Origin of the sequence: Fusicatenibacter sp., from assembly GCF_050872605.1 — a bacterium.
Classification (GTDB): Bacteria; Bacillota; Clostridia; order Lachnospirales; family Lachnospiraceae; genus Fusicatenibacter.
On the sequence record NZ_JBNMHD010000024.1, the window covers coordinates 1 to 46,596 of the forward strand.

Genomic DNA, 46,596 nt, shown 5'->3' on the forward strand with positions numbered 1-46,596 from the left:
ATTATGCACAAGGAGGAAAACATCGGAGAGGTTGAGCTTGCGACGATGGCATTCGGCCAGTCCTTCCAGATCACGCCGATCCGCCTGGCGGCGACGGTCTCTGCGCTCGTCAACGGCGGAAAAATGGTGACGCCGCATGTCGCAACGGATGTGCTCGATGAAGAAGGAAATGTCGTAAAGCATCTGAAATTTCCGGAAAAAGAAGGGGTTCTTTCGGAAGAAACTTCCAGGACGGTGCGGGAAATTCTGGAAAGCGTCGTTTCGGAAGGGTCTGGAAAGAATGCGTACCTCGAGGGATATTCCATCGGCGGGAAGACGGCAACCTCGCAGACACTTCCGCGGAGCGCCAACCGCTATATTTCCTCATTCCTCGGCTTCACCCCGGCGGAGCATCCGACAGTGCTGGGGCTTTGCATTATCCGCAATCCGCAGGGCGTCTACTACGGCGGAACGATCTGCGCGCCGGTGATCCGCGATATCTTTTCCAATGTACTGCCATATTTAGGGATTGCAAAAGAAGGTTGCGAAACAGAACAAAAAGCTATATACTGAATAGGCTGGAGAAAATATTTTGACACGCCTGTTCCGTACACAATCCGTACAAAAAGGAAGAGGTGCGTCTATGAAAAGAGAAATGATCCTGCCGGTTCTTCTTTCCTTTGGCATCAGCCTGGCGCTGGGGCCGGTTCTGATCCCGTTTCTGCGAAAAGTCAAAGCGGGGCAGAAGGAGCGGGAAGAGGGTGTGCCGAGCCACCAGAAAAAAGCGGGAACCCCGACGATGGGCGGCGTGATGTTTCTGGCGGCGTTTACCGCAGTTTCCCTCCTTTTCCGGAAAGAGGGAGCGGAAGTGATTCCGGTGCTGTTTCTGACGCTTGGTTTTGGCCTGATCGGCTTTCTCGATGACTATCTGAAAGTCGTGCTGCACCGCAGCGACGGGCTGTACCCGAAGCAGAAAATGGCATTGCAGGCAGTGATTACAGCAGTCTTTCTGTGGTATCTGGCGCGTTTTTCCGGAATTTCCCTCCGGATGCGCATTCCGTTCCTTTCAGGCAAAGAGCTGGACGCAGGGATTTTTACGATTCCGTTTCTCGCCTTTGTGATTCTTGGAACGGTCAACGGTGTCAACTTTACCGACGGGCTTGACGGGCTGGCGGCGAGTGTGACGATTTTAAATGCTGTTTTCTTTTCCGTGGCGTCGATCGGCCTTGGAAACGGCGTTTCCCCGTCCTCGCTTGCGGTTATCGGGAGTCTGCTGGGGTTTCTGGTATTCAATGTATTTCCTGCCCGCGTCTTTATGGGCGATACCGGAAGTCTGGCGCTCGGCGGTTTTGTCTCGGGAATGGCGTGTTTCTTACGTCTCCCCTTATTTCTGCCGCTTGTGGGATTCATTTATATGATGGAGATTCTCTCCGTGATCCTGCAGGTGTCGTTTTTTAAGCTGACGAAGGGAAAGCGGATCTTCAAGATGACGCCGATCCATCACCATTTTGAGCTGATGGGCTGGTCGGAGACACAGATTGTGACGGTGTTTGCTACAATCACAGCGATATTATGCCTGATCGCATTGATGGGGCTTTAAAATATGGAGGTAATCAAACATGATTTTCGCAGGAAAAAAAGTACTGGTTTTCGGAACCGGAAAGAGTGGAATTGCAGCGGAGGATCTGCTGCACAAGAAAGGTGCTTCTGTCGTTCTTTACGATGGAAATGACAAACTCGAAAAAGAAGAAATCTTAAAAAAATTAGAGAGCCGTGACAGCGTGGAAGTTGTCTTAGGCGAGCTCCCGGAGGAGATGCTCGACAGCCTTGATCTTGTCGTTTTAAGCCCCGGCGTTCCGACGGATCTGCCGGTTGTCCTTAAAATGAAAGAAAAGGAGATCCCGGTCATCGGTGAGGTGGAGCTGGCGTATCAGGTAAGCCGCGGAAAAGTGCTTGCGATCACCGGTACCAACGGAAAAACCACTACAACATCGCTGCTCGGCGAGATCATGAAAGCATATCAGCCGGAAGTAAAAGTGGTCGGAAACATCGGAACCCCGTACACATCCGCAGCACTCGACACGACAGATGATACCGTAACGGTTGCCGAGATCAGCAGCTTCCAGCTGGAAACCATCAAAGAGTTCCATCCGGCGGCAAGTGCGATCACAAACATTACCGAGGATCATCTGAACCGCCATCACACGATGGAAGAGTATATCCGCGTGAAAGAGTGTATCACCGAAAATCAGACGATGGATGATCTCTGTGTGCTGAATTATGAGGACGAAATCCTGCGCCCGTTCGGCGAAAAACTGATGGCAGAGAAAAAAGTACAGGTGATGTACTTCTCGAGTCTGCGTGCGTTAAAGGACGGCATCTATTATCAGGACGGCGAAATCCGCATTGCAAAGAACGGCGCGACGGAGCTTCTGACCAGAACCGACGACTTAAAACTGCTCGGCTTACATAATTTTGAAAACGTCATGGTTGCTTCTGCGATGGCACTTCATGCAGGCGTGCCGATGGAAACTGTCCGCAAAGTCATTCAGGAGTTTGCAGGGGTAGAGCACCGCATCGAGTATGTCTGCGAGAAGGACGGCGTGGCATATTACAACGATTCCAAGGGAACGAATCCGGATGCGGCCATCAAAGGCATCCAGGCGATGAACCGCCCGACTCTGCTGATCGGCGGCGGCTACGACAAGCAGTCCACCTACGAAGAGTGGATTCAGGCATTCGATGGAAAGGTACGCTTCCTGGTTCTGATCGGAGATACGAAAGAGAAGATCGAAAAAGCGGCAAGAAGCGTCGGATTCAACGACATTATCATGGCAGACAATTTAAAAGAAGCCGTACAGATCTGCCACGACAAGGCAAATGCAGGGGATGCCGTTCTTCTGTCCCCGGCCTGCGCAAGCTGGGATCAGTTTAAGAGCTATGAGCAGCGCGGTGAGCTGTTTAAGGAGTACGTAAGAGCACTGTAAAAAGGTCATATCAAGAAAATATCCCGCATAAGCTGAAAAAGAGCGAACGGCGGGTGTGGCGCGGATGCAGAAGGAAAAAGAGAAAAAAATAGATGGGACGCTGCTGGTGACGGTATGGATTCTGCTGGGTCTTGGCCTTGTGATTCTGTACAGCGCCAGCGCGTATAACGGCCGGGTCAGATTCCATGACCCGGCTTATTATTTCAAAAAGCAGCTCTTTGCGAGTGCACTCGGTGTGATCGGTATGTATGCGGTCGCAAAGATGGATTACCGGCGGCTGTTTGCACTGGCACCGTGGTTCTATGCGGCTTCCCTTGCGCTCTCGACGGCGGTGCTCTTTTTCGGAAGTGAGTACAACGGCTCGAAGCGGTGGTTAAAGCTTGGCCCCTTATCGTTCCAGCCCTCGGAATTTGCCAAGATGGCGGTGATTCTCTTCCTGCCCTGGGTGATGGAGCACACGAAAGGCCGGTCCGACAGTCTCTGGTTTATGACAAAGGCGGTGCTGTGCACCCTGCCGATTGCAGCGCTTGTCGGAAGCAATAACTTAAGTACGGCGATTATTCTGCTCGGAATCTGTGCGTTTCTGATTTTTATTTCACATCCGGGCTACCTGCCGTTTCTCGGAATCGGAGGCGCCGGCATCGGGTTTATTGCCGTTTTTCTGATGATGGAGAGCTACCGCCTCGAACGCCTTGCCATCTGGCGCAACCCGGAGGCGTACGAGAAGGGGTTCCAGACCATTCAGGGACTTTATGCGATCGGCAGCGGGAGAATCTTTGGCTGCGGGCTTGGAAAAGGCCTGCAGAAGCTCGGCTTTGTGCCGGAAGCACAGAATGATATGATCTTTTCGATTATCTGTGAGGAGGGCGGACTCTTCGGCGCCTGCCTGGTGATCGCCGTGTTTGCGGTGCTGATCTGGCGCCTGATGGTCATTTCGATCCATGCGCGGGATCTTGGCGGAGCACTCATTGCGGGCGGAATTATGGGGCATATTGCGCTTCAGGTGATTTTAAATATTGCGGTTGTAACGAATACGATTCCGAATACCGGCATTACGCTGCCTTTTATCAGTTACGGCGGCACCTCCGTGCTGTTTCTGCTCGGCGAGATGGGGCTTGCCCTGTCGGTCTCGAGGGACACCGATTAAAAAGGCGGAAAAGCGCTGCAGAACGGGAACAAAACGGGAGTGTAATGCATACCGTAAAAAGAGAGGCCGGATGGGAGAGAACAGGTGGGAGTATATCAGATTCTCGGCGGAAGGCGGCTTTGCGGAACGGTAACAGTCCAGGGTTCCAAAAATGCCGTTCTTCCCATGATCGCGGCGGCGGTTCTGACAAAAGAGGAGGTCGTGCTGGAAGGCTGCCCGAAGATTTCCGATGTGGAGGATATGGCGGAGATTGTAAGAAGCCTTGGCGGAACAGTCTGGTGGGAGAGGAATGCGCTCCACCTGAACTGTGAAAAGATCGAAAAAAGCCGTGTGGAGGGAGCGCTTTCGAAGAGACTGCGCGCCTCTCTTTTGTTTCTGGGAAGTCTTCTTGCAAGGACAGGAGAGGCATACCTTGCAGGGGCCGGCGGCTGCCGGATCGGAAAGCGGCCGACGGACCTGCATCAGAGGGCAATGGAGCTTCTGGGAGCCGAGGTCTCCGAGGAGGACGGCACCATTCGGGCAAAGGCAGATCATCCGAAAGGAGCCGTGCTCTGCTTTCCGAAAAAGAGCGTCGGGGCGACGGAAAATGCGGTTCTTTTTGCTGTCGGAGCGGAAGGTGCAACAAGGCTGGAGCACTGTGCGCGGGAGCCGGAAGTGGTTCATCTCTGCCGGTTTCTTAAGGCCATGGGAGCGGAGATTACCGGTGAGGGGACGGAGCAGATTACCGTTTACGGAAGGCAGGGAAAGGGTCTGCTGTCCGGCTGCCGGTACCGTGTTCCGGGTGACCGGATCGCGGCAGGGACGTATCTTCTGATGGGCGCGGCGACGCGGGGGCACCTGACGCTTTCCGGCGCGCCGCTGGACGAAATGGGGGCGGTTCTGTCTCTCTATCAGAAAATAGGTGGACAATATACAAGGAAGAGTGGTACACTGGTAGCAGACAGCCAAAACGTGCAGCATGCTGTTCCGTACGTGGAGACAGAGGAATATCCCGGTTTTCCGACGGATCTGCAGTCGCTGTATCTGGCGGCAGCGATGACGCTGGAAGGAAAAAGCTGTATCTGTGAAAAAGTATTTGAGGACCGCCTCCGGACGGCAGAGGAGCTGCAGAAAATGGGCGGTACGCTGCAGATCTGCGGGAAATGGCTGACGGCCGAAAAAAGCCGTCTGCATGGTGCAGAAGTTGTTTCCCAGGATCTTCGGGGCGGCGCGGCACTCGTATCGGCGGCGCTTGCCGCAGAAGGATTTTCCACAATCCGGCAGACAGAACTGATTGAGCGGGGGTATGAACGGTTTCCAGAAACGCTCCGGGAACTCGGAGCCAAGATTATCGTAGAAAAAGAAATATGAGACAGAAAAAAAACAGAAAAAAGAAGAAAAACAGAAAAATACGGATTCTGACCGGGGTGGTGCTTGGCGTCGGCCTTGCAGGTGCCTTGTTTTTTAATGTGTTCAAAATCCGCAATATCCAGGTGGCGGGGAACACCCGGTATACAAAAGATGAAATCAAAGAGATGGTCGCGGACGACAAGTGGATGAAAAACACGGTGCTTCTTACGACGTTTCATTCGAAGGTTGATATGAGCGATATTCCTTTTATGAACTCTGTAGAGTTTACGTTTGTAAGCTATGACACCATCTGCATCCAGGTAAATGAGAAAAAAGTGGTCGGTTATGTCGAGTACGAAGGCCAGAAGGTCTATTTTGACAAGAACGGCATCGTGCTGGAGTGCGTGGACGAGGAGCAGGAAACACCTGCGGAGGGTGAGTCTTCCGACGGAACCGCCTCCGATGGAACGAGTGCGGATGGATCCCTTACGAGTGAGCCGCTTGCATCCGAAAGCGTATCATCCGATGGCACAGCATCCGAAAGCAGTACGTCCGACGGTGCGCTCTCGGCGGATACGATTAAAAGTGCACGTGTGACAACGGCAGATTTTCAGCCGACCCTTTCCGATGTTCCGCTTGTAACCGGTCTTACGTTTGACTATGTGACCGTGAACGAGCAGCTCCCGGTTGAAAAACCGGCAGTTTTCCGCACCATGCTTGCACTTACGAGAATGACGGAGAAATACAATATCACGCCGGACAGTGTGGAATTTAATGAGAACAGCGAAATTATTCTGCATTACTATGATACCGTGCGGATTCTGCTTGGAACCGATACGGCGTTAGAAGAAAAGATGACGCGCGTAGCAGCAATCCTGCCGAGCCTTTCCGGTCTTTCCGGAGAACTCCATATGGAGGATTACAAGGACGGCGACAGTAGCTTTGTCTTCTCGAAAGATGTATAAGAGGAAAGGAAAGCCGTCAAAAAAACGCAATAATCCTGAATTTTTTATGAAATACGAAAAAAACAGTTGATTATTTTCCGAAGAAATTATATTATATCTTTATGTATGACCATCAGAATATCAGACTATTTTGAGATAGACAGCAGTTCACAATCAAAAGGAGGAAGTTGAAATTGTTAGAGATCATGACAAATGAGGCAGAATCATCTGCAAAGATTATCGTAATCGGTGTAGGTGGTGCAGGAAATAATGCTGTAAATAGAATGGTGGAGGAATCCATCGGCGGCGTTGAATTCGTTGGAATCAACACCGATAAACAGGCGCTGACCCTCTGTAAGGCACCTACCATTCTCCAGATCGGCGAGAAGCTGACCAAGGGACTGGGCGCAGGAGCAAAACCTGAGGTTGGAGAGAAAGCAGCCGAGGAGAGCATTGAAGAGCTCAAACAGATCATGGAAGGCGCTGATATGGTATTCGTCACCTGCGGTATGGGCGGCGGAACCGGAACAGGTGCAGCACCGGTTGTAGCAGGCGTTGCAAAAGAAATGGGCATTCTGACCGTCGGCGTTGTAACAAAACCGTTCAAATTCGAGGCAAGAACCCGTATGAGCAATGCGCTGATGGGAATCGAAAAACTCGAGGAAAACGTAGATACCCTGATCGTGATCCCGAACGACAAACTTCTTGAAATCGTAGACCGCCGGACAACCATGCCGGAGGCATTAAAGAAAGCAGACGAGGTTCTGCAGCAGGCCGTACAGGGCATCACAGACCTGATCAACCTGCCGGCACTCATCAACCTCGACTTCGCAGATGTTCAGACCGTTATGACCGACAAGGGTATCGCCCACATCGGTATCGGTGAGGCAAAGGGCGACGACAAAGCACTCGAGGCTGTACAGCAGGCTGTTTCCAGTCCGCTGCTTGAGACCACCATCGAGGGTGCAAGCCACGTTATCATCAACATTTCCGGAGATATCTCCCTTATGGATGCAAACGATGCTGCAAGCTACGTACAGAATCTGGCTGGAGAGGATGCAAACATCATCTTCGGTGCTATGTATGATGATTCTGTTACCGATACAGCGAAGATCACCGTTATCGCAACAGGCCTCAACGATGCAACTGCGAAACAGGCAAGCGTATCCCGCAAAGAGCCGGCAGATGCAAGAAAGAGCGCATTTTCCAGCAGCAGTTTCTCTGCACAGGCAGCCGCTCCGGTACACACTGCTCCGAAAGCTTCCGCTCCGGTACAGCCGCAGCCACAGGTTCAGGTGCAGCCGCAGGTACAGGCTCAGCAGACCGTGACAAGCAATGTTCCGAAAAAGGACATCCAGATCCCGGATTTCTTAAGAAACCGCAGATAAGCAAAGAATAATAAGTAAATAACGAATTTGCCTCGACACGCCGCAGACCGAAAATGTTGCGGCGTGTCGAAGTTTGTTGATCAAAAAAGAAGGTCATTCTTCCGAAAACGACAAAAAATTCACCCCCTTCCGTCTATAATAGGGTCTGTTAGAAATTCAGACCATGCAAAAGGCGCAGGGGGTGTTTTTTTGCACTATGAGATCTTTCTGGATCTTCTCTTTGCAGAGAATCTTCTGCTGAATTATACTATTCTGCGCCTTTCCTCCTTTCTTCTGAAACGATCTGCCACGCGAAGAAGGAGTTTTGCGGCAGCCGCGCTCGGCGCCGGTTATGCGGTGCTGTATGCCGTGCTTGCACGGTATCTGCCGGGTGCGCTGCTCGCCCTGGTCGGAATCGGAATTACAACAGGGATGGTGAAATCTGGCTGCAGAATCACGACAGTACGGGATCTTGCGGTGGGAATGGCAGGCTATATACTGTCCGGTTTTCTGATCGGCAGTGCATACCGCCTGTTCCGGGAGCTGATGCCGGGAAGGGGAATTTTACTTTTCTTCTTTTCCGGGAGTGCCGCATATGCGGGAACGCTCCTCCTGCTGAAGATCCGAAAGGAGATGCTCCTGGAACACGCCAGGCAGGTTACGGTACAGCTTGTGCAGAATGGGAAATGGAAAAAAGTAAAAGGACTGTACGACACGGGCAATACTTTGCGGGATGCCACAACCAAAAAGCCGGTCTCGGTCGTACCGTACACTGTGATACTCGAATTGTTCCCGGACGAAATGCGGACAGGGATTGCGGCGCTTGCAAGGCACGAGACGGTGCCGGAGCCGGAACGGCTTCTTGCGCTGCAGCCCCGTTACATACCGTTTCGCGGACTGGAAGGCCGGGGCTTTCTGCCGGTGATCCGGATCTCGGAAATGATTCTTGTGACAGAACATACAGCCAGGCACATAAGCGGACCGCTGATTGCGCTTGGCGGAGAAAATAGTTCATCTCCCAGGGGCTATGAAATAATTTTGCATCCAGATCTCATGGAAGGACAGGAGGAATGAAGTATGCTGCAGGCTGCACTGCCAAACGGATTCCGGCTTCGTATGCTGCCGCGGTCCGTACCGGCTGTATTTCGTCAGACAGGGGAGATTTTCTATATCGGAGGCGCAGACGTTCTCCCGGCGCCTCTGGAGGGTCAGGCGGAGGCGGACGCGATCGCCGGGCTTTCCGATCCGGAAAACGAGACGGCGAGGAGCGAGCTGATCGAACACAATCTGCGTCTCGTCGTCTACATTGCACAGAAATTTGACAACACGGGAGTCGGTGTGGAGGATCTGATCTCGATTGGGACGATCGGCCTCATCAAGGCGATCAACACGTTCAATCCGGAGAAAAAGATCAAGCTCGCCACGTACGCGTCCCGGTGCATTGAGAACGAGATTCTGATGTATCTGCGGAGAAACAACAAGACGCGCATGGAAGTTTCGATTGATGAGCCGCTCAATGTGGACTGGGATGGAAATGAACTGCTTTTGTCCGATATCCTCGGAACGGAGGAGGATGTGATTTACCAGGGACTCGAGCAGGAGGCGGAACACCGTGTGCTCGGAAGTGCGATCAGTAAGCTTTCGGAGCGGGAGCAGGTGATTGTGAAGCTCCGGTTCGGCATCAATATGCCGGAGGGACGGGAGAAAACGCAGAAGGAAGTTGCGGATCTTCTCGGGATTTCCCAGTCGTATATCTCGCGGCTGGAAAAACGGATTATGAAACGGCTGCGGAAAGAGATTGCGCGGTATGAATAGAGAATAAATAGGAATTGAGAATAGAACAATGCCCTGCCCGGAAGAAACAAAAAAGGTTTCTGCCCGGGCAGGGCATTGCCGGTCATCGGTTAAAAAGGGTTACAGCGTCTCAAACCGGCATACGGTGCAGGCATGCGGAGCAAGCGCTGCAGAGAAACTGCCGTTTAAAGTGAGCTTTTCGCCGCAGCAATTGCTTGTTTTTTTCTGATAAGAAAAGTATAATAGAGAGCATAGTGCAAAACAAGAAGACAAACCGGATAAAAGAGGTGATTTTTTGATGGAAGATTGGAAAAGTTTTCCGTCATCATATGGGAATTTCACCATCGTCGTACCGGAAAGAACGGCAGAACGGTGCCGTCTGAAATCTGAGTTTTGTACAAAGAAATAAAGGGAGGAAACAAAACAAATGGAACGAGAAACATTCCAATCGCGCCTTGGCTTTCTTCTGCTTTCGGCAGGATGTGCCATCGGCATCGGAAATGTATGGAAATTTCCGTACATGGTAGGAAACAACGGAGGCGGCATTTTCGTGCTGTTTTACCTGCTGTTTCTTGCCATCATGGGAGTTCCGATTCTGTCGATGGAGCTTGCCATCGGAAGAGGAAGCAAAAAGAGTACCGTGCGCGCGTATGGGGAACTGGAAAAGAAAGGCCAGAAGTGGCATATCCACGGATACGTTGCCCTCATCGGAAACTACCTGCTGATGATGTTCTACACCGTCGTTGCAGGCTGGATGCTGTACTATTTCTACGGCTTTTTAACCGGAAAATTCAGCGGCCTGACAGGCGATGCCGTAACCGGAAAATTCAACGAGATGCTTTCATCTCCGTCGATTCTTGTCATTACCATGCTGATTATTACAATTGCAGGCTTTCTGATCTGTTCGGTGGGTCTGCAGAACGGCGTGGAGCGTGTCACAAAGGTGATGATGATCGTGCTGATGGTCATCATGATTTTCCTTGCGGTTTACAGCTTTACGATGCCGGGTGCCAAAGAGGGAATGAAATTCTATCTGGTGCCGGATATGCAGCAGATCGAACAGGTGGGACTGTTCCACATTATCACAAACGCGATGAGCCAGGCATTTTTTACGCTGAGCCTTGGTATCGGCGCGATGCTGATTTTCGGTAGCTACTTAAACGGCGGAAAATCCCTGCTCGGCGAGTCAGTCAGCATTGCAGCGCTCGATACGTTTGTAGCGATTACCGCAGGCCTCATCATTTTCCCGGCGTGCTTCTCCTACAACGTACAGCCGGACAGCGGCCCGAAGCTGATCTTTATGACGCTGCCGCACATTTTCACCTCGATGAAGGGCGGACGGATTTTCGGAAGCTTTTTCTTCCTGTTCCTGTTCTTTGCAGCGCTGTCCACCATCATCGCTGTATTTGAGAATATCATGTGCTGCTTTTCCGAGATTTTCGGCGTTTCCAGAAAACAGTCAGCCATCATCAACTGCATTCTGGTGATCTTAGGATCTCTGCCGTGTGCACTCGGCTACAACGTGTGGTCCGGATTCCAGCCGCTCGGCGCAGGAAGCACCGTTCTTGATCTTGAGGACTTTATCGTCAGCAATCTTCTGCTGCCGGTCGGCTCTCTGATTTACCTTCTGTTCTGTACTTCAAAATGGGGCTGGGGCTTCAAAAACTACCAGGCAGAGGCAAATAAGGGCGAGGGCCTGAAAGTGCCGGACTGGGTACGGGTTTATCTTTCCTACATTCTGCCGTTGCTCCTTCTTGTATTGATTGTTCAGGGCCTGATTGGATAAAAAGGTCAATATCAGGCAAAAAAAAGATAAGAAAAGAACTGGAAAAAAAGCAGCAGATACGAGATAATAGAATACAAGAAACCAGTTATGTGCCGGGACCTGGAAGTTCATTCAGGTGTTCCGGCACACGTTGGATAGAAAAGAATACAGGTGAAAGGGGAACAACATGGGAAAATTTACACCACTCGATTTTGAAAAATATGCAGCGCTTGCCCGCCAGGCAGCAGCAGAGGGCTGCGTTCTTCTGAAAAATGACAACGAGGCACTCCCGCTTCAGAAAGGGGATAAAGTAGCTGTTTTCGGAAGAATTGCATTCCACTATTACAAGAGCGGACTTGGCTCCGGCGGACTCGTCAACACCAAATATGTGGTCGGCATTCTGGATGCCTTAAAAGAAGAAAAAGACATCACACTCGATGAGAACCTTCTTGGAACGTATGAGAAATGGATCGAAGAAAATCCGTACGATGAAGGCCAGGGCTGGGGAAAAGTGCCGTGGTCCCAGAAAGAGATGGAGCTGACCGACGAGATCGTGGAGAGCGCAAAAGGCGCCGATGCAGCCATTGTTGTCGTAGGCCGTACCGCAGGTGAGGATCAGGATAACAAAAACGAGGCAGGCAGCTATCTCTTAACCGATACCGAAAAAGAGATGGTAGAAAAAGTCAGCAAAGCATTTGCAAGAACCATTGTTGTGCTGAATGTCGGAAACATCATCGATATGAAATGGGTGAAAGAGTGCAATCCGGCAGCCGTTCTCTACGTATGGCAGGGCGGCCAGGAAGGCGGAAACGGTGTTGCCGATGTACTGATGGGAAGAGTCAATCCGTGCGGTAAGCTGACCGACACGATTGCAGAGAATATCGAGGACTATCCGTCCACAAGCTGCTTCGGCGATCTGACCCGCAACGAGTACAAAGAGGATATCTACGTCGGATACCGCTACTTTGAGACCTTTGCAAAAGAGAAAGTATTATATCCGTTCGGTTTTGGTCTTTCCTATACGACCTTTGCCGTGACCGCAGAGGCAGAAGAGAAAGATGCTGACAATGTAACCGTAACAGCAACCGTTGAAAATACCGGCAAAACGGATGGTAAAGAGGTTGTCCAGGTTTATGTAAAAGCTCCGCAGGGCGTTCTTGGAAAACCGTCCCGTGCACTCGTCGGTTTTGCAAAGACCGGTGTTCTTGCACCAGGCGCAAAAGAGACTCTGACGATCGATGTGACCAAAGAGAGCTTTGCATCCTACGATGACAGCGGTGCAACCGGCCACAAATCCTGCTACGTACTCGAAGAGGGCAGTTATGAGTTCTACGTCGGAAGCGATGTCAGAAGCGCAGCCTTTGCCGGTGCATACGAGCAGCCGTTCAAAGTGGTTGAGACCCTGACCGAGGCCATGGCTCCGGTAGAAGCATTTGAGCGCATGAAAGCTGTTCCGGGCGAAGACGGAACGTTAAAACCGGGATATGAGGCAGCTCCTCTGCGCGCCGTAGATCCGATCGAGCGCATGAAAGAAAACCGCATGGAGCCGATCACCTATACCGGTGACAAAGGCTACAAGCTCGGTGATGTCCTGGATAAGAAAGTAACGATGGAAGAGTTCGTGGCACAGCTTTCCGATGAAGATCTGATCTGCATCTTCCGCGGCGAGGGCATGTGCAGCCCGAAGGTTACTCCGGGAACCGCAGCAGCATTCGGCGGTCTGACACCGGAACTGCAGAAATTCGGTATTCCGGCAGCCTGCTGTACCGACGGCCCGTCCGGACTCCGCTTTGACTGCGGAACGAGAGCTTTCTCCATGCCGAACGGAACCCTGCTTGGCTGTACGTTTGACCTTCCGCTTGTAGAAGATCTGTACGAGATGGCAGGACGTGAGATGAGACAGAACCGTGTCGATGCCCTGCTCGGACCTGGCATGAATATCCACAGAAACCCGCTGAACGGCCGTAACTTCGAGTATATCTCCGAGGATCCGTACCTGACCGGATGGATCAGTGCCGTACAGATTCTTGGTATGGAAAAATCCGATGTAACCGGAACCATCAAACACTTCTGTGCAAATAACCAGGAGTCCAACCGAAATCATGTGGACGCCGTTGTTTCCGAGCGTGCCCTGCGTGAGATCTATCTGAAGGGATATGAAATCGCAGTCAAAGAAGGCGGCGCAAGATCCATCATGAGCACTTACGGACCGGTCAACGGCATCTGGACTGCAGGAAATTACGATCTGCTGACCACGATTCTGCGCGGTGAGTGGAACTATAACGGCTTCGTTATGACCGACTGGTGGGCAATGTCGAACCGCGAGGGATATGAAGCAACCAGAACAACCCATGCACCGATGGTATCCGCCGGAAACGATGTATTCATGGTATGCACCGACTGCTCCGATATGGGACAGGACGATGTAAAAGAAGCACTGGAAAACGGCGAGATCACAAGAGGCGACCTGCAGAGAAATGCGATGAATGTTCTGCATTTCATCCTTGGAACTCCAAGCATCTTACGATTCTTGGACCGCATCAGCGAGGAAGAGAAAGAAGCACAGGAGCAGATGGGCGACAACGATTTTGTTGCAGCAGACCTTGTAACATACGAGGCAGATCCGGCAACGGGAGATGTTGTGATTGATGCATCCGCATGGAATACGAAAAAAGGCAACAGCGAAGTATGCGGCGTTACGATTCTGGCTGACAAGATGGGAACGTACGATATCGAAATCGAGATGAAATCCGATCTGGAAGACCTCGCACAGCTGCCGGTAACCGTGTACATCGACAATATCGTAAAAACCGTGATCAGCATCCGTGGAACAAAGGGTGAGTGGATCAAAGAGACGAGAGACCTTGGTTTCTTCTTCGGCCCGAACCACTACCTGAAGCTGTACTTCGGTGCAAATGGCCTGGAGCTTGGAAAGATCCGCCTGAAGTTAAGAGAAGGCATGGAAGTACTGAGCAAACACGAGGAATAAATAAAAAAAGAAATACAGAGAAAAACCGGAACCCGGGAGCCGCTGTCTGGAAGCGGTGCCGGGTTCCGGTTTTTCGTATGAAAGAAGATTTTTATGGAAGAAGCTGTTTTTTAGTGAAGCTCGTCCTCATCCACATCAATCACATTGTCATCGTGCAGGATTTTCTGCTGGTTGATCTCGGTCTGGATGACATTTTTGATCCGGCGTTTTGCGCGGCCCATGTAGTAGGTGGTGACAAGATCGGAAATGCCGCTGTAGATAAGGCAGATACCGATGAAAATGTTGGTAGTGGCAACAGCATCAAACGGATTCGTGCAGATGATGATGCCGAGAACGCTGGTTAACAGAGCCAGCAGAAATTCGAGCCACCATTTTTCCAGACCTGCTTTTTTGAGGTTGAATGCTTTCTGAATGCTGAGCAGTCCGTTTGCCAGAAGGATGATACCGATGACAACCGGAATGAATGCGATCACAAGGTCACTCTCAAAGATAACGAAGCAGCCGAACAGAATCAGCACCAGGGCAACGAACAGATCGTAGCGGAAGAAAAACGGTTCGCCGCGGCTTGTAATGTAGCGGATCAGCGCAACAACGCCGCCGAACAGGAGCAACGCTCCAGCGATATAACAGATCAGCAAACTCGTTTTTACGGGGTAGACGATCAGCACGATACCTAGTATAATAGAGACAGCGGCTGAAAGCAGGAAACTGTTTTTCACATCCTGAAAAAATTGTTTCATAAGGATTCTCCTTTCCACTTGAATGTGGTTTTTCGTTTGCTTTTATAGTAGCTTTTCAAAGCAGAAAAAGCAATGGACAAATTGAAAAAAATGTACGAAGAAATGGAATCGTGAAACGGAAGAAAGAGAGGGTAAAAAAGATGCAGGACGAACAGAAAAAGTTCCAGGAGAAGCTCTCCGAATTGCTGTCCTACGCCAGAAACCATGAAAATAAAGTAACGATGAAAGAAGTCAGAGACTTTTTTGAAGACTTTGCACTGGATGAGCAGAAAGTCACCTTTGTCTGCGAATATCTGACGATGGAGCAGGTCGATGTGGCAGATTATGAGCCGGGCGTCGTGCCGGAGGAGACCGAAAAAGAAAAGAAAAAACCGGAGTTTTCCGAGGAGGAGCTACGTGCCTTACAGCAGTATCTTGACGAACTGCCGGAGACAGAAACACCGTCGGAGGAAGAAACGGCAGAGCTTTACCGGAAAGCGGCAGAGGGAGATTCCCTTGCAAAGAGCATGCTCGTGCAGCTCTGGCTTCCGAAAGTTATTGAGACCGCAAAAGAAATGCACACCCGCGATTTCTTCCTGATGGATCTGGTGCAGGAGGGAAATGTCGGACTTTTAGTAGCGCTGGAGTCCGTTGTAAAAGCTGAGACGGCGGAGCAGGCGATTGATGCGGCTGTGCGTGAGACGATCAGCGATTTCATGGAAGAACACAGAGTTCAGAAACACAAGGACAATACTGTAGTCAATAAAGTAAACCGCTTAAAAGACGCCATCGAGGAACTCTCCGACGGCGATGACATGGATTTCAGTGTGGCAGAGCTTTCCGCGTATCTTGACATGTCCGTGGAAGAGATTGAGGATATTTTGCGGATTGCAGGCGAAGAGCCGTAAAAAAGGCTGGTATTTGCACAGAAACTGTGTGAATTAGCAATAAAACAAAAGCAAAGGAGAAAAATATAATGGTACATCATATTGTTATGTGGAAATTCAAACCGGAAGTAGAGGATGCAAAGAAACCGGAGCTGAAAAAAGCGATGGCAGAGAACCTGAAAAGCCTGGTCGGCAAAGTGCCGGGACTGTTGACGGTTGACTTTGTAGAAGCACCGCTTGCATCTTCCACCCATGATATGGCACTTGTTACAACCCTGGAAAAAGCAGAGGATGTAGCTGTTTATGCAAAACATCCGGAGCACGTAAAAGTAGCAGACACCTATGTACGTCCGTACACAACGGAGCGTGCGGCACTCGATTACGAAGAGTAAAAACAAGCACGGACTTTAGCTCGTTGCTCGTGTAAATAAAAAAGTATCCCGCTTCCCCAAAAGGAACGGGATACTTTTTTTGTGCCGGGAAGATCAATTCCTGATCTGGTGAATACGTTTCATTTAAGTGTTTTTCTGTTCTTCCTTCTGCAGTTCGTCAATTGTAAGCAGCAGCTCATCGATGGAAACCTCTTCGTCCTCCGGATCTTCTGTAAATTCTCTGACCAGTTCTTCGTACGTTCTTCTTCTGTGTTCCAGCGCTTTCCGCGACCGCTCCCGCCGGATGCGGCGGACATACCGCAGGCGGAGGACAAAGAGCAGAATCAGAACGAGAAGGACAAACGGTATCGCCAGAAAAACAGGATCTGCCTTCCGGATACGGGCAAAAAGGGATGCACCGGCCGAGGCAAGATGGCGGAACCAGGAAGCGGCATGCACAGTGCCTTTCCAGAACGCTGCGAAATGGGAAGCCACAGATGAGAAGGAAACCGTGGATGATGCCGGTGCTTTGGAAACGGCAGGTTCCGGTGTCTGGGTTATGGTCGGTGTTTCGGTCGGCGTCGCAGTGGCAGTCGGCGTCGGTGTCGCCGTCGAAACCGGCTCAAAGGTTACGGCAAGCGTATGGTCCGCCTGAACATCCGAAAAAGTATAGCTGTCCGGATATTCCGTTACCGGAAGATAGGAGCCGTCTACGGAGAGCTTTGCAAGCCGGTAGCCGGAATCCGCTGTGTAGGAAATCGTTTTTTCTTCCCCACGGGAAACGTCGCCGCTTTCCGAGACGGAACCGTGCTCCGCAGATGATGTGGAAATGTGGAACAGATACGGCACCCGTGTGCGGTACAGACGGAGAAGCCGGGTTCCATCGGATTTCTGCAGATTTACAATGGCAATAAATTCACCCGGATTCGTCTCGCAGAGTCCTTCCGGTTCGTTGGAGACAATATCGTCGGAAAAACCAAAATCAACAGCATCATCGGAAAGAAGCGTTTTCTGGGAAATCGAATACGTCTGAAGAAAATTTCCGATTCCGAGGTGCATCGTCAGCGGAAAGATGAAAAAAAGATCACCGGAAACACAGAGATCCTGAAAGTTTTCCATATAAAAATCAAAAGGATACGTTCCCCAGTCATCTACCACCTGAAAAGAAGCATCGAGAATTTTGAAACTGTAGCCGCCGTTCGTATCGGTCTGGATCAGATAGCCTCCTGTAGAGGGAAGATAGTCGATGCCGAGGATATTGTAGCTATCGGAAATCTGCACCCGCTCTTTCTGCTGCAGCGTATCTGGATCGAGACGGAAGATGCACCCGAAATTCGACGCATCGGGGCTGCTGTAGCCGCTGACCAGGATTTCATGTGTGACGGGATTGTATGCCATACCGTTGGCGTGCGCATAGTCCGCATCCTGCACCTGAAGTGCGAGCGAATACTGCGTGACGGGATTTCCATCCTTGTCGGTGTCATTTTTATAGTAGGCAGAGACCACATCGGAATCTGTCGTCAGATCGTTATAGTTTTCAATGCAGATGATATAGTCCTCTGTCGCGCAGACGGACTGTACCACGCCTGTGCTGCCAAGAAGCGGGTATTCTGCAACCATTTCCCAGGAAACGCCAGCAAATGGTGTATTGGAGGCAAAACCTGCCTGGCAGAGAATGGGGTGAGTCAGAAAGAGAAAAATGCCCAGAAAAAGGGCAAGAAAAAACCGGCCGGATTTCCTGCCGGTGGGAGATTTTATCGAAAAATTTGTAAATGCAAGCCGCATATGATGTGTAGGTCCTTTCTTACAGAAAAAAGGTGAACTTTTTCTGTCATCCTATCTTACCACGGAATCGGCGGAAAGTAAATGAAGGAGGGATGGAGATTTTCTTACATATCGTTTAAGAAAATGTAATAATTTTGTAGTGTTTGCCGATGCAAAGTAGTTGTAAACATTTTGCCGTCTTGGTAAAATAAACATAACAGAATTCAGAAAATTGTGAAGAAAAAGGAAAGGCGGAGAACCGATGATCAGAATCAAAGATATTGCAGACCGCGCGGGAGTCAGTCCGACGACGGTCTCAAATGTAATACACGGAAAGACCGGGCGTGTCTCGAAGGAGACGATTGAGAAAATCAACCGGATTTTAGAGGAGATGGAGTACGTGCCGAGCATCAGCGCGCGGATGCTGGCAAACAACAGCTCCGGCCTCATCGGCGTAGCACTCGGCTTCATGAGAAAAGGAAATGCTTCCTCATTTGAGGATCCTTTCGTATCGGCGATGCTTGGAAACCTGGAGTATCAGATCCGGGAACACGGCTATCATATGATGCTGGTTGCGCGCCACGAGCAGGGCGATATTATGCAGCAGGCGCTTGGCTGGAATTTTGACGGCATGATTGCCATGGCGCTGAGCGAAAAAGAGATCGCAGAGCTCTCCGGGCGGCTTGGAAAACCGCTGGTGACCATTGACCAGTATCTTCCGCCGGAGCTTGGCGTCCGTTCCATCACGATGGATGACCGCGGCGGTGCTTACCAGATGGGCCAGTATCTGATCGGAAAGGGGCATAAAAAATTTCTCTTCCTGTCTGACTGCGACATCGGCGTCGATCATCACCGGTGGCTCGGTGTGCGGCAGGCGATGGAAGAGGCGGGAATCGGGGACTGTGAGAGCCGCCACATCGTGATTCCATGGGATCCGGAGAAACGGGAGAAGGCGTACGAGGAGATGCTGCCGTTTTTCAAAAAGCAGACAGCGCTCTTTTTCTCCTCCGATTACTATGCACTCGAAGCATCCAATTTCCTGCAGAACAAAGGGGTAAAAGTTCCGGAAGATATTTCTATTGCGGGCTTTGATGATGTCACCTATGCAACGCTTGCGCGGCCGAAGCTCACAACGGTGCACCAGATGGTGGATGGAAAAGCACGCTGCGCCGTGGAAGTGCTGATGCATCTGATCAAGAACGAGCCGGTACAGAAAGACATTCCGCCGCTGCCGACAACTCTGGTGGAGCGGGAATCCGTACGCGATCTGACAAGATGAATAATTACCAATTCCACAGGGAAACTTTTGTAAAATCTGCTGGTTTTGCGCAAAACTATTGAAAAACCAGAGCAACCTGTGGTAAACTATGGCCGAAAAGACAAAAACAAAGTACCCGGAATACGGGCATGAAATAAAAGGAGGATCACAGAAAATGGACAAAAAATGGTGGAAAGAAGCCGTCGTGTATCAGATTTATCCGCGCAGCTTCATGGACAGCAACGGAGACGGTATCGGAGATTTAAATGGTATCACTTCCCGTCTGGACTATTTAAAAGACCTTGGCGTGGATGTTATCTGGCTGTCACCGGTTTACCAGTCACCGAACGATGACAATGGATACGACATCAGCGATTATCAGGCGATCATGCAGGAGTTCGGAACGATGGAGGACTTCGACCGCATGCTTTCCGAGATGCACAAAAGAGGCATCAAGCTGGTTATGGACCTCGTTGTCAACCATACCTCAGATGAGCACAAATGGTTCGTGGAGAGCCGTAAATCAAAAGACAATCCGTACCGTGATTACTACATCTGGCGTGATCCGAAAGACGGAAAAGAGCCGAACAACTGGGGAAGCTGCTTCTCCGGCTCCGCATGGAAATACGATCCGCAGACCGAGATGTATTACCTGCATCTGTTCTCCACGAAACAGCCTGATCTGAACTGGGAAAACCCGACCGTAAGAAAAGAAGTTTTCGATATGATGAACTGGTGGTGCGAGAAAGGCATCGACGGCTTCCGTATGGATGTCATCAGCATGATCTCCAAACCGGAAGGACTGCCGGATGGAAAGATTCCGGATGGCGGACTCTACGGCGATTCCGGCTGCGTAAACGGACCGCACGTGCATGAGTATCTGCAGGAGATGAACAAAGAAGTTCTTTCCAAATATGATCTGATGACCGTCGGCGAGTGTGCCGGTGTCACGATCGAGGAGGCAGAAAAATACGCATCCGCAGACGGCAAAGAGCTCAGCATGGTATTCCAGTTCGAGCTGGTTGAGCTGGCAAGCGGAAAATACGGCAAATGGACGGACAAACGCGTACCGCTCAAAGATTTCAAACGCGTCATGACAGCATGGCAGACGGAGCTTGAGGGCAAGGCATGGAACAGCCTCTTCCTTGGAAACCACGACCAGCCGCGCTGCCTGTCCCGTTTCGGCGATGATTCACCGGAATACCGTGTGGTAAGCGCCAAAATGCTGGCTACCTGCCTTCATATGATGCAGGGTACTCCGTACGTATACCAGGGTGATGAGCTCGGCATGAAGAACGTTCCATTCAACGATCTGTCCGAGTTCCGCGACATCGAGAGCATCAACGCCTTCAATGAGCTGACCGGAGCCGGAAAAGTAGCGCCGGATGACATGATGCGCTACCTGAACCTGCGCGGAAGAGACAACGCGAGAACCCCGATGCAGTGGGATGACAGTGCATCCGCAGGATTCACCACAGGCACACCGTGGATCAAAGTCGGACCGGATTACGAGACTGTCAATGCCAAGAATGAGATGGCAGATCCGGATTCTGTATACAATTATTACAAGAAACTGATCCATCTCCGGAAAGAGAAGGATATCATGGTTTACGGAACGTACGAGCTGCTCGATCCAGAAGACGAAGCGCTGTACGTATACACCAGAACGTTAGGTGACAAAAAACTCCTTGTGATGTGCAACTTCACAAAAGAGGAGCAGGAGTACACAGTTCCGGAAACCTTTGCGGGAGCAGATGTACTGATCAGCAACTATCCACAGAGCGGCGCGGCAGCGGGGGCAAGAAAACTGCGCGCGTATGAGGCAGTTGTTTTGGAAACAAAATAAAAAATGCAGAGGAACCTGTGGCAGAACTGACGTTTGCCACAGGTTCCCGTTCTCAAAATATGGCACAAACTGGTAAGAGTAAGAAAGGGGAAAACAACACATGAAATCATATCTGAAAATGGAGACACATCCGCTTGCGGATCCGAAGAATGTAGTAAAAGGCGATAAATACCGTATCACAGTACTGACAGAGCATCTTCTTCGACTGGAATACAGTGAGGACGGTGAATTTATCGATGCGGCATCCCAGACCGTTGTAAACCGGGATTTTCCGGCCGTGGAATTTTCCGTCAAAGATACAGGCGATGAGCTGGAGTTACGCACAAAGTATCTGCAGTTGAATTATAACAAAAAATCATTTTCTTCAAACGGACTTTCCTGCAAAACAACCGCGGTCGGCATCAGTTCTGTACCGGCATGGCATTACGGAGATCCGACACAGGATCTTGGAGGAACGGCCCGTACGCTTGATCAGGTCAATGGAGCCTGTGATCTGGAACCTGGTATCATGTCCTGGTTTGGTTCCTCTGTTCTGGATGATTCGAAGTCGCTTCTGATGACAGAGGACGGCTGGGTGACTCCGAGAAAGAAAGGGGTACAGGATCTGTATTTCTTTGGCTATGGCTGGAATTTCCGTCTGGCATTAAAGGATTTCTACCACCTCTGCGGTAAGACTCCGATGCTTCCGAGATTTGCACTTGGAAACTGGTGGAGCCGTTACTGGCGTTACAGTGAAACATCCTATATGAAACTGATGGAAGACTTCGACAAAGAGAACGTTCCATTCTCGGTTGCTGTTATCGATATGGACTGGCACCGTGTAGACGATGTGGATCCGAAATACGGCAGCGGCTGGACCGGCTACAGCTGGAACAAAAAACTCTTCCCGGATCCGGAGCGTTTTCTTGGAAAACTCCATGCACGCGGCATGAAGACAACACTGAATGTCCATCCGGCAGACGGAATTCGTGCGTATGAGGACTGCTATCCGGAAGTAGCAGAGGCTATGGGAGTGGATGCAAAAAAAGAAGAACCGGTCAATTTTGACATTGCGGATCCGAAATTTGTTGATGTATATTTCGACAAAGTCCATCATCCGATGGAAAAAGAGGGCGTCGATTTCTGGTGGATTGACTGGCAGCAGGGACAGAGTACCAAGATCGAGGGTCTTGATCCGCTGTGGATGCTGAATCACTATCATTTTCTTGACAGTGGAAGAGACGGAAAACGTCCGATGACCTTCTCCCGCTACGCAGGACCGGGCTCCCACCGCTATCCGGTCGGATTTTCCGGAGACACCCACATCACCTGGGAATCCCTGGATTTCCAGCCATACTTTACCAGCACAGCCTCCAACATCGGCTACGGATGGTGGAGTCATGATATCGGCGGCCATATGCTTGGCTACCGTGACGATGAGCTTGAAGCAAGATGGTATCAGTACGGAGTATTTTCTCCGATCAACCGTCTGCACAGCTCTAACAGTGCCTTCAGTGGAAAAGAGCCTTGGAACTTCAGTATGGAAGTGCGCAGCACAATGGATGATTTCCTCCGTTTGCGTCATAAACTCGTACCGTATCTGTACACGATGAACTACCGTGCATGGAAAGAAGACACACCGATCGTTGTTCCGATGTATTATGATTACCCGGAGACGGTTTTCTGGGGCAAAAATCAGGCACCGAATCAGTACTTCTTCGGAAGCGAGCTGATGGTAACACCGGTGACAACGAAATGCATTCCGGAGCTGAAACGTGCAAAAACGAAAGTATGGCTGCCGGAGGGAACCTGGTTTGACTTCTTCAACGGAATGGTTTACGAGGGCGGCAGAAGCATGGATCTGTACCGCACACTCGAGGAGATCCCGGTTCTTGCAAAAGCCGGTGCCATCATTCCGATGACCGAGAAGATCAGTGCACTTGATGTAGAATCCAACCCGGACGAGCTGACTGTACGCGTTTATGCAGGTGCGGACAACAGTTTTACTCTGTATGAGGATGACAATACTTCAATGGCATATGAGAACGGCGACTGTGCAAAGACACCGATGAAGCTCGATTGGGCAGCACGGAGCTTTACAATTTCGCCGGTGGAGGGCAATCAGAGCCTTGTTCCGGAGAGCAGAACGTACGTCGTAGAATTCGGCGGAAGCACCGCGAAAGCAGCAAAAGTGCTGGTAAACGGCGTGGAAATCGATGCAGAAGCAGAAGAAAAAGACGGACTTCTTACCATCACCGTAACCGGTGTGAAACCGCAGGATACCGTTACTATCTGCCTGCCGGAAGATACCGAGGTGGCAAAGAACGATGTAGTGGCACGCGCGATGGATCTGCTGCTGCATGCAGAGATCAGCTACATCACCAAAGAGCTGGTTGCAGGACTGCTTGACAAAGCGAACGGCAAGGTGGCAATTCTCGCAGCTGAGCTGCAGAGCATGGATCTTTCCGATGATCTGCGCGGCGCACTGCTGGAGATCATCACTGCATAAAAAACGGATTTACAGAAAAAGAATTCTGTGATACGATACATACAAAGAAAAGGAAGAGAGCGTGGCAGTGGATTCTGTCAGGCTCTCTTCTTGAGATGTGAGACAGGAGGATTTTTAAACGTGGGAAAATACATCATGGCACTTGATGCCGGCACAACGAGCAACCGCTGTATTCTGTTTGATCAGAAAGGACAGATCGTAAGCCTTGCGCAGAAGGAATTTACCCAGCGTTTCCCGAAACCGGGCTGGGTGGAGCACGATGCCAATGAGATCTGGTCCACGATGCTCGGTGTAGCCGTGGAGGCAATGCAGAAAGCGGGCGCGTCCTACGAGGATATCGCGGCAATCGGCATCACAAACCAGAGAGAGACGACGATCGTCTGGGACAAAAAGACGGGAGAGCCGGTCTACAATGCAATTGTATGGCAGTGCCGCAGAACATCGGAATACTGCGACTCGCTGATGGAGCGCGGACTGGTTGACCGTTTCCGGGAGAAAACAGGTCTTGTGATCGATGCGTATTTCTCAGCAACGAAGCTGAAATGGATTCTCGATGAAGTTCCGGGCGCGCGCGAGCGGGCGGAGCGAGGCGATCTCTATTTCGGAACGGTGGAGACGTGGCTGATCTGGAAGATGACAAAGGGAAAGGTACATGTCACCGATTACACCAACGCATCCCGTACGATGCTGTTCAATATCCATACGCTGAAATGGGATGAGGATATCTTAAAAGAGCTGAACATTCCGCTCTGTATGCTGCCGGAAGTCCGCCCGTCGAGCTGTGTTTACGGGGAGACGGCATCGACATATTTCGGCGGCCCGATCCCGATCGCGGGAGCAGCGGGAGACCAGCAGGCGGCGCTGTTCGGCCAGACCTGCTATGCGCCGGGCGAAGCGAAAAATACATACGGAACGGGCTGCTTCCTGCTGATGAACACGGGAGAAAAGCCGGTTTCTTCGACACACGGTCTTGTTACCACGATTGCATGGGGCATCGGGGACAAGATCACGTATGCGCTTGAGGGATCAATTTTCGTCGGCGGAGCCGCAATCCAGTGGCTGCGCGATGAGATGAAGCTGATTGAATCCTCGGCCGATTCCGAATATATGGCGCAGAAAGTGAACGACACGAACGGATGCTATGTCGTGCCGGCGTTTACCGGCCTTGGCGCACCGTACTGGGATCAGTATGCGAGAGGAACGATTCTCGGCCTGACCCGCGGCGTCAACAAATACCATGTGATCCGCGCAACGCTCGAATCCATTACGTATCAGGTGGATGATGTCTTAAAAGCGATGGAGGCAGATTCCGGCATGAAGCTCTCCGCACTGCGTGTGGACGGCGGGGCAAGCGCCAATAATTTCCTGATGCAGTGCCAGGCGGACATCAGCCAGGCGCCGGTAGAACGGCCGTGCTGCATCGAGACGACCGCCATGGGAGCTGCTTACCTTGCCGGCCTTGCCGTCAGCTACTGGCCGGATCAGGAGACGGTGAAACAGAACGGAGCGATTGATCACACATTCGAGCCGGAGCTCTCGAAAGAGGAGCGCGATGAGAAGATGAACGGATGGCATAAAGCAGTCCGCTACGCCGAAGGATGGGCGAAATAGAAAAAGATTTTGGAAATGCAGAAAAGGAACGGTTTCGTAATGAAAACCGTTCCTTTTCGCGTAAGGTATGTAATGAAATCAGAGAAAATCAAAGAATGTCGATATGTTCGCCGTTTAAAGCTTTGTTCATGCTTCGTACAGCACAGAATTTACCGCACATCGAGCAGGTATCTTCCTGTTCCGGCGAGCGGTCAGCACGGATGGCTTTTGCAGTTTCCGGGTCCAGTGCACAGTCCCACTGTGCTTCCCAGTCGAGCACGCGGCGGGCGTCTCCCATCTTGTCGTCAATATCACGCGCATGCGGCACGCCTTTGGCGATGTCGGCAGCGTGTGCGGCAATTCTGCTTGCGATGATGCCCTGCTTTACGTCATCCAGGTTCGGAAGAGCCAGATGCTCTGCCGGAGTTACATAGCAGAGGAAGGCAGCGCCGTTCATAGCAGCGATTGCGCCTCCGATGGCAGCTGTGATATGGTCATAGCCCGGTGCGATATCGGTTACGAGAGGTCCGAGAACGTAGAACGGAGCGCCCATGCAGATGGTCTGCTGTACTTTCATGTTGGCCGCAATCTGGTCCATTGGAACGTGGCCCGGTCCCTCAACCATGACCTGAACGTCTTTCTCCCAGGCACGTTTGGTGAGTTCGCCGAGGCGCACCAGCTCCTCAATCTGGCAGACATCCGTTGCGTCGGCAAGGCAGCCAGGACGGCAGGCGTCGCCGAGAGAAATGGTCACATCGTATTCACGGCAGATATCGAGAATCTCATCGTAATACTCGTAGAACGGATTCTCCTCGCCGGTCATGCACATCCAGGCGAACACGAGGGAGCCGCCGCGGGAAACGATATTCATTTTCCGTTTGTGTTTGCGGATCTGATCGATGGTTTTTCTGGTGATGCCGCAGTGCAGGGTGACGAAATCGACACCGTCCTCGGCATGGAGGCGGATGACGTCAATAAAATCTTTGGCAGTCAGCGTATCCAGGTCTCTCTGGTAATGGATCACACTGTCATATACCGGCACGGTGCCGATCATGGATGGACATTCGGAGGTCAGTTTCCGCCGGAACGGCTGCGTATTGCCGTGGCTCGACAGGTCCATGATGGCTTCTGCGCCCATATTGACCGCGGAGAGTACCTTCTGCATCTCCACATCGTAATCTTTACAGTCTTTCGAAACACCGAGATTTACATTGATTTTCGTGCGCAGCATCGAGCCGATGCCCTCCGGGTCGATGCAGGTGTGCAGCTTATTGGCCGGAATGGCAACCTTTCCGCTGGCAACGAGCGGCATCAGGTCTTCCACGGCCATATACTCTTTTTCTGCGACTTTTTTCAGCTCCGGTGTTACAATGCCGCGGCGTGCGGCGTCCATCTGTGTTGCGTAATTGTGTTCCATCTGTTGTTCTCCTTTGTTTTCAAAATCAGATCCGGTAAGCGTGGTTCAGCGGTCCCGGGCCGTGGCCGAGATCCATCATGCTCGCAAGTGCGCCCGAAATATACTCTTTTGCGGCGGAAATGGCATCCGGAAGGGAAAGCCCCTTTGCGAGTCCCGATGCGATGGCGCTGGAGAGTGTACAGCCGGTACCGTGTGTGTTCGGATTGTCAATGCGTTTTCCAGTGAACCAGGTAAATGTGCCGTTGTGATATAAAAGATCGTTGGCATCATTGATACTGTGGCCGCCCTTTAACAGAACGGCACAGCCGCAGGAATCCCCGATCTCTTTTGCGGCGCGTTCCATATCGCTTTCCGACTGGATTTTGATGCCGGAGAGAACTTCTCCCTCTGGGATATTCGGTGTGATGACTTCGGCCAGAGGAAAGAGCAGTTTTTTCATCAGGTCAGGCACGCCGCCCGAAGCGAGCGCGGAGCCGCTTGTAGCGACGAGGACCGGGTCCACAACGATGTGTTTGGCTTGGTAGAAGCGAAGCCGTTCGGAGATGACTTCGATCAGTGCCGGGGAGGATACCATACCGATTTTGACGGCGTCCGGGAAGATGTCCGTAAAGACGGCGTCAAGCTGTGCGGCCAGAAACTCCGGTGTTACATCGAAAATACCGGAAACTCCGGTGGTGTTCTGGGCGGTGAGTGCGGTAATTGCCGACATGGCGTAAACTCCGTTTGTGATCATGGTTTTAATGTCTGCCTGAATGCCGGCGCCTCCGCTGGAATCACTTCCCGCGATTGTTAATGCTGTTTTCATGTTTTTCGGGTCCATGAGAATTACTCCTTTGCATTACTTTTCTTTTTGGAGCGTGTTTGAAAAAGCATTTTTCAAACACGCTCTAGGCGACAAAGAAAGTGGTGCCCCCAGTCTGCCGCCTGGTGTGAGGATGAATGGTTACGTAAAATTATTTGTTTTCCAGCATGCGCAGAGTCTGTTCTTTCAGATCCTTCGTTGCGGAAACAATGTCTTTCTGTGCAAAAATGGCACTGATGACGGCGATGCCGCAGATGCCGCTGCCGGAAAGCTCCGTCACGTTATCGCGTGTGATGCCGCCGATGGCGATGACAGGGATTTTAACGGCATTGCAGATAGCAGTCAGCGTTTCGTGGCTGACATCCTCCGCATCCGCCTTGGAACCGGTGTGGAAGACCGCGCCGACGCCGAGGTAATCTGCCCCGCGCTGCTCGGCGAGAATGGCCTGTTCCACGGTCTGCGCCGAAACGCCGATGATCTTGTCCGGGCCAAGCTTTGCACGGACATCGCCGGCCTCCATATCGCTCTGGCCGACGTGAACGCCGTCCGCATCCATCTTAGCTGCGATTTCCACGTTATCGTTGATGACGAAAGGAACATGGTATGCGGCACAGAGTTTTTTCAGTTCCAGTGCCTCTTCCATAAAGTGATCCTGGTCAAGATTTTTTTCGCGGAGCTGGATAAACGTTGCGCCGCCCTGCAGAGCCTTTTCCACCTGGCTGTACAGTGTCTCGCCGTTCAGCCAGCTGCGGTCTGTCACAGCATATAAAAGCAGGCCTTTTTTATCGCACTTCATACTTTGCACCTTTCTCCAGCGTCTCGCCGTCCATGTGGTAGATGGCGTCGATGATGCGGTTCCGGTAGGTGGAGTTGCCGTCTTCCGGTTTCATATGGCTCCAGCCGATCTCGCCGGCAAGTCCCATCGCGCAGACAGCGGCAGCAGCGGCTTTTAACGGCTCGTCCGGGTTGGCAACGAGGTAAGCGGTCATCATGCCGGAGAGCTGGCAGCCCGTTCCGGTGATGATTCCCATCTCGGCGCGTCCGTTGCGGATCACGTAGCAGGTGTCAGCATCGGCAACGAGGTCGATCGCTCCTGTGATGGCGACAACACAGTTGTGGTCTTTTGCAAAGTTTTTTGCAAAAGCAACGGCGCTGTCGAGGTTTTCATCCGTTACTTTATCGGCAACGTCTGCGTCAACACCCTTTGTCGTTCCGCTTCCGAGTGCCAGTGTTTTGATTTCGGAAATATTTCCGCGGATGACGGTGAACGGGATTTTTTCCATCAGTCCGACTGCGGTCGAAGTACGTAAGTGGCTTGCGCCTGCGCCGACTGGATCGAGCAGGATTTTGTGGCCGAGCGAAGCTGCTTTTGCACCGGCACGGTACATGCCGTCGATGCTCGTTCTGTGCAGCGTTCCGATGTTGATGTTCAGACCGCCGCAGATGGAGGTGATATCCTCGACATCCTCCGGTTCATCGGACATGATCGGGCTTGCGCCGCATGCCAGCAGAATGTTGGCGACATCGTTTACCGTAACGTAATTTGTGATGTTGTGTACGAGAGGGGTTGTTTTTCTGACATTGTCAAGACAAGTGCCTAACATAATTTTTTGTTCCTCCTGTGTGAGTATTTTTGCAGAAGCAAATTCCCTTGTGTTACTGGAAGAACCTGTTGATGTGTTCATAGAGATTAAAAAAGCAGATATACGTGGAGGTATATCTGCAGAAAATGTGCATATCGTATCTCCCTACGTTGGCATTACCCAAATCAGGTTCAGGGTCTAGGAGATGCATCCTACTCTCAGCCCGCTTCGCACGCGAGCTCCCCTTTGCTTTCTGCAGACAATTATATACGCATAAAAACAATTGTGCAAGAGAAAAACGGAAGATTTTAAAAAATTTCAGAAAAATAAAAAAGACATGCAAAATATTGGAAATGTAATGTTATTTGGGGTGACGGAGGAAATAATATCAGCGTAAAATAAAGTATAAAATATGCGTGGAAGGAGAGTATTCCCTGGCCAATGAGTGGAATGAGGCCGGCATGGACGAGCATATCGCAAAGCCGATTGATGCGGAATTACTGAAAAAGAAAATTGCAGAGTATTGCAGGTGAAAAGAAGTGCCCCTGCCCGGCATCTGATGTGTGCCGGGCAGGGGCTTTTGATGTGCGAATTTTATTTTTCTTCCTCCGGGTACGTATAGCCCCAGGTTCTGCGGAAGGAGGTCATCAGATCCATGACGTCCTTCGTGTAGTCGAGGTGCATGGCAGAGGCATCTCCATTGATGGCGCGTTCCATGTCGGCGAGCTCATAGGCGAGTGCATCAGCGTTGTCACCGGCTTTGATGATTTCGGATTCGCCGGTGGAAGCGTCTGTGATTTTTGCTTCCCAGGCACGCGGGTACTCCATGATCTCGATAAATCCGTTCTCACAGGAAACCATGCCGCGTTTCGGCTGTTTGGAGTGGAGAGAGAGCATCACACTTGCCATCTGCCCTTCCTGATTGGTGAGAAGGAGGCCGGCCTGCTCGTCTACACCGGTCGGAGCGGGCTTTACCTGGGAAAGGAGCTGATCCGGCTTGGAGTCGAAGAACCAGCGGATGAAGGAGAGTGCGTATACGCCGATATCAAGCATCGCGCCGCCTGCGAGATTCCGGTTGAAGAAGCGGTTCTTCATGTTGTACTCTTTGAAACTGCCGAAGTTCATCGTGATCAGATTGACTCTGCCGAGACGGCCGGAGTCGAGAATTTTTTTCAGCTCTTTGTAGATCGGCATATGGTAAATCGTCATTGCCTCTCCGATGATGACACCTTTTTCTTTTGCAAGCGCTATGGCCTCGTCGAGCTCGTCACTGTTCAGCGTAATCGATTTCTCAACGAGAATGTGTTTTCCATTGGCAATCGCCTCTTTCATAAAGCCAAGATGCGTGTTGTGCGGCGTCGTGATATAAATGACATCGACCTCCGGATCGGTAAACATCTCATGGAAATCATCGTAAACTTTTCCAATTCCATATTTCTCCGCAAAAGCAGCCGCCTTCTCATGGGTCCGGTTGCCGACCGCGTAAATATTCTTTCCGTTTTTCTGCAGTGCGACCGCCATTTCATTTGCAATCACACCGCATCCGAGTACAGCCCACTTGATATTTTTCATTGTGAGATCCTCCCATCCTGTTTTACATTAACCTTACTATAACAAATTTCGCGGAGATCCTCAATTTCTTTTTCAAAATAGAAAATTCCTGAAATAAGAAACGAAGGAGAAACGAAATTCGAACGTTTCTCCTTCGTTTTTGCACGCATTTTTACCGGGAAATCATATTCTAAGGTTAGAATGAAAAAACAGGAGAATCTGTTGATGAAAAGAAAATGGCTGACAGGTGCGCTTGTACTGGCAATGGCGGCAGTGACGCTGGCGGGATGCGGGGCAAAAGATGAGACAAAAGAAAAAGTGGAGCAGGTGACATTAAATGAGGTTGCCCACTCCATTTTTTACGCCCCGCAGTACGTGGCAATTGAGGAGGGGTATTTCGCGGACGAGGGCATTGATCTGACGCTGGTGACAGGATTTGGTGCAGATAAAGTGCTGACGGCGATGATTTCCGGCGAGGCGGATATCGGGTTTATGGGGGCGGAGGCAACCGTCTACGCGTACCTTGAGGGAACCGCAGACCCGGTTGTGAACTTCGCGCAGCTGACGCAGCGGGCGGGAAACTTTGTTGTGGGAAGAGAGAAAGACAATTCGTTTACCTGGGAGAAATTGAAAAACAAAGAGGTATTAGGGGGAAGAAAAGGCGGTATGCCGGAAATGGTCTTTGAGTATGTTCTGGCGCAGAAAGGGATTGATAAAAAAGACGTAAACATCAACCAGAGTATCGATTTTGGTTCCACAGCTGCCGCGTTCTCCGGCGGGCAGGGGGATTATACGATTGAATTTGAACCGTCCGCGACACTGCTCGAGCAGAAGGGCGACGGCTATGTCGTGGCATCGGTCGGAACGGAATCCGGGTATGTGCCGTATACGTCGTACAGCGTCAAACAGAGTTATCTGAAAACGCACGGCGCAACCGTAGAAAAATTCACGAAGGCACTGCAGAAGGGAATGGACTTCGTGCAGACGCACACACCGGAGGAGATTGCAGAAGTGATTGCGCCGCAGTTTGCAGAAACCGAGCTGGAAACCATCACCGCGATCGTGCGCCGCTACTATGAGCAGGATACGTGGAAAGAAAATCTGATCTTTGAGGAAGAAAGTTTTGATCTTCTGCAGGAGATTCTGGAGCAGGCGGGAGAGCTGGAGAAAAAGGCACCGTACAAGACACTCGTGACAACAAAATACGCCGAAGAGGCCGCCGCCAAAGGCTGATTCCGGCGGAATAGAAAAGCGAAAAAAGACAGAAAAAGACACTTTTCGACATTCGTCGACAAACAGCGACATTTCATTCGAAAAAAATAAAGAAAATTGCAAAAGAAAAGCAGAAAAATAGAGAAAAAGTATTGCAAAAAAGTAAATTTTGTTGCATACTATGGGTGTCGCATATATTTTTTACAACACAGGCATACGGAGGCGAACAGACATGAAAGTAGGTTTTATCGGCGGCGGCAACATGGCGAGTGCCATGATTGGCGGAATGATCCAAAAAGGAGTTGTATCTGCAGATGACATTCTGGTATCGGTCCGCACGGAGAAAAGTGTGGAACGCTTGACCAACCAGTTTGGAGTCCAGGCGACTACGGAGAACGAAGCGGTCGTAGCCGGATCCGATCTTGTATTCCTGGCAGTAAAGCCAAACCAAATAAAAAATATAATAAACCTCGTCAAAAACTTCATCTCACCCGAGAAGATTATCGTATCGATTCTTCCCGGTAAGTCTTTACAATGGCTGGGTACAGAAATCGGAAAACCAACAAAGTTAATTCGCACCATGCCAAACACACCAGCACTCGTCGGAGAAGGAATGACCGGCGTCTGTGCCAATGATCTCGTGACGGAGGAAGAGCTGCAGCTCGTTTTAACCCTCCTGAAAAGCTTTGGCCGCGCAGAAGTTGTTCCGGAGTATCTGATGGATACCGTCACAGGTGTCAGCGGAAGCTCGCCGGCGTACGTATTTCTTTTCCTGGAGGCTCTTGCAGATGCGGCCGTAGCCGAAGGAATGCCGAGAAAACAGGCATATGAATTTGCTGCACAGTCTGTCCTTGGAAGCGCCAAAATGCTTCTCGAGACAGGAATGCACCCGGGAGAATTAAAAGACATGGTCTGCTCGCCAGGCGGAACCACCATCGAAGCGGTTGCCGTACTGGAGCGGGAGAAACTGAGAAGTGCTGTTATTGATGCAACACGAGCCTGCATCCGGAAATCAAAGGGAGTGGATTAGAAGGAGCAGCACCGCCGCTTTGACAGAATGACGCTAATGTGAAAGCAGCAAAAACAAAGAATGTATGCACAAAAAAACAAACCAAAACAAGCAAAGAGCAAGCACAAAAAAGAGTAAAAAACAAACGAGCGGAAAAATCCCGGCAGCCGTGGAAAAGGCACCGGGATTTTTTCTGGTAATTTATAGTTTTTTTCCTTTACTGAGCGTACTGTTGTGATAATCGGAAGAATAGGTTACATCCTTTCCAAACCATAGCGGAGGAACAAAGGCGTTTGCGGATGCTTCGTCCGGAAACTCCACCTCTGCGAGGTAAAGGCCTTCATACGGCGCATCAAAGACATCGAGCTCGATCGTCAGATCTGTTCCGGCAAGCGGCAGCAGATAGCGTGTTTTTGAGATGAGAACGCCGTCTGCCTTTTCCCGCAGATGCAGGTAGGATTCCTTTGTGAGCGGAAGATTATACTCTTCACGCACCATCAGCCCTTTTGACTTGTAGGTCAGATAATATTCGTCGTCAGAGCGGCGGATGCGGACAACCGGTTCGGTGGAAAGATAGCCCTGCTCGATTTTTTTACATGGATAGCTTGGAAGATTTTCCGGAAGCTGATCCAGAAGGTATTTGCGTTCGATTTCCATAAAAGAGACTCCTTCTCGTGATTGCATCACTGCTTTTTTCAAGAGTTTACCATGCTTTTCCCGTGATGTTAAGCGAAATCCGGCTTTTTGCAAAAAAAGTCCTGAAATTTTTATGAAATGCAAGCATTCTGCGGAAAAATGTGGTATAATAGCGGCGGTTTGTTACAAAGAAAAGCAGAGAATATCACGTGACAAAACACACGAGACTGATCATACAACACAGGAGGACAAAACCATGGCAAAGATTTATGTATTTCTGGCAGACGGATGTGAAGAGATTGAGGCACTGACCCCGGTGGATCTGCTGCGCAGAGCCGGAGAAGACGTATGCACCGTTTCTATTATGGGAAGAAAAGAAGTAACGGGATCCCACAAAATCACCATTCTTGCAGATGAAACCATCGAAGAGGGAGAGTTTGATGACGGAGACATGCTGGTACTTCCGGGCGGAATGCCGGGTACATTAAATCTGGCCGGAAACGAGACGCTCGCAGCGCTGATCCGTTCCTATGACGATCAGGGAAAGAAACTGGCAGCCATCTGCGCAGCGCCGAGCATCCTTGGTGTGATGGGCATCTTAAAAGATAAAAACGCCGTCTGCTTCCCGGGCTTTGAAGAAAAGCTGGCAGGCGCAAACGTACTCGAGGTACCTGCAGTCACCGACAAAAATGTGACCACCGGCCGCGGCATGGGAGCAGCCACTGACTTCGCACTGGAGCTGATCCGTGTTCTGCAGGGAGAGGACAAAGCAAAAGAAATGGCGGAAAAAATCGTATTTCATTGCTGAAAAAAGCCTAAAAACCACAGAAATATAAAAAAATCACTGGCGTTTTTGAAAAGAGTATGCTATACTCGATAAATGACTGTAGAATGGAGAGGTGTGCAGGTTTTCTGCCGCTTTTCAGATAAATCAAGGAGGAAATTGATAAAATGAGTGTACAGGTCGAAAATTTAGAGAAGAATATGGCCAAACTTACCATTGAGGTTCCGGCTGAAGAATTAGAAAAAGCACTGGAGAAAGCTTACCAGAAACAGAAAAAGAACATCAGCGTTCCGGGCTTCCGTAAAGGAAAAGTTCCGAGAGCTATGGTAGAAAAAATGTATGGCCCGGCAGTATTCTATGAGGATGCTGTAAACAGCCTTGTTCCGGAAGAGTATTCCAAAGCAGCAGAAGAGAGCAAACTGGACATTGTATCCCGTCCGGAGATCAACGTAGAGCAGATCGAAAAAGGCAAAGCTTTCATCTTTACCGCAACTGTAGCAGTAAAACCGGAAGTTACCCTTGGCGAGTACAAAGGTCTGGAAGTAGCAAAAGCTGACACAACCGTTACAGACGAAGAAGTAGAAGCTGAGCTGAAAAAAGAGCAGGAGAAAAACGCAAGAACCATCAACGTAGAGGATCGTCCGGCAGCAGACGGAGATACCGTTACACTTGACTTCGAAGGTTCTGTAGACGGCGTTCCGTTCGACGGCGGCGCTGGAAAAGATTATCCGCTGACCCTTGGCTCCCATTCCTTCATTCCGGGATTCGAAGAGCAGCTCGTTGGCGCAGCTCTGGAAGAGGAGAAGGAAGTAAACGTTACTTTCCCAGAGGATTATCAGGCAGAAGAGCTTGCTGGAAAAGCAGCAGTATTCAAATGCACCATCCACAAAATCGAAGCAAAAGAGCTTCCGGCACTTGATGACGACTTCGCAAAAGACGTTTCCGAGTTCGATACTCTGGATGAGTACAAAAAAGAAATCAAAGACAACCTGACCAAGAAAAAAGAAGAGCAGGCTAAGACAGAAAAAGAGAACGCTGTCGTAGATAAAGCAGTAGAGAACGCAACAATGGAGATTCCGGAAGCTATGATCGATACGCAGGTAGAGAACATGGTTGACGATTTCGCAAGAAGAATCCAGTCCCAGGGTCTGTCCATGGAGCAGTACATGCAGTTCACAGGCGCTACCGTTGATTCCTTAAAAGAGCAGATGAAACCGCAGGCTGTTAAGAGAATCGAGAGCAGACTGGTACTTGAGAAAGTTGCAGAAGCAGAGAACATCCAGATCAGCGATGAGAAGCTGGACGAAGAGCTGGCTAAAATGGCTGAAATGTACAAAATGGAGCTGGATAAATTCAAAGAGCTCGTTGGCGAATATGAGAAAGAGCAGATGAAGAAAGACCTCGCTGTTCAGGAAGCAGTAACTCTCATGGCCGACAGCGCAAAAGAGGCGTAAGACCTCGGAAAGAGAGGCAATTGAATGAGTTTTGTACCTTATGTCATCGAGCAGACAAGCAGGGGAGAGAGAAGTTACGATATTTATTCAAGACTGCTGAACGACCGTATTATTTTTCTGGGAGAGGAAGTTACCGACGTATCGGCAAACCTGATCGTTGCACAGCTTCTGTTCCTGGAGTCTGAAGATCCGGGAAAAGATATCCACATGTATATCAACAGCCCGGGAGGTTCTGTAAGCGCAGGACTTGCTATCTACGATACGATGCAGTACATCAAATGTGACGTATCCACCATCTGTATCGGTATGGCTGCCAGCATGGGAGCATTCCTTCTCTCAGGCGGTACCAAAGGAAAGAGAATGGCTCTGCCAAACTCTGAAATCATGATTCATCAGCCATCCGGCGGTGCACAGGGTCAGGCAACCGAGATCAAAATCGTTGCAGAACAGATTCTGAAAACCAAACGGAAATTAAATGAAATTCTGGCGGCAAACACAGGAAAACCGCTGGAACAGATTGAGATCGATACCGAGCGTGACAATTACATGTCCGCAGAGGAAGCAAAAGCATACGGTCTGATTGATAATGTAATTACGAACCGATAAGAGAGGAAAGGTGTCCAAAAGCGTAGTTCCGGCAATGAGGCTTTTGTGGCACCTTTTGCCTTATCCGGCGATAAGGTTTAGTTGTAATATGTTGAAAGGAAGAAAACGATGGCTATAAAAGGGAATGATACCAAGATCCGCTGCTCTTTCTGCGGAAAGACAGAAGACCAGGTACGCAAGCTGATCGCAGGCCCGGACGGGGCATACATCTGTGATGACTGCGTGGCAATCTGCTCGGAGATCATTCAGGAAGAGTTTGAGGATCTGTACGGCGAGCAGGATACCGACGAGATCAACCTGATCAAACCAAAGGAAATCAAAGCATTTCTGGATGACTACGTAATCGGACAGGATGAGGCGAAAAAAGTGCTCTCCGTTGCCGTTTACAACCATTACAAACGAGTGCTTTCCGGTGCATCCTCCGACATCGAACTGCAGAAGAGCAACATTCTGATGCTCGGACCGACCGGTTCCGGAAAAACGTATCTGGCACAGACACTGGCCAAACTGATCAACGTTCCGTTTGCAATTGCAGACGCAACGGCGCTCACCGAGGCAGGTTATGTCGGCGAGGACGTAGAAAACATTCTGCTCCGCCTCATTCAGGCAGCAGACTATGATATCGAGCGCGCTGAGCACGGCATCATCTACATCGATGAGATCGATAAAATCACAAGAAAATCCGAAAACGCTTCGATCACACGAGATGTTTCCGGCGAAGGTGTACAGCAGGCACTGCTGAAAATCCTGGAGGGAACTGTAGCTTCCGTTCCGCCGCAGGGCGGAAGAAAGCATCCGCATCAGGAGTTTATTCAGATTGATACGACGAATATCCTCTTTATCTGCGGCGGTGCATTCGAAGGACTCGAGAAGATCATCGAGACGAGACAGGATACGAAATCCATCGGATTCAACAATCCGATCGGCCATGCAAAAGATGAGAATGTCGGAGATCTGCTCCGTCAGGTCATGCCGCAGGATCTGACCAAGTTCGGCCTGATTCCGGAGTTTGTCGGACGTGTGCCGATTGTCGTTACGTTAAATTCTCTGGATGAGACGGCCCTGATGAAGATTCTGGTTGAGCCGAAGAATTCTCTGGTCAAACAGTACAAGAAGCTGTTTGAACTGGACGGCGTACAGCTTGACTTCAAAGAAGATGCACTCGAAGCGATTGCAAAGAAATCCCTGGAGCGGAAAACAGGCGCCAGAGGTCTCCGCGCAATCATGGAAGATACGATGATGGATCTGATGTATGAGATCCCGTCGGACAATACGACAAAAGAATGCGTCATCACCAAGGACGCTGTAGAAAAGAAGGCGGAGCCGGAGATTATTCACGGCGAACCGGCCCCTGTTCCACGGCGGAATATGGGAAGAAGATCCGGAAGACCGGAAACCGCCTGAAAAACGCAGGAGGAAACTTAAATGGAAGAAGTGACAAAAGTATTACCGGCGGTTGCGCTGCGTGGAACGACGATTCTGCCGGATATGATTGTACATTTTGATATCAGCAGAGCCAAATCGATCCGTGCGGTCGAGGAGGCAATGCTGGGTGACCAGAAAATTTTCCTGATTACACAAAGAGACCCGGATACGGAAGTACCGGGTCTGCTTGATGTGTACAAGATTGGAACGATTGCGGTCATCAAACAGGTTGTAAGAATGCCAAAAGACATTCTTCGGATTCTCGTGGAGGCGGAAAGCCGCGCAGAACTGCTGAACTTCGAGGAAGAGGAGAACGAGTATCTCCGCGCCGAGGTGGCGCTGTTTACCGGCTCGGACGAAATGCAGTTTTCCGATATCGAGCAGGAGGCAATGCTGCGCAACTTAAAAGAGCTGTTTGCCATCTACTGCGAGCAGACGCAGAAAGTCAGCAAGGAACTGGCAGGCCAGATCCTCGGAACCGAAGAAGTTGGAAAGCTGGTGGATCAGATCTGCATGAATCTGCCCCTCGACTACGTAAACCGCCAGAAACTGCTGGAGGCTGTGGAGCTTTCCGAGCGGTATGATACGCTCTGCGTCATGATCGCCAATGAGATTCAGATTCAGGAGATCCGTTCGGAGATCCAGGGAAAAATTAAAGAGCGGATTGATAAGAATCAGCGCGATTACATTCTGCGCGAGCAGTTAAAGGTGATCCGCGAGGAGCTCGGTGAGGACAATTCCCAGACTGAGATTGAAAATTATAAGAAGCAGCTCGAGAAGCTCAAAGCCTCCAAAGAGGTGAAAGAGCGGATTTCCGAGGAGATCCACCGTCTGGAAAATTCGGCCAACAATCCGTCCGAGGCAGGCGTGATCCGCGGCTATATCGAGACACTGCTGGGGCTTCCGTGGGATAAGGCATCCCGTGACAATCAGGATCTGGCAAGAGCACGCGAGATTCTGGAGGAAGATCACTACGGTCTTTCGAAAGTAAAAGAGAGAATCCTCGAATTCCTGGCCGTACGCACCCTGACGAAGAAAGGCGAGAGCCCGATTCTCTGCCTGGCAGGCCCTCCGGGAACCGGTAAGACCTCGATTGCGAGAAGCGTGGCGCGAGCCCTGAATAAAAAATACGTCCGCATCTGTCTCGGCGGTGTGCGGGATGAGGCGGAGATCCGCGGCCACAGAAGAACCTACATCGGCGCGATGCCGGGACGCATTGCGGCGGGACTCCATCAGGCGAAGGTGAAAAATCCGCTGATGCTGCTCGACGAGATCGACAAAGTAAGTGCAGATTACAAGGGAGATACCTCTTCCGCACTTCTTGAGGTCCTCGATTCCGAGCAGAATAATAAATTTGCCGATCATTACGTAGAGCTTCCGATCGACCTTTCGGAGGTGCTCTTTATTGCAACCGCAAATGATATTCAGAACATTCCGCGTCCGTTGCTGGACCGTATGGAAGTGATTGAAATTTCAAGCTATACGGAAAACGAGAAGTTCCATATCGCAAAAGAACATCTCGTTCCGAAGCAGAAGAAGGCGAACGGTCTGAAAGAAGCACAGCTTGTGATCGAGGATGAGGCGCTGATGGAAGTGATCAGCGGCTACACCAGAGAGGCCGGTGTCCGCTCCCTGGAGCGCCAGATCGGCAGAATCTGCAGAAAGAGCGCGAGAAAGATTCTCGAGGAACAGGTAAAAGAGGTTGTTGTGACGAAAGAAAACCTGGAAGAGTTCCTCGGAAAAGAGAGGTATGAGTTCCAGCCGGCCAACGAAAAACCGGAGATCGGTATTGTGCGCGGTCTTGCCTGGACGGCAGTCGGCGGCGATACGCTGCAGATCGAGGTCAATGTGATGCCGGGAAAAGGAGAGTTTCTGCTGACCGGCCAGCTCGGCGATGTGATGAAGGAGTCTGCGCAGGCGGGCATCAGCTTTATTCGTTCCGTGGCAGAGCAGTATGAGATTCCGAAAGAATTTTTCGAAAAACACGACATCCACATTCATATTCCGGAGGGAGCCGTTCCAAAAGATGGTCCGTCTGCCGGTATTACGATGGCGACGGCGATGGTTTCCGCGATCACAAAGGTTCCGGTAAAAGCAGACGTTGCGATGACCGGAGAGATTACGCTCCGCGGCCGTGTGCTTCCGATCGGCGGCTTAAAAGAGAAGCTGCTGGCGGCAAAGAAAGCCGGTATCCATATGGTTCTCGTTCCGGAGAAAAATGAACCGGATGTCAGAGAACTGGATGCGGAGATCACAGACGGACTGCAGATCGAATTTGTCGGCAGCATGGAACAGGTATTAAAACTGGCACTTGTGGAAAAGAAGTAAGGCCAGAAGATGCAAAAAACAGGAGAAGAAAAGTATGGTAATTAAACAGGTAGAGCTGCAGCACGTCTGCGGAATCACCAGTAAACTGCCGGATACCGGTCAGGTGGAAGTGGCATTCGCGGGAAAATCCAACGTTGGAAAATCTTCTCTCATCAATGCCCTGATGAACCGGAAATCGCTGGCGCGTACGAGTGCACAGCCGGGAAAGACACAGACCATCAACTACTACCACATTAATGAGGAAATGTATCTGGTGGATCTGCCGGGCTACGGTTTTGCGAGAGCCTCCGAGGAGGTCAAGGCGAAATGGGGCAAACTGATCGAGGATTACCTGCATCAGTCGAAGATGCTGCATGCGGTATTCCTTCTGATCGACATCCGCCATGCGCCGTCCAACAACGACCGCATTATGTACGACTGGATTCTGCGGAACGGCTATCAGCCGATCATCATTGCGACGAAACTGGATAAGATCAAACGCAGTCAGCTTCAGAAGCAGATCAAACTGATCCGCGAGACGCTGGAGGTCGAAAAAGATACGATTGTCATTCCGTTTTCTGCGGAGACGAAGCAGGGACGCGAGGAGATCTGGAATCTGATCGATGAAATCCGGGCGGACGCAGAAGAAAGCGGGGAGTAAGGCCATGGGTATGATACGTGCGGCAGGCCTTGGATACGAATACCTCCGTTACGAGGAGGAAGGACAGGAGCCGGAAGCAACAAAGGCGATCGAGGATGTGAGCCTGGAAATCCAGAAAGGGCAGTTTATCGCAGTCCTCGGCCACAACGGAAGCGGAAAATCGACGCTTGCGAAACATATCAACGCCCTGCTTGTGCCGACGGAAGGCACGATGTGGGTGGACGACATGAAGACCTCGGATGAGGAGGATGTCTGGAAGATCCGCCAGAAGGCGGGCATGGTGTTCCAGAACCCGGATAACCAGATCATCGGAAACGTGGTGGAAGAGGATGTCGGCTTTGGGCCGGAAAACCTCGGCGTGCCGACCGATGAGATCTGGAAACGGGTGGAGGAGAGCCTTGCGGCGACCGGTATGATTTCGTACCGCGCCCACTCTCCGAACAAGCTCTCCGGCGGCCAGAAGCAGCGTGTGGCAATTGCGGGAGTAATGGCCATGCAGCCGGAATGCATCGTCCTCGACGAGCCGACCGCGATGCTGGATCCGAACGGACGAAAGGAAGTCCTCCGTGCGGTGCGGAAGCTGAACGAGGAGAAAGGCGTGACGGTCATTCTGATTACACATTACATGGAAGAGGTCGTTTTTGCGGACCGTGTGTTCGTCATGGACGGCGGAAAACTGGTAATGCAGGGGACGCCAAGAGAGATTTTCTCGGAAGTGGAAAAATTAAAAGAACTCCGCCTCGACGTACCCCAGGTGACACTGTTGGCTTATGAACTGAGAAAAAGCGGTGTGGATCTCCCGAAAGGGATTCTGACCACCGATGAACTGGTGAATGCATTATGTCATTGAAACTTGAAGATGTAACGTACACATACAGCCCGGGGACGGCATATGAAATGCACGCCCTGGAGCATGTCAACCTTGAAATCCCGAATGGTCAGTTTGTGGGCATCATCGGCCACACGGGAAGCGGAAAATCGACGCTGGTGCAGCACCTGAACGGCCTCATCCGCCCGACATCAGGACGGGTGCTGTATGACGGCGAGGATATCTGGAAAGAGGGATATCCTTTAAGAGAGCTTCGAAGCCACGTCGGACTGGTCTTCCAGTACCCGGAGCATCAGCTCTTTGAGACGGATGTCATTACGGATGTCTGCTTCGGCCCGAAAAACCAGGGACTTTCCCCAAAGGAGTGCAGAAAGCGTGCGGAAGAAGCGCTGGAGCACGTCGGATTTCCCAAAGAGATGTATGGAAAATCGCCGTTTGAACTTTCCGGCGGCCAGAAGCGCCGCGTGGCGATTGCCGGTGTGCTCGCGATGAACCCGGATTTTCTGGTTCTCGACGAGCCGACGGCAGGCCTTGACCCGAAGGGGCGCGATGAAATCCTTGACCAGCTGGCGCTGCTGCATGAGACGCGCGGCATTTCCGTTGTGCTCGTATCGCACAGCATGGAGGATATCGCAAAATATGTCGAGCGGATCATCGTTATGAATCACGGCCATGTGGCGTTTGATGATGAGCCGAAGAAAGTCTTCGCCCATTATAAAGAGCTCGAGGCAATCGGGCTTGCAGCGCCGCAGATGACGTATATTATGCATGCGTTAAAGGAACACGGCATGGATGTGGATATGACGGCGACGACGGTGGAAGAGGCGCGCGATACGATTCTTGCGGCGCTTGCAAAACAGAAGAAAAACGGGAAAGAAGGAGCAGAAGTATGTTAAGAGATATTACTCTGGGACAGTATTACCCGGCGGATTCCGTTCTGCACCGGCTGGACCCGCGTGTGAAATTTGTGGGAACACTCGCCTACGTGGTATCCCTCTTTCTGTTCCACAACTGGGGGTATCTGCTTGGAACGATCTTCCTTGCGGTGATGATCAAACTGTCGAAAGTGCCGTTCAGATTTATCACGAAGGGCCTGAAATCGATTTTTGTGCTGCTGGCGATCACGATGGTGTTCAACATCCTGTTTACGCCGGGCGAGGCGCTTGTCCATATCTGGAAAATCACGATCACCCGCGAGGGTGTGGCGATGGCATGCCGTATGTCGATCCGCCTGATTTACCTGATGATCGGCTCTTCGCTGATGACCTTAACGACAACGCCGAACCAGCTCACCGACGCGCTGGAGAGCCTGCTCGGACCGTTAAAAAAGATCCATGTGCCGGTGCATGAGATTTCGATGATGATGTCGATTGCACTCCGTTTTATCCCGATTCTCCTTGAGGAGACGGATAAGATCATGAAAGCGCAGATGGCACGCGGCGCGGATTTTGAGAGCGGAAATATCATCCAGAGAGTGAAGAATATGGTGCCGCTTCTGGTGCCGCTGTTCATCTCGGCCTTCCGCCGGGCAAACGATCTGGCGCTGGCGATGGAAGCGAGATGCTACCACGGAGGAGAGGGCAGAACACAGATGAAGCCGCTCCGGTACAAAACGCGCGATTATGCGGCGTACGGCGTACTCGTGGCATACCTTGTATGCAGTATCGGCCTGCGCGTGTGCGGATTCTGATGTTGAAGAAAACGGAGGGAAAGCATGCGCAGAATTAAGCTGATTGTGGCGTACGACGGAACGAATTACTGCGGCTGGCAGGTACAGCCGAATGGAATCACGGTCCAGGAAGTGCTGAATCGGGCGCTTTCGGACCTCTTTGGAAAAGAGACTGCCTGCATCGGCGCAAGCCGGACCGACGCGGGGGTGCATGCCCTCGGCAATGTTGCGGTGTTTGACACCGAGGCGAGAATGCCAGCGGACCGGATCGCGTTTGCCTTAAATACACGGCTCCCGGCGGATATCCGCATTCAGGGGTCGTCTGAGGTGCCGCTGGACTTTCATCCGCGGTTTACCTCGACCGTCAAAACGTATGAATACCGGATTTTAAACCGCACGTTTGCAGACCCGACGCGGCGGCTGAATTCGTACTTCTGGTATGGCGCACTCGATGTGGATGCGATGCGGCAGGCGGCTTCGTATCTGGTCGGCACGCATGATTTTAAAAGCTTTGCAACGGCAAAACCGGAGGTGACCGACACCGTCCGCACGATCTATGAGACGAGTGTGGAAAAAGAGGACGACCTGATCCGCTTCCGGATCACGGGAAACGGTTTTCTCTATAATATGGTGCGGATCATCACCGGAACACTTCTCGAGGTGGGAAAGGGCGATTATCCGCCGGAGAAAGTAAAAGAAATCCTTGCGGCAAAAGACCGTAAAATGGCGGGAGCCACGGCAAGACCCGAGGGTCTGACACTGGTGCGGATCCAGTATCCCGAATGGAATTTCGAATAACGCCCGAATTTGTCTTTTTGCTGAAAAAAATGTAATTTCTGGGTAAAAAACAGTTGACATTCCAAAATCCGTATAATATAATTACTAAATGTGTGACGTAGTTTGAAAACGCCGATGCCATAAGCCCCGGTAAGGCGGTTTCCTATATACATGAAACAGTAAATTGAATTTTTCACAGGAGGTTATATCCATGAACACCTTTATGGCAAATCCAGATAAGATTGAAAGAAAATGGTATGTTGTTGATGCAGAAGGATGTACATTAGGACGTCTGGCATCTGAAGTAGCAAAAGTATTACGTGGAAAAAACAAACCGGAGTACACTCCGCACGTAGATACTGGTGATTACGTAATCGTAATCAACGCTGATAAAGTAAAAGTAACCGGTAAAAAACTGGATCAGAAGATCTACTACAGCCACTCCGATTATGTTGGTGGTATGAAAGAAGCTACTCTTCGCGAGATGATGGCTAAGAAACCGGAGAAGGTTGTTGAACTTGCAGTGAAAGGCATGCTTCCAAAAGGACCTCTTGGAAGACAGATGTTCACAAAACTTCACGTATACGCTGGTGCAGAGCACGCTCATGCAGCTCAGAAACCAGAAGTATTAACATTTTAATAGGGAGGTAAAGAACATTGGCTAGCGCAAAATATTACGGAACCGGAAGAAGAAAAAAATCTATCGCAAGAGTATATCTTGTACCGGGAACTGGTAAAGTTACCATCAATAAAAGAGACATCGATGAGTATTTTGGTCTGGAGACCCTGAAAGTTATCGTTCGTCAGCCTCTGGCAGCTACAGAGACCGCTGATAAATTCGACGTGATCGTAAACGTTCACGGCGGCGGATACACAGGACAGGCAGGAGCAATCCGTCACGGTGTTGCACGTGCCCTTCTGACTGTAGACAACGACTACAGACCAGTTCTGAAAAAAGCAGGATTCCTGACTCGTGATCCTAGAATGAAAGAGCGTAAGAAGTACGGTCTCAAAGCAGCTCGTCGCGCTCCGCAGTTCAGCAAGCGATAATCGACTGCTCAGACTATATCAAAATGGTTCAAAAACCCCGGAAAATCAAGGTTTTCCGGGGTTTTCTTATACCCAAACGGGCTGATATAGTTTGACTTGATTTGACCTAACGAGAGTCGTTTTCACCCAATTTTTAGTGGTTAAATATAGGACAACCGGCAAAAATGGGGTCAAAAAACGGCCTTAGTGGTTAAAAAATAGGACAACCAGAGAGTAATTTCGGGGGTATTTTTGAGGGTGATTTTGGCACTCTCAGACACCGGATTTTTCGCTGGAGAGTTTGGCATAATCTGACCAAATTTGAACAATTAAATACGATTCTAATGCAGGCACTCAGTAACAAATAACTGGGTGCTTTTTTATTTCAGAGATTCCGGCGTTAGAAAGGGCCGTCACTTTACGATTTTTGAAGTGGCGGCTTTTTCTATTTCCAGAAACAACAGTAACAATCAGAAATGAGGTGAAGTCATGAACACACAAATCATCGCCATCGCCAACCAGAAAGGGTGCTATGTGCCAGTGGCACATGTTCAGCACCGACCGGAGCGGGAGCGGAGAAGCGTTGGCAAAACAACAACCTGTGCGAACTTGGGAATAGGTCTGGCACAGGCCGGAAAGAAAGTGCTTCTGATCGACGGGGACCCGCAAGGGAGCCTGACAATCAGCCAGGATGGGCATTTGAATATTGATGTGATGCGTGTCATCATGGGTGAGGAAAAGAAAAGCGATCTGGATCGAGTGACATTTACCTCTGACACCTTGCGGAAGTATTTCCCTAAAAGCTATACGCCCCAACGGATGCAGGAAACCATCATCAAGCTGCTGGAGGCATGGCAGAAAAAGCGTCAGAGAGACCAGGAGCGATGAAAGGAGCAGCCTATGAAAGATATTTCAGCAAGGGAGCTGAAAGGATATAACATTTTTGCGGTGGGACGCTTTAAGGACAGCACCCGGTGGATGATTGAGTTTGTTGTTCTCCGTCCGTGTAGTGCTTACGGGAGCAGGGGGGATGAAATGCGCCTGTTTCTTGCAGAGGACAGCTATCAGAACGCTCTCCAAGATCATCAACGCCGAGAAATCAAAATCAAGCGGTATGCCCGTGTTGTTGAGGGACACATTCTCGATTTCAAGCCGGGAAAGAAATGTACAAGAAAATATAGAGAAAGTTGAACGCCACAATTCTTTGATTTAGGATTGTGGCGTTTTTTATATCCAAAAGTCGGAAGGAGTGAGGTCGATGGCCGTTTTTCGCATTGAACGGACTCGTGATTATACTGTGATGAGCAATCACCATTTACGAAATGCCAATTTGTCGCTGAAAGCAAAAGGACTGCTTTCCATGATGCTGTCTTTACCGGAGGACTGGAACTATACCACCCGTGGACTTGCGAAAATCTGTAAAGAGGGTGTGGATTCCATTGGTGGTGCGTTGCGGGAATTGGAGGCTGCCGGTTACATTGTGCGGCACAAACTACGTGATCGGCAGGGACGCATCAGCGATACAGAGTATGTCATATACGAGCAGCCACAGCTTAGAAAACCGGATACGGATTCACCAGATACGGAAAACCCGTATATGGATAAACCGGATACGGAAAAG

General features: G+C 50.6%; 42 protein-coding genes and 1 riboswitch. Of the genes, 34 read left to right on the forward strand and 8 right to left on the reverse strand.

The annotated features are described in order from the left end of the window. The 11 genes from ACY2VT_RS08505 to ACY2VT_RS08555 all read left to right on the forward strand — a co-directional run. Positions 1–552 (forward strand): penicillin-binding transpeptidase domain-containing protein (locus ACY2VT_RS08505; RefSeq protein WP_461879579.1); only part of this gene is annotated, 552 nt, incomplete at its 5' end. A 70-nt stretch (positions 553–622) separates the two neighbouring features. Then, the gene (gene mraY, locus ACY2VT_RS08510) at positions 623–1,579 is read left to right on the forward strand and encodes a phospho-N-acetylmuramoyl-pentapeptide-transferase (RefSeq protein ID WP_461879580.1); all 957 of its coding nucleotides are present in this window, start codon (positions 623–625) and stop codon (positions 1,577–1,579) included. A gap of 19 nt (positions 1,580–1,598) precedes the next feature. Next, positions 1,599–2,966 carry a UDP-N-acetylmuramoyl-L-alanine--D-glutamate ligase gene (murD, locus tag ACY2VT_RS08515; protein ID WP_461879581.1) on the forward strand — a complete coding sequence of 456 codons (1,368 nt, stop codon included), beginning with the start codon at positions 1,599–1,601 and terminating at the stop codon, positions 2,964–2,966. A 64-nt stretch (positions 2,967–3,030) separates the two neighbouring features. After that, on the forward strand, positions 3,031–4,113 hold the full coding sequence (locus ACY2VT_RS08520; protein ID WP_461879582.1) for an FtsW/RodA/SpoVE family cell cycle protein: 1,083 nt from the start codon (positions 3,031–3,033) through the stop codon (positions 4,111–4,113). 84 nt (positions 4,114–4,197) lie between these two features. Continuing rightward, a complete protein-coding gene (murA, locus tag ACY2VT_RS08525; protein WP_461879583.1) occupies positions 4,198–5,463 on the forward strand; it encodes a UDP-N-acetylglucosamine 1-carboxyvinyltransferase in 1,266 nt (421 codons plus the stop codon). Then, on the forward strand, positions 5,460–6,407 hold the full coding sequence (locus ACY2VT_RS08530; protein WP_461879585.1) for a cell division protein FtsQ/DivIB: 948 nt from the start codon (positions 5,460–5,462) through the stop codon (positions 6,405–6,407). The genes murA and ACY2VT_RS08530 overlap by 4 nt, the downstream gene beginning before the upstream one ends. Positions 6,408–6,592: 185 nt before the next feature. Continuing rightward, the gene (gene ftsZ / locus ACY2VT_RS08535) at positions 6,593–7,774 is read left to right on the forward strand and encodes a cell division protein FtsZ (protein ID WP_118742063.1); all 1,182 of its coding nucleotides are present in this window, start codon (positions 6,593–6,595) and stop codon (positions 7,772–7,774) included. Positions 7,775–7,963: 189 nt separating this feature from the next. After that, positions 7,964–8,827 (forward strand): sigma-E processing peptidase SpoIIGA, encoded by an 864-nt coding sequence (locus ACY2VT_RS08540; protein WP_461874177.1) that lies wholly within the window; start codon positions 7,964–7,966, stop codon positions 8,825–8,827. 42 nt (positions 8,828–8,869) lie between these two features. Then, entirely contained in the window at positions 8,870–9,568 is a 699-nt protein-coding gene (gene sigE, locus ACY2VT_RS08545) for an RNA polymerase sporulation sigma factor SigE (protein WP_330378078.1), read from the forward strand. 406 nt (positions 9,569–9,974) lie between these two features. Continuing rightward, a complete protein-coding gene (locus tag ACY2VT_RS08550; RefSeq protein ID WP_461879586.1) occupies positions 9,975–11,333 on the forward strand; it encodes a sodium-dependent transporter in 1,359 nt (452 codons plus the stop codon). A 166-nt stretch (positions 11,334–11,499) separates the two neighbouring features. Then, positions 11,500–14,301, forward strand: a complete 2,802-nt coding sequence (locus tag ACY2VT_RS08555; RefSeq protein WP_461879587.1) for a glycoside hydrolase family 3 protein — start codon at positions 11,500–11,502, stop codon at positions 14,299–14,301. 110 nt (positions 14,302–14,411) lie between these two features. On the opposite strand, the gene ACY2VT_RS08560 is transcribed toward ACY2VT_RS08555, so the two are convergent. Continuing rightward, positions 14,412–15,041, reverse strand: coding sequence for an HdeD family acid-resistance protein (locus ACY2VT_RS08560; RefSeq protein ID WP_461874181.1), 630 nt, complete (start codon positions 15,039–15,041; stop codon positions 14,412–14,414). 140 nt (positions 15,042–15,181) lie between these two features. Here ACY2VT_RS08560 and ACY2VT_RS08565 point away from each other — a divergent pair, with 140 nt between their 5' ends. Then, positions 15,182–15,928, forward strand: a complete 747-nt coding sequence (locus ACY2VT_RS08565) for an RNA polymerase sigma factor region1.1 domain-containing protein (RefSeq protein WP_022462611.1) — start codon at positions 15,182–15,184, stop codon at positions 15,926–15,928. Positions 15,929–15,996: 68 nt separating this feature from the next. Beyond that, positions 15,997–16,299 (forward strand): Dabb family protein, encoded by a 303-nt coding sequence (locus ACY2VT_RS08570; protein ID WP_022462610.1) that lies wholly within the window; start codon positions 15,997–15,999, stop codon positions 16,297–16,299. Between the two features lie 123 nt (positions 16,300–16,422). Here the strand turns inward: ACY2VT_RS08570 and ACY2VT_RS08575 are convergent, their stop codons facing one another. Further along, the gene (locus ACY2VT_RS08575) at positions 16,423–17,898 is read right to left on the reverse strand and encodes an InlB B-repeat-containing protein (RefSeq protein WP_461879588.1); all 1,476 of its coding nucleotides are present in this window, start codon (positions 17,896–17,898) and stop codon (positions 16,423–16,425) included. A gap of 406 nt (positions 17,899–18,304) precedes the next feature. Between ACY2VT_RS08575 and ACY2VT_RS08580 the strand changes: the two genes are divergently transcribed. From ACY2VT_RS08580 to glpK, 4 genes are all read left to right on the forward strand, one after another. Next, positions 18,305–19,321 carry a LacI family DNA-binding transcriptional regulator gene (locus ACY2VT_RS08580; protein WP_461877497.1) on the forward strand — a complete coding sequence of 339 codons (1,017 nt, stop codon included), beginning with the start codon at positions 18,305–18,307 and terminating at the stop codon, positions 19,319–19,321. 154 nt (positions 19,322–19,475) lie between these two features. Then, entirely contained in the window at positions 19,476–21,146 is a 1,671-nt protein-coding gene (locus ACY2VT_RS08585) for a glycoside hydrolase family 13 protein (protein ID WP_461879589.1), read from the forward strand. 100 nt (positions 21,147–21,246) lie between these two features. Then, the gene (locus ACY2VT_RS08590; protein WP_461879590.1) at positions 21,247–23,634 is read left to right on the forward strand and encodes a glycoside hydrolase family 31 protein; all 2,388 of its coding nucleotides are present in this window, start codon (positions 21,247–21,249) and stop codon (positions 23,632–23,634) included. Between the two features lie 120 nt (positions 23,635–23,754). After that, on the forward strand, positions 23,755–25,245 hold the full coding sequence (glpK, locus tag ACY2VT_RS08595) for a glycerol kinase GlpK (protein ID WP_461879591.1): 1,491 nt from the start codon (positions 23,755–23,757) through the stop codon (positions 25,243–25,245). An 88-nt stretch (positions 25,246–25,333) separates the two neighbouring features. On the opposite strand, the gene thiC is transcribed toward glpK, so the two are convergent. The 5 genes from thiC to ACY2VT_RS08620 all read right to left on the reverse strand — a co-directional run bounded on the left by thiC (position 25,334) and on the right by ACY2VT_RS08620 (position 30,598). Continuing rightward, complete coding sequence (gene thiC, locus ACY2VT_RS08600; RefSeq protein ID WP_461879592.1) at positions 25,334–26,641, reverse strand: phosphomethylpyrimidine synthase ThiC; 1,308 nt, start codon at positions 26,639–26,641, stop codon at positions 25,334–25,336. 25 nt (positions 26,642–26,666) lie between these two features. Beyond that, positions 26,667–27,446: a bifunctional hydroxymethylpyrimidine kinase/phosphomethylpyrimidine kinase gene (gene thiD / locus ACY2VT_RS08605; RefSeq protein WP_461874206.1), complete on the reverse strand. Its 780-nt coding sequence runs from the start codon at positions 27,444–27,446 to the stop codon at positions 26,667–26,669. Positions 27,447–27,594: 148 nt separating this feature from the next. Next, entirely contained in the window at positions 27,595–28,239 is a 645-nt protein-coding gene (thiE, locus tag ACY2VT_RS08610) for a thiamine phosphate synthase (RefSeq protein WP_055226936.1), read from the reverse strand. Then, on the reverse strand, positions 28,226–29,047 hold the full coding sequence (gene thiM / locus ACY2VT_RS08615) for a hydroxyethylthiazole kinase (RefSeq protein WP_461879593.1): 822 nt from the start codon (positions 29,045–29,047) through the stop codon (positions 28,226–28,228). The genes thiE and thiM overlap by 14 nt, the downstream gene beginning before the upstream one ends. A 123-nt stretch (positions 29,048–29,170) precedes the next feature. Beyond that, a riboswitch (TPP riboswitch) is annotated at positions 29,171–29,282 on the reverse strand. A 338-nt stretch (positions 29,283–29,620) separates the two neighbouring features. After that, positions 29,621–30,598: a Gfo/Idh/MocA family protein gene (locus ACY2VT_RS08620; RefSeq protein ID WP_461879594.1), complete on the reverse strand. Its 978-nt coding sequence runs from the start codon at positions 30,596–30,598 to the stop codon at positions 29,621–29,623. A gap of 204 nt (positions 30,599–30,802) precedes the next feature. Between ACY2VT_RS08620 and ACY2VT_RS08625 the strand changes: the two genes are divergently transcribed. Next, positions 30,803–31,810 carry an ABC transporter substrate-binding protein gene (locus ACY2VT_RS08625; RefSeq protein ID WP_461874192.1) on the forward strand — a complete coding sequence of 336 codons (1,008 nt, stop codon included), beginning with the start codon at positions 30,803–30,805 and terminating at the stop codon, positions 31,808–31,810. A 211-nt stretch (positions 31,811–32,021) separates the two neighbouring features. Further along, a complete protein-coding gene (gene proC, locus ACY2VT_RS08630) occupies positions 32,022–32,819 on the forward strand; it encodes a pyrroline-5-carboxylate reductase (protein ID WP_117760472.1) in 798 nt (265 codons plus the stop codon). A gap of 180 nt (positions 32,820–32,999) precedes the next feature. Here the strand turns inward: proC and ACY2VT_RS08635 are convergent, their stop codons facing one another. Continuing rightward, a complete protein-coding gene (locus ACY2VT_RS08635; protein ID WP_461879595.1) occupies positions 33,000–33,455 on the reverse strand; it encodes a CYTH domain-containing protein in 456 nt (151 codons plus the stop codon). Positions 33,456–33,690: 235 nt separating this feature from the next. Here ACY2VT_RS08635 and ACY2VT_RS08640 point away from each other — a divergent pair, with 235 nt between their 5' ends. From ACY2VT_RS08640 to ACY2VT_RS08710, 15 genes are all read left to right on the forward strand, one after another. Further along, positions 33,691–34,242, forward strand: a complete 552-nt coding sequence (locus tag ACY2VT_RS08640) for a DJ-1 family glyoxalase III (protein ID WP_461874195.1) — start codon at positions 33,691–33,693, stop codon at positions 34,240–34,242. Between the two features lie 143 nt (positions 34,243–34,385). Continuing rightward, positions 34,386–35,672 (forward strand): trigger factor, encoded by a 1,287-nt coding sequence (gene tig, locus ACY2VT_RS08645; protein ID WP_022461348.1) that lies wholly within the window; start codon positions 34,386–34,388, stop codon positions 35,670–35,672. Positions 35,673–35,696: 24 nt separating this feature from the next. Further along, positions 35,697–36,278: an ATP-dependent Clp endopeptidase proteolytic subunit ClpP gene (gene clpP, locus ACY2VT_RS08650; RefSeq protein WP_195530861.1), complete on the forward strand. Its 582-nt coding sequence runs from the start codon at positions 35,697–35,699 to the stop codon at positions 36,276–36,278. Positions 36,279–36,386: 108 nt separating this feature from the next. Then, a complete protein-coding gene (clpX, locus tag ACY2VT_RS08655) occupies positions 36,387–37,682 on the forward strand; it encodes an ATP-dependent Clp protease ATP-binding subunit ClpX (protein ID WP_117509624.1) in 1,296 nt (431 codons plus the stop codon). Positions 37,683–37,703: 21 nt separating this feature from the next. After that, a complete protein-coding gene (gene lon / locus ACY2VT_RS08660; RefSeq protein ID WP_461879596.1) occupies positions 37,704–40,031 on the forward strand; it encodes an endopeptidase La in 2,328 nt (775 codons plus the stop codon). 34 nt (positions 40,032–40,065) lie between these two features. Then, on the forward strand, positions 40,066–40,671 hold the full coding sequence (gene yihA / locus ACY2VT_RS08665; RefSeq protein ID WP_461874197.1) for a ribosome biogenesis GTP-binding protein YihA/YsxC: 606 nt from the start codon (positions 40,066–40,068) through the stop codon (positions 40,669–40,671). A gap of 4 nt (positions 40,672–40,675) precedes the next feature. Further along, positions 40,676–41,521, forward strand: coding sequence for an energy-coupling factor transporter ATPase (locus ACY2VT_RS08670; RefSeq protein WP_461874199.1), 846 nt, complete (start codon positions 40,676–40,678; stop codon positions 41,519–41,521). Beyond that, positions 41,512–42,396, forward strand: a complete 885-nt coding sequence (locus ACY2VT_RS08675; RefSeq protein ID WP_461879597.1) for an energy-coupling factor transporter ATPase — start codon at positions 41,512–41,514, stop codon at positions 42,394–42,396. The genes ACY2VT_RS08670 and ACY2VT_RS08675 overlap by 10 nt, the downstream gene beginning before the upstream one ends. Next, a complete protein-coding gene (locus tag ACY2VT_RS08680) occupies positions 42,390–43,190 on the forward strand; it encodes an energy-coupling factor transporter transmembrane component T family protein (RefSeq protein ID WP_461879598.1) in 801 nt (266 codons plus the stop codon). The genes ACY2VT_RS08675 and ACY2VT_RS08680 overlap by 7 nt, the downstream gene beginning before the upstream one ends. 24 nt (positions 43,191–43,214) lie before the next feature. Then, on the forward strand, positions 43,215–43,967 hold the full coding sequence (truA, locus tag ACY2VT_RS08685) for a tRNA pseudouridine(38-40) synthase TruA (RefSeq protein WP_461877485.1): 753 nt from the start codon (positions 43,215–43,217) through the stop codon (positions 43,965–43,967). 190 nt (positions 43,968–44,157) lie between these two features. Beyond that, a complete protein-coding gene (rplM, locus tag ACY2VT_RS08690; RefSeq protein WP_461874203.1) occupies positions 44,158–44,586 on the forward strand; it encodes a 50S ribosomal protein L13 in 429 nt (142 codons plus the stop codon). 17 nt (positions 44,587–44,603) lie between these two features. Continuing rightward, positions 44,604–44,996 (forward strand): 30S ribosomal protein S9, encoded by a 393-nt coding sequence (rpsI, locus tag ACY2VT_RS08695; protein WP_055219853.1) that lies wholly within the window; start codon positions 44,604–44,606, stop codon positions 44,994–44,996. A gap of 468 nt (positions 44,997–45,464) precedes the next feature. After that, entirely contained in the window at positions 45,465–45,863 is a 399-nt protein-coding gene (locus tag ACY2VT_RS08700; RefSeq protein WP_461879599.1) for a ParA family protein, read from the forward strand. A 12-nt stretch (positions 45,864–45,875) separates the two neighbouring features. After that, complete coding sequence (locus ACY2VT_RS08705) at positions 45,876–46,166, forward strand: DUF5720 family protein (protein WP_461879600.1); 291 nt, start codon at positions 45,876–45,878, stop codon at positions 46,164–46,166. Between the two features lie 67 nt (positions 46,167–46,233). Beyond that, positions 46,234–46,596, forward strand: a 363-nt coding sequence (locus ACY2VT_RS08710) for a helix-turn-helix domain-containing protein (RefSeq protein WP_461879601.1), incomplete at its 3' end; no start/stop codon positions are given.

Coding starts and splice junctions, on each gene's coding strand:
- ACY2VT_RS08625 (WP_461874192.1), top strand. CDS start 30,803: ATGAAAAGAAAATGGCTGACAGGTGCGCTTGTACTGGCAATGGCGGCA.
- yihA (WP_461874197.1), top strand. CDS start 40,066: ATGGTAATTAAACAGGTAGAGCTGCAGCACGTCTGCGGAATCACCAGT.
- ACY2VT_RS08555 (WP_461879587.1), top strand. CDS start 11,500: ATGGGAAAATTTACACCACTCGATTTTGAAAAATATGCAGCGCTTGCC.
- proC (WP_117760472.1), top strand. CDS start 32,022: ATGAAAGTAGGTTTTATCGGCGGCGGCAACATGGCGAGTGCCATGATT.
- ACY2VT_RS08560 (WP_461874181.1), bottom strand. CDS start 15,041: ATGAAACAATTTTTTCAGGATGTGAAAAACAGTTTCCTGCTTTCAGCC.
- thiM (WP_461879593.1), bottom strand. CDS start 29,047: ATGTTAGGCACTTGTCTTGACAATGTCAGAAAAACAACCCCTCTCGTA.
- ACY2VT_RS08570 (WP_022462610.1), top strand. CDS start 15,997: ATGGTACATCATATTGTTATGTGGAAATTCAAACCGGAAGTAGAGGAT.
- ACY2VT_RS08640 (WP_461874195.1), top strand. CDS start 33,691: ATGGCAAAGATTTATGTATTTCTGGCAGACGGATGTGAAGAGATTGAG.
- ACY2VT_RS08530 (WP_461879585.1), top strand. CDS start 5,460: ATGAGACAGAAAAAAAACAGAAAAAAGAAGAAAAACAGAAAAATACGG.
- ftsZ (WP_118742063.1), top strand. CDS start 6,593: ATGACAAATGAGGCAGAATCATCTGCAAAGATTATCGTAATCGGTGTA.
- ACY2VT_RS08635 (WP_461879595.1), bottom strand. CDS start 33,455: ATGGAAATCGAACGCAAATACCTTCTGGATCAGCTTCCGGAAAATCTT.
- sigE (WP_330378078.1), top strand. CDS start 8,870: ATGCTGCCGCGGTCCGTACCGGCTGTATTTCGTCAGACAGGGGAGATT.
- ACY2VT_RS08700 (WP_461879599.1), top strand. CDS start 45,465: ATGAACACACAAATCATCGCCATCGCCAACCAGAAAGGGTGCTATGTG.
- thiC (WP_461879592.1), bottom strand. CDS start 26,641: ATGGAACACAATTACGCAACACAGATGGACGCCGCACGCCGCGGCATT.
- clpP (WP_195530861.1), top strand. CDS start 35,697: ATGAGTTTTGTACCTTATGTCATCGAGCAGACAAGCAGGGGAGAGAGA.
- ACY2VT_RS08590 (WP_461879590.1), top strand. CDS start 21,247: ATGAAATCATATCTGAAAATGGAGACACATCCGCTTGCGGATCCGAAG.
- thiE (WP_055226936.1), bottom strand. CDS start 28,239: ATGAAGTGCGATAAAAAAGGCCTGCTTTTATATGCTGTGACAGACCGC.
- lon (WP_461879596.1), top strand. CDS start 37,704: ATGGAAGAAGTGACAAAAGTATTACCGGCGGTTGCGCTGCGTGGAACG.
- murD (WP_461879581.1), top strand. CDS start 1,599: ATGATTTTCGCAGGAAAAAAAGTACTGGTTTTCGGAACCGGAAAGAGT.
- ACY2VT_RS08580 (WP_461877497.1), top strand. CDS start 18,305: ATGATCAGAATCAAAGATATTGCAGACCGCGCGGGAGTCAGTCCGACG.
- mraY (WP_461879580.1), top strand. CDS start 623: ATGAAAAGAGAAATGATCCTGCCGGTTCTTCTTTCCTTTGGCATCAGC.
- rplM (WP_461874203.1), top strand. CDS start 44,158: ATGAACACCTTTATGGCAAATCCAGATAAGATTGAAAGAAAATGGTAT.
- ACY2VT_RS08550 (WP_461879586.1), top strand. CDS start 9,975: ATGGAACGAGAAACATTCCAATCGCGCCTTGGCTTTCTTCTGCTTTCG.
- thiD (WP_461874206.1), bottom strand. CDS start 27,446: ATGAAAACAGCATTAACAATCGCGGGAAGTGATTCCAGCGGAGGCGCC.
- ACY2VT_RS08585 (WP_461879589.1), top strand. CDS start 19,476: ATGGACAAAAAATGGTGGAAAGAAGCCGTCGTGTATCAGATTTATCCG.
- ACY2VT_RS08680 (WP_461879598.1), top strand. CDS start 42,390: ATGTTAAGAGATATTACTCTGGGACAGTATTACCCGGCGGATTCCGTT.
- ACY2VT_RS08565 (WP_022462611.1), top strand. CDS start 15,182: ATGCAGGACGAACAGAAAAAGTTCCAGGAGAAGCTCTCCGAATTGCTG.
- tig (WP_022461348.1), top strand. CDS start 34,386: ATGAGTGTACAGGTCGAAAATTTAGAGAAGAATATGGCCAAACTTACC.
- ACY2VT_RS08675 (WP_461879597.1), top strand. CDS start 41,512: ATGTCATTGAAACTTGAAGATGTAACGTACACATACAGCCCGGGGACG.
- truA (WP_461877485.1), top strand. CDS start 43,215: ATGCGCAGAATTAAGCTGATTGTGGCGTACGACGGAACGAATTACTGC.
- ACY2VT_RS08620 (WP_461879594.1), bottom strand. CDS start 30,598: ATGAAAAATATCAAGTGGGCTGTACTCGGATGCGGTGTGATTGCAAAT.
- ACY2VT_RS08520 (WP_461879582.1), top strand. CDS start 3,031: ATGCAGAAGGAAAAAGAGAAAAAAATAGATGGGACGCTGCTGGTGACG.
- ACY2VT_RS08575 (WP_461879588.1), bottom strand. CDS start 17,898: ATGGTTGCAGAATACCCGCTTCTTGGCAGCACAGGCGTGGTACAGTCC.
- ACY2VT_RS08705 (WP_461879600.1), top strand. CDS start 45,876: ATGAAAGATATTTCAGCAAGGGAGCTGAAAGGATATAACATTTTTGCG.
- clpX (WP_117509624.1), top strand. CDS start 36,387: ATGGCTATAAAAGGGAATGATACCAAGATCCGCTGCTCTTTCTGCGGA.
- ACY2VT_RS08670 (WP_461874199.1), top strand. CDS start 40,676: ATGGGTATGATACGTGCGGCAGGCCTTGGATACGAATACCTCCGTTAC.